This window comes from Bifidobacterium aesculapii (genome assembly GCF_001417815.1).
Lineage (GTDB): Bacteria > Actinomycetota > Actinomycetes > Actinomycetales > Bifidobacteriaceae > Bifidobacterium > Bifidobacterium aesculapii.
The window spans coordinates 1-55,768 of the sequence record NZ_BCFK01000067.1; the positions used below are offsets into that span (position 1 = coordinate 1).

The following is a 55,768-nucleotide window of genomic DNA, read 5'->3' on the forward strand; positions in this document are numbered from 1 at the left end:
AAAAAGACTTGTGTCCATGTGATTTCGCCCGTATTCGCGCGCGCGATGTCATAGTTGAGAACGAAAGTCAATACCTGTGATAAACATCACATTCCTCATATTCCCCACAGGCACGTAGGGTGGAGGGCATGACTGACACGATTGTGGTATCGACCGACGGCTCCGCCCTCGGCAACCCGAACGGACCGATGGGCTGGGCCTGGGCCGATCACGCGAAGGACGCCGGCGCCCCCGGGCACGAGCACGACTCCCGCGGCTACGATGCGGGCGGCGCCACGAACGGCACCAACCAGATCGGCGAACTGTGCGCCGTATTGGAGGTGCTGCGCGCGCATCCCGGCCCGCAGAAGCTCATCATCGAATCGGACTCGCAATACGCGATCAACTGTTCGACGAAATGGGTGAACGGCTGGAAGCGCAACGGCTGGAAGAACTCGCAGAAGAAGCCGGTGAAGAACCGCGAGATCATCCAGGCCATCGACGAGGCGATCTCCACGCGCCCCGGTTCAGTCGAATTCAAGTGGGTGAAGGGGCACGCGGGCAACGCGGGCAACGAGCTCGTCGACGAACTCGCGCGCACGTACGCGGGCGACTGCCGGTCGGGCGCGCGCGACGGCTACCTGCCGATCGAAGGGTGGCGGTCGCTGCTGAACTCGGAGTATTCGCGCGGCACCGACGTGCCGCCCGACGTCCAGCTCGTGCTGGACGGCAAGGCGGACGCGGCGGCGTTGCGCACGGACCGCGGCGATGCGGGACGTGGCGCAGGCGGCGGCGTTGCGCACGACGCAGGTCGTGGCGCGGGCCACGGCACGCGGGCGGGCGGTGCACGCGCGGCGAAAGCAACGCTCACCGAGCTGCTCGCGGAAGAGGAGGGCGTGCCGGACTATCTCGGCACGGCCGGCGGCGACGCCGGACGCGCGGCATCGGGAGTCGGCGGGGCAACCGCCGGAACGATCTCCGACGCCGGAACAGACGGACAGGCCACGCGGCCTCAGACAACCGGCACAGTCAGGCAGCCCGCACCCTCTGCGCAACCTGTATCAATTGAACGGCCCGCGCCGTCCGCACAACCCGCATCGGCCGCACAGCCGGTATCGGCCGCACGACCTGCATCCGCAGCGCAAACCACGCCCGCCGCACGGCCCACATCCGCAGCGCAACCCTCATCCACAGCACAGCCGGTATCGGCCGCACGACCTGCATCGGCCGCACGACCCGCGCCGGCCGCACGACCCGCGCCGACCGGGTTGAAGGTCTCGGGCGAGGTACGCTTCTCCCCCGCGCCGAAAACCAGCCCGTACTACAACGGCGAGCCTATGCACGTGCACGGATACATCGCCGTGGACGGTCTCGTGGACGGCGACGGCAATCTGACAATCGTCAACGCCGATTTCCTGCGCGCATGACTAGTGGGGTATCTCCACGAACAACTCCGCAGACGCCCCCGCGAACGCACGATCGTCCCGCCGTCCGGCGTTCCGACCGGTTGGCCATGCCCAACCCACCATGGCCAACCCACCAGGTCCAACCGACCAAGTCCAACCCATCATGCCCAACCCGGGATGCCCAACCCACCAGGTCCAACCCACTAGGTCCGCCCCACCATGCCCGACCTACCATGCCCGACCTACCATGCCCAACCCAACATGGCGAACCCACCGTGGCCGACCCGCCGTGCCCGGCTTACCATGCCCAACCCAACATGGCGAACCCAACATGCCCGACCCAGCATGCCCGACTTACCCGTACATTTACACCGTTTTCCGTGATTTACAGCATCAAACGGACGATTGGGACCCCTTATTTCGTCCACTTGGCGCTGTAAATCGCGGATAGTGGTGGAAACGTACGGGGAATGAGCGAAACGACAGGACGGATTCGCGAGGACAGGGCGGGTGCGGCGACGCGGGGCGGACGGAAGACGCGCGAGCGAACACACGGCGAACACAAGCGCACACGAGCGCGCACAATCTTCCACTCGCGTTAGGATGGGAACGACTTTTCATATGGAAGGAAAGGATTCGCACCATGGATAAGGCACAGCAGGACGCCCTGAAGAAGGCCGCCGGCATCGAGGCCGCCAAGCTCGTCGAGAACGGCATGATCGCCGGCCTCGGCACCGGCTCCACCGTCAAGTTCCTCGTGGACGAGCTCGGCCGCCGCGTGCAGGAGGAAGGCCTCACGTTCACCGGCGTGACCACCTCCCGCCGCACGCAGGCCCAGGCCGAGAGCTACGGCATCAAGATCGTGGACATCGACGATGTGGACCACATCGACGTGACCATCGACGGCGCCGACGAGGTCGACAAGAACTTCAACGGCATCAAGGGCGGCGGCGCGGCCCTCCTGTGGGAGAAGATCGTGGCCACCAACTCGAACAAGATCGTGTGGATCGTCGACGAGTCCAAGGTCGTCGACACCATCGGCAAGTTCCCGCTGCCGGTCGAGGTCATCCCGTTCGGCGCCGGCCACGTCGTCAAGAAGTTCGAGGCCAAGGGCTACAAGCCGGTGCTGCGCCTCGACGCCGAAGGCAAGGAGGTCCGCACCGACGAGAACAACTTCGTCGTGGACCTGCACCTGGAGAAGATCGAGCACCCGTTCGAGCTGGCCGAGGACCTCATCAACACGGTGGGCGTCGTCGAGCACGGCCTGTTCCTCAACATGGTCGACAAGGTCATCGTCGGCGACCCGAACGGCCCGCGCGTCCTCACCAACTCCAACAAGTGAGCCGGCAAGCTCATTCATAGCCAACCCGAAGAGAGCCGTATCCGCACCTGTGGGGTACGGCTCTCTTTGTAGGGTCATCGCCGCCGGCGCCCCGCCCAACGGCGAAAGGCGTCCGGTCGCCTCATCCGCTGCGCGCGATTTTGGTGCGCAAATCATCCGATTTGCGCACCAAAATCGCGCAGAGAAGGGACGGACGCTACAGATAAGATAAGCGAAAACCCCGCAGCCGTATGGCGTGCGGGGTTTTCCATGCCTGAATTGCTCAGTAAGACTACCTGCGCTGGTGGCGGGTCTTACGCAGCAGTTTGCGGTGCTTCTTCTTGCTCATCCGCTTGCGGCGCTTCTTGATGACGGAACCCATCTGAAGCCTCCAATCCGATCAATCGTAAAAGTTGCAACTCGCACGAGTATACACGTTCTCGCGGACTATGCCACCTGCGCGTCAACTCGTGGTCAGACCACGGCCATATTCCGCACGTCGCGCGTCCGCACCGCACCACGTTCGTCAGAGCGGGAATTTCTGGTAGAACCGCTGGACCGCGTCCTTCGCGCCGGTGACCTGGAACACGACCGTGTCGTTGCGCCACAGCGCGGTGGCCTTCTTCGCGTCGTCGGCGTTCGTCTTCACCACGTAGTCGCCGGTGGTGTCGCCCTGCACCTTGACCGCGCCCGAAGCGACCGACTTGCCGGTCAGCCCCTTGGCGAGCGCATCATACTGTGTCTTCGCCGGGTCGGAGGTGGTCCACTGCGCCACGACGAGCGTGACGTCCGCGTCCTTCTTGCCGGTGGAATAGGTGAGCGCGTACTCCTCGAGCGGCGAGGCGGAGTTCCACGTGGTGGAGGCGTCCGCCTTGGTGCGTGCGTAGTTGAGCACGCTGTCCGGCATGGCCTTGAGCAGCTCCGTCGCGTTGTCCGGCAGGGCCGTCGCCTTGATGCTCGGCGTGGTCGGCTGCGCCGTCTGCTGGGTCTCGCTCGTCTGCGTGCCGGCCGTGTTCTTGTTGAGCGCCCAGCCGGGCCAGACGAAGGCGGAGAGCAGCGCGAGGATGATGACCAGCGCCGCCGCGATGATGACGGCGATCAGTTTGCCGTGTCCATGTTGCGAGGAGCTACGAGTATTCGACATGGTTCCGATTGTGGCACAGGCTTGTGACGCATGCGCCGGTCCGGTCGAGGTGCAGCGCGATTCGCTCACCTGCCGGCGACACACCGGGCGGAGTTGAAAAACCGGTATATCTGTACCGGTTTGCGACCGGCGTGGATATGGTCGAGGCATGGCTAAAGCGAATGTGCAGTACCTGTGTTCCGAATGTGGCTGGAGCGGGTCCAAGTGGTACGGGAAGTGCCCCGAGTGCGGGCAGTGGGGCACCGTGGACGAGTTCCACGAGTCCCGTCCGGCCGCGGCGCGGCGCAGCGGGGGTGCCGTGGCGGGCGGCGGCGCCGTTCGCGGCGCAGGTCGCGGCGTGCACACGCAGGCCGCCGCGGTCGCACAGTCCGCGGCCGTGCCGATCACCGAGGTGGGTACGGATGACGTCACGCGCATCCCGACGGGCTTCTGCGAGTTCGACCGCGTGCTGGGCGGCGGCATCGTGCCGGGTTCCGTGGTGCTCATCGCCGGTGAGCCGGGAATCGGCAAGTCGACGCTGCTGTTGGAGACGGCCGGGAACATCGCGCGTGCACATGCGGCGGCCGGCGGCAAGGTGCTGTACATGTCCGGCGAGGAATCGCAGGGCCAGGTGCGTCTGCGGGCCACACGCATCGACGCGGTGGAGCCGAATCTGCTGCTCGCCGCCACCACCGATCTGGCCACGGTATTGGGACTGATCGAGCGCGAGCGCCCCACGCTGGCGATCGTCGATTCGGCGCAGACGATCGTCTCGCAGGATGTGGACGGCATCTCCGGCGGCTCCACGCAGGTGCGCGAGGTGGCGAGCGCACTCATCGACGTGGCGAAGACGCTGGATGTGCCTGTACTGCTCGTCGGTCATGTCACGAAGGACGGTTCGATCGCCGGCCCTCGCACGTTGGAGCATCTGGTGGACGTGGTGTGCCAGTTCGAGGGCGATAGCGAGACGGCGCTGCGTATGCTGCGCGCGGTGAAGAACCGTTTCGGCCCGACGGACGAGGTCGGGTGCTTCGACATGAGCGGCGAAGGCATCGAGGAGGTGACCGATCCGGCCGGCCTGTTCCTGTCGAGCGTGGACGGCACGGGTCCGGGCGCGGGCGGCAGTGCCGATGGCATGCCGGCTCCGGTCGAGGGTACCTGCGTGACGTTCACGTTGGACGGCCACCGGTCGCTGCCCATCGAGATTCAGTCGCTGGTCACGGATTCGGTGCTGCCCACGCCGCGCAGGGCGGTGAACGGCGTGGATTCCAACCGGATTGCCATGCTGGTGGCCGTGCTGTACCGGCATGGGCACGTGAACCTGCTGGGCAACGATCTCTATATTTCGACGATTGCAGGCGGGCTTGCGAAGGAGCCGGCGTGCGATCTGGCGATTGTGGGCGCGTTGGCGAGCGCGGCGAAGCATGCGTCGATCCCACGCACGGTGTGCGCGATCGGCGAGATCTCCCTGACCGGTCAGGTGCGGCCGGTGCCGCGGTTGGAATACCGGCTGCGTGAGGCGGCGCGATTGGGGTTTACGACGGCTGTGGTGCCGCGTCTACGCAAGCGGCTGGAGATTCCCGGTCTCACCATCGTGCAGGTCTCCACGCTCAAATCCGCATTGGGGGTGATGCTCTAGTCTCCGAATACGCATCTTCAGCAACGGTGTTCGCTTCCGTACAACGTGGTCGTCTCCCAGGCACGGTGGCCGTCGTTCCGCGGAGCCAACAAATCAGACGGCACTCTGCAGCGCACACGCCCGGCGTAGCCGCGTGCTCGGGTTCCGGATCCGCAAGGTTCACAGCATGGCGGCGGAACTGGCCCGGACCGCGGCTTCGCTGATCGTGCAGGACAGACGGAAAATCGGCACATGACGCAGCATCACGTCCAGCAATCCCAGCGCGTCCACGGCGGCGAGCGCATCGTCGGGCCGGTACATCTGCCGCATGATGAGCGGCAGCGCCTCGCCGGCGCCGATGCGCCAGCAGGCGTTCTCCACGCCATGATCATCCGTGACGCGGATCGCATCATCCGGCACCACGCCGTGCGCGCCGCCTGCAGATCCCGTGCCCGCGGTGCCCGTCACGCCCGCTCCCGTGATCGCCGTGTCCAAGCCCGCGCCCGCCGCGCCATCCGCATCACCGTCCGCTCCGCCCGAAACGACGCGGACGCCCATGCCGGTCGGATACGAACCGTCGTCCACGGCGCGCGTGACCACGCAGATGCCGGCGAGCGGCGCGCTCACGTTGCGCTGCCAACGCTCCTTGCCCGCCCACGGTGTGCCGTACGCCCGGACCTCGCCCGAACGCCCGTCGACGCGCAGCAGCGGCTTGTCGCCGTTGATGATGTCGACGTCGTCGCCGAACACCGTGCGCCACATGCGGATATGCGTGCTTTTGCCGGTGCCGCTGGGAGCGGTGAAGATGTACGCGCGGCCGCCGTATTCGATCGTCGCGCCATGGAACAGGATGCGCCCCAACGCAGGGCCATGCTCCGCGATAGCGCGCAGCACCACCAGCGTCTCGAGATACGGGTCGCTCCAATCGCCGGGCGCGCCGATCTCGCGCTCATGGTCGATGTCGCGCTGCGATACCGCGATCGCGATATCCGCATGATCGCGGTCGTGCTCGAACCCCGCCGACGGCAGCCTGTAGTCGGCGCATTGCCGGACGATCTCATCGTGCATCGACCGCACGGCCACCGTCAGATCCGCCACCCGCATCACAAAATCAGTCACGCAACCATGATACGGCCCGTGCGGCGGAGTCCGAGCTCCGGGAAAACCACCGACGGTGCCATCACGCGCCGCGTTCATGGCATGGCGGCAAGGCGCGTCAGGGGCGGAGGCGATGCGCCCGAAGCGCCCCCATGCGCGGAACCGGTCAGGCGGTCAGTCGCTTCGTCTCCTCGACATTGCGGGCGAGTTCGGCCTTGAGGGCGTCCACACCGTCGAACCTGACCTGCGGGCGCAGGAAGCCCGTGAACTCGACGCGCACGCGGTGGCCGTAGAGCTCCAGCCAATCCTCGGTGATCGCGTACGCTTCGACGACCCGCTCGTTGAGGCCCGTCTTCTCGCTGAACGTGGGCTTGGTGCCGATGGAGATGGCCGCCGGCCATCGGCGGGGCGTACCGGCTACGGCATCAGCAGCAGCGTCCGTCGAAACGACATCCGCAGCAGTACCGTCCGCGTTCCCGCCCTGCTGCACGCCCTCGTCCACCAGCCATCCGGCGTACACGCCGTCGACCGGCAGATAGCCGGTCACATTCTCGCCGAGATTGGCGGTCGGGAATCCGATGGTGCGGCCGCGCTCCTCGCCGTGCACGACCTCGCCGACCACGCTGTGCGGATGCCCGAGAATCGCGTTCGCATCCTTGATGCGGCCGTGCCCGAGCAGATAGCGCACGTTCGTGGAACTCCACGCGCGCATCGCCTTCGCCTGATGCTTCTTGCTCCACGCGCGACGCTCCGCCTTGGTCGCGTTCGCGAACGGGTCGGCCGGCTCGCCCCACTCCGCGGGCATCTGAGGCTTCCAGTCACGCGGGATGCGCACCTCGCCGGGGCCGCGGTCGTCGACCACGTCAAGCTCGAATACGCCGGCGCCGGCCGCAAGATTCGCGATGGCCTTCACGTCGCCCTTACGTCCCGCGCCCATCGCCGCGTCGGAGCCGAGCACGAGCGTGCGCATGCCGAGTTTGCCGACGAGACGTCCGAGGAAGAAAATGTACGACTTCGACGCGAAAGCGAGCGTGTAGCGCACGACGAGCACATGCTCGACGCCCGCCGCCTTCATCGCGGCGAGACGATCGTCCACGCCGCTCAACGCGTTCGCGTCGATGACGTCCGCGCCCGGCTCCTCGCCGTCGTGCGCGGCCGCCCAGCCGTGCACGAACGCGGGACGTGGGTCGAAGAGAATCACGATGGAGAACGCGTCATGCTTGTGCGCGAGCTCGACCACCCGCTCGACCACCGCCTGATGCCCCCGGTGCATGCCGTCGAACGCGCCGAGCGTCACGACCGCGCGCTTGTCTTTGTCGAAGTCCGGCCACTCCACGTCGCCGTTCTCATCCGGGGTCAGATAGGTGATGTCCATTGCGCTCCTCATACTCGTCGCCGCGGTGATATCCGCAGATCAAGCCGCTTGTGGCCGCGACCACTCTAGCAAACGGCGACGAAGTGGAAGCCACCAGCCCGGCGTCGTCCGCGAGGCATGAACGCAATCCGGCAAGGCGTATCGCAGTCATCGCCACAGGCTTCGCGCGATTATGGTGCGCAACACACCCTCCCAGCGCACCATTCTCGCGCGGAAGAATGCCAAGCCCGTGACTAGTCGCGATGTGATGCTCCTCGACGAGACACCAACAAAGCCGCGCCGAGCAATCCCAATGCGGTGACGGCTATCGCCATCACCGCAGGCCATTGGACGGCATTGGAATCGTTCGTTTCCTCTGGGGAAGACGCCCCCTTGGCGGAGGACCGCCCTCCGACCAGAGCCTGTTCCCCCGCCGAGCGTGTTAACGGTTCTTCCGTGATTTGTGGTAATGGCTGACCTTGGTCAAGATAGCGTCTCGCCTGATCATTCAATGAACGAAGGCGACCATTATCAGCCAAGTAATACGCTTTCGTCTTCACGTCGAATACGAGAACACTCTCCGATTGCTTCGGCAGAAGCGTGGCCTCTTCTACATTCTGCCCATAATCCCCGATGGCGGGTTCGCCATCATGGTTGAACAGCCGAACGGTCCCCACTGGAGTGCCATTGACATACACCGCAGCGACCCATTGGAACTCCGTGACATCGGCGAAATCCTCAACTTTCATACCATTGTCGTAATAATTGATGTAATGCACCTTTGCCGGTCTGCTCAATATGATGTCGGAAGCCGCATCAGGAGCAGATGACGTATCATTGGCGAAATCCGATGCCCGGAGCATGGCGAGCGCTTGTTGACGTGCCTCATCGGTATCCACGAATTGTGACACCTCATCCGCTGTAAGAGATGAACTCGCATATGCGACAAACGGATACGAACATAACGATATAGTCATTATCGACAGAACAAGAACCACAATTCTTCTATAGACCACATTTACCATTGCCGTTCCGCCCCACACACAAAGAAACACAATGTCATACAAAAACGCAGAACTGCGGTGTTCACTACGGTGGACTCAGCCATCCACCATTTCAGCATAACGGAAAACCAGAACAACAATCAATGGAGTAGGAAGCGCGAGACGCGCAACATAGAACCCGCGCTGCTCCTACTCCAGTTCATTACCATCACACCGCCGGAAAGACGACGACGGGTTTGGCTTGGGTGCGGTTGGCGCGTTCGATGATGGCGGCCACGTCTTCCCGTGCCGCATCCGACGCCGCTCCCCCGCCCACGGCCAATCCCACGTCGACCGAATCGACAGAATCGACCGAATCACCCGCATCGCCCACATCACACGCCGGCACGATGGCGGCGTAATGAACGCCTTTCTCCAGTTCGCGGTCGATGCGGCGGCCGAATCGCAGTTCACGCGCCTCGTCGACGCTGACGGCGACGACTGGCATCGCACCGCGCGCCGCGTCGGCCATGCCGACTGCGCGCGCACGCAGCCAGTCGCCGCGCGCCTCGCCGGTCAGTCCGGCGGGCGTGTCGAGCACGCACCGGTTGCGCGTGACGGTTTCGCCGTCACGGTTCGTGAACGTCTTCGGTTCGGCGTGCGCGCCGATCGCCTGCATCGCGACGGTACCGGAAACCGTATCGTCGCCGTCGGCATCCGCCGTGACGGCCGGAAGGACGGTGACGGCGGCGAGACCGGAATGGTCGTCCGCCAGCGCGAACCGGCCGACGCGCGTGCGGCGCAGTCGAGTGAGATACCCGCCGATACCGAGCGTCTCGCCTAGGTCGCGGGCGAGCGCGCGGATATACGTGCCTGACGAGCAGCTCACGCGCACGTCCACGTCCACGACGGGAATCATGCCGCCGCGCGAGGGCACATCCGATGCAGCGCCCGTCGAGGAAACCGCCGCCTCGGCCAGCGGCGACATCGCGGACGTGACGGACGCGTATCCGAGCCGCACGTCGAGCACGTCGAACGCGGCGATATGCACGCGCCTCGCCTTGAGCGCCACGTCCTCGCCATTGCGTGCCAGATCGTAGGCGCGTTTGCCGTTGATCTTGATGGCGGAGAACGTATTGGGGGTCTGTTCGATGGCGCCGAGGAAATCTCGCGCGATGACCGTCTCGATACGTGCCCGCCAGGCCCGCGCGGAGCCATAGCCGGAGCCATCGGCGAAACCATCATCGGGGACGGCGCTCATGGAGCCGGCGACGGCATCCGCACCTGCCGACGCGGCGATCGCATCGGAACTGGGCACGTCGGCCACGCCCGGCGCATCCACGATCGTCCCTTCCGCGTCGTCGGTGGTGGTGCGGGCACCGAGGCGGATCGTCGCCTCATACGTCTTATCGTGTTCGACGATGTATTGCAGAAGGCGCGTGGCGCGGCCGAACCCGATGACCAGCATGCCGGTGGCCATCGGGTCGAGTGTGCCGGCGTGGCCGACCTTCTTCGTGTGCAGCGCGGCGCGCACGGCCGCGACCGCGTCGAAGCTGGTCACGCCCTGCGGCTTGTCGACGACGAGCAGACCGTCACTCACGCGTGTCGTCCGCACCGTCGGCATCGTCCGAATCGTCCGCATCGTCCGAAACGTTGAAATCGTCCATATCCTCGAAATCGCCGTCGTCATCGCCGAAACCGTCGTCATCGCCGAAACCGTCCGTATCGGCGTCGTCCGGCTCGTCGTCGTGCTTGTACGGGTCGGCGTCACCGGCGTACTGCGCGGTGGCGCGCGCCTTGGCGAGCTCCTCGTCGCGCTTGCGTGCGATGGCGAGGATGTCCTCGATCTCGTGCGCCTCGCCGGGCACCTCGTCGAACACGAACTGCAGCTGCGGCGTCAGACGCAGGCCCGCCTTGCGCCCGACGAGCGTGCGCAGGTGGCCCTTCGCCTGGTTGAGCGCCTGCTGGGCGCGCTTGCGTTCGCCCTGCTCCTTGCCGGCGTGGCCGTACTGCGTCCAGTAGACCTTGGCGATCTGCAGATCGTTGGTCACGCGCACGTCGGTGATGGTGATGTTCATCAGACGCTTGTCGTGCAGCTCGCGCTCGATGGAGGAGGCGATGACGCGCTGGATCAGTGCCGCGATGCGCGCGGCGCGGGGGTTGGTTCCTGCCATGGGAATTCCTTTGCTACGTGTTTCTACATGTCTATTGACGCGTGTCGCGGCCGCCGCCCGCCCGCTGAGACGGCGGCGGCGGGCCGCAACTACGAACGCTCCCGCTGACGAAGGGCTGCCGGTCGGCAGCTCCCATCAACGGGAGCGGTTGCGTTCACTGCGTCGGCGGTGCGGTGCGATTCGCGCCTCGCACCGCCGACCGTGTGGTGGGACTACTTGCGTTCGACTTCCTGCATCTCGAAGGTCTCGATGATGTCGCCGATCTCGATGTCGTTGAAGGTGCCGAGGTTGATACCGGCCTCGTAGCCTTCCTTGACGGAGGTGACGTCGTCCTTGAAGCGACGCAGCGAGGAGATCTCCAAGTCGTTGACCGTGGCGACGCCGTTGCGCAGGATACGGCACTTCGTACCACGCTTGACCTCGCCGTCCTGCACCATGACGCCGGCGATGTTGCCGAACTTGGAGGAGCGGAAGATCTCGCGGATCTCGGAGTGGGAGGTGACGACCTCCTCGTATTCCGGCTTGAGCATGCCCTTGAGCGCGGCCTCGATGTCCTCGATGGCGCGGTAGATGATCGAGTAGTACTTGATCTCCACGCCCTCGCGGTCGGCGAGCTCCTGGACCTGACGGTTCGGACGCACGTTGAAGCCGATGATGACGGCCTTGTCGACCGTGGCGAGGTTGACGTCGTTCTGGGTGATCGCGCCGACGCCGCGGTGAATGACCTGGATGCCGACCTCGTCGGACACCTCGATCTTCATCAGGGAGTCCTCGAGCGCCTCGACGGAGCCGGAGGAATCGCCCTTGATGACGATGTTGAGCATGTCCACCTCGGACTTGGCGAACTGCTCCTTGAGGGACTCGAGGGAGACGATCTTGCGGCGCTTCGCCAGCTGGGCGGCACGCTCGGTGGCCTGACGCTTCTCGGCGATCTGGCGCGCGGTGCGGTCGTCCGGGGCGACCAGGAACAGGTCGCCTGCGGTCGGCACGGAGGTCAGACCGAGCACCTGCACCGGCGTGGACGGGCCGGCCTCCTTCATGTGGTTGCCGTTCTCGTCGAGCATGGCGCGCACGCGGCCGTACGAGGTGCCGGCCACGATCGCGTCGCCGATGTGCAGGGTGCCCTGCTGGACGAGCACGGTCGCCACGGCGCCGCGGCCCTTGTCGAGTCGCGCTTCGATGGTGGCGCCGCGAGCGTCCATATCCGGGTTCGCCCTGAGGTCGAGCTCGGCGTCGGCGGTGAGCAGCACCGCTTCGAGAAGCTTGTCCACGTTGATGTTCTGCTTGGCGGAGATGTCGACGAACATGGTGTCGCCGCCGTACTCCTCCGGCACCAGACCGAACTCGGTGAGCTGGCCGCGCACCTTGTCCGGGTTGGCGCCCGGCTTGTCGATCTTGTTCACGGCCACGACGATCGGCACGTTGGCGGCCTTCGCGTGGTTGATGGCCTCGACGGTCTGCGGCATGACGCCGTCATCCGCGGCCACGACGATGATCGCCACGTCGGTGATCTCGGCGCCGCGGGCACGCATGGCGGTGAACGCCTCATGGCCCGGGGTGTCGAGGAACGTGATCTTGCGCTTCTCGCCCTCCAGCTCGACCGTCACCTGGTAGGCGCCGATGCGCTGGGTGATGCCGCCGGCCTCGCCCGCGATGACGTTGGTCTTGCGGATCGTGTCGAGCAGTCGGGTCTTACCGTGGTCGACATGGCCCATGACGGTGACGACCGGCGGACGCGGCTTGAGATCCTCGTCCTCCTGCAGCTCCTCCTCGTCAAGGTTGATGTCGAACTGCTGGAGCAGCTCCTTGTCCTCCTCCTCGGCGGAGACGATCTGGATGTTCCAGCCGATCTCCTCGCCCAGGATCTGGAAGGTGGACTCGTCGAGCGACTGCGTGGCGGTGGCCATCTCGCCGAGATGGAACATCACGGTCACGAGCGCCGCGGGATTGACGTTGATCTTCTCCGCGAGATCAGCGAGGGAAGCGCCCTGACGCAGACGGATGGTCTGGCCGTTGCCGCGCGGGATGCGCACGCCGCCGATGGTCGGCGCTTTGATCTCCTCGTACTCCCTGCGCTTCGCAAGCCTGTTCTTACGCGCCTTGGAGCTCTTGCCTCCCTGACGGCCGAACGCGCCTGCGGCACCGCCGCGACCACCACGACCGCCACGGGCGGGACCGTTGCTGGGAGCGCCGCCGTTCTGGAAGCCGCCGCCCTGACCGGGGCGGAAGCCGCCACGGGCGCCGCCGCCCTGCTGACCGCCCTGACCGGGACGGTTGTGGCCCCACTGGCCCGGACGCGGCGCGCCCTGGGCGCCGCCCTGACCGGGGCGACCGCCGCGGAAGCCGCCACGGGCGCCGCCGCGACCGCGACCGCCGCCGTTGCGGCTGTCGTTCACGGTCGGACGCGCCATCGGGTGCGGACGCGGGATGTCGCCGGGCGTAGGCGTGTGCATGCCCTGCTTGCGGCTGAACGGATTGTTGCCCGGACGCGGGCCGGGAGCAGCGGAATGCGAACGCTGGTCCTGACCGGGGCGCGGCGCACCCGGCTGGCCTCCACGACGCTCGCCGCGGGGCTCCTGACCGGGACGCGGGGCGCCGGAACGACCCTGACCGCCGCCGCGACGCTCGCCGCGCTCACCCTGACCGGGGCGCGGCGCGCCGGAACGACCCTGACCGGGGCGATGCCCCTGACCACCGCGGTGCTGACCGCCGCGCTCACCGCGCTCGAAACGATCGCCATGTTCGGAACGCTCGAAACGATCCCCGCGCTCGGAACGCTCGCCACGACCGGCACCCGCCTGGGCGCCCGGGGTCGGACGGTTGTGCTGACCGGGGCGCGGCGCGGACGGACGCGCGCCCGGAACCGGACGGGCCTCGCTCTCGGCGCCATGCGCCTGCGGAGCCTGCTGACGGTCGCCGCCCTGCGGCCCCGGCACGGGGGCGGGCGACGGACGATGCGCGCCCGGACGCGGCGCGGACGGAGCCGCCGGACGGGCGGACTTGGGCGCTCCCGCGCCACCCTGACGGCCACCCTGGCCGCCGTTGCCGCCCTGCTTCGAGAAGGCGGACTTGAGTTTGCGAGCCACCGGAGGCTCAATCGTGGAGGAGGCGGACTTGACGAACTCCCCCATATCCTTCAGCTTCTCCAGCGCGGTCTTGCTGTCGATGCCGAGTTCCTTGGCAATTTCATAAACGCGTGGTTTCGCCACTACTTGTTCTCCTATCCGTGACCACGCGCCTGCGCGGTCAAATCTTGAAGACGACGAGCCTGTTCATCGTGCGACCATGATCGTGTAATCCTCGTTCTTTGGCCGGGCATGCTTACGCCCGGCATACCGCATCAAGCATACTCACGACGCTGGATGTGGGCACGCCGGGCGCAATCGCCGGTTACTTCGCCTCTTCGGCCGTCTCGGCGGCGCCAGCCGCAGCATCGGCCGCCGCCGCGGCATCGGCGTCGGCGACCTGCGCGACGGCCTCCGCCGCGGCCTGTTCGGCGGCCTTCTCGGCCTGAAGCTCGGCGAGCTTCCTCTCGTGGGCCTCGGACGATTCGATGCCGATCTTCCAGCCGGTGAGCTTGGCGGCCAGACGCGCGTTCTGGCCCTCCTTGCCGATGGCCAGCGACAGCTGGTCGTCGTGGATGAACGCGATCGCGGTCTTGTTCTTCTCGCTGACGACCTGCACGCCGGTCGCCACGGCCGGGCTGAGCGCGGACGCCACGAACTTCGCCGGATCGTCGGAATAGTCGACGATGTCGATCTTCTCCGGGCCGAGGTTCTCCATCACGGCGCGCACGCGGGCGCCGCCGGGGCCGATCAGCGCGCCCTTCGGGTTGACGCCGTCCGTGTTCGCCTTGACGGCGATCTTCGTGCGGGCACCGGCCTCGCGCGCGATTGCCATGATCGACACGGCGCCGGAGACGAGCTCCGGGACCTCGCGCTCGAACAGCTTGCGCACCAGCTCCGGGTGCGAACGGGACACGATGATCTCCGGCCCCTTGAGGCCACGGCCGACATTCACCACGTACACGCGCAGGCGCTGACCGTGACGGTAGCGCTCGCCCGGCACCTGCTCACGGCGCGGCAGCAGCGCTTCGACGTCACCCACCGCGATATGCACGTTGGAGGAATCCTTGACGTCCTGCTGGACGACGCCGGTGATGAGCTTGCCCTTCTGGCCGGAGAAGGCGCCGAACACGCGCTCGTCCTCCACACGGCGGAACAGCTGGGTGATGACCTGACGCGCCGTCGCGGCGGCGAGACGGCCGAAGTCGCGCGGGGTGTCGTCGTATTCCTCACCGAGCGTCGGCGTCGGGTAGGGGTCGTCCTCGGTGGGCGTGCCCGGAATCTCATCGGCAGCCCAAATGGTGAACGTGCCGGCGCGCTCGTCGAGCTCCACGCGCGCGTGCTTGGCCGGGTGCGAGGTCTTCATGTACGCGAGGCGCAACGCCTCGGCAAGAGCCGCATCAAGCGCCTCCGGGTCGATTCCCTGCTCGATCGCGAGCTTGTGCATTCCCTGCAGGTCCAGTTCCATATCGGAAGACCTCCCTTGAGTTCAATTATTACGGCTCTTGGCCCATCTGGTCATAGTCGGTGTTTACTCTACTGTTTTATGCAGACACTCCGGGATTCAGCCATCGGCGCACGCGTCGCGTCCATCGTGGCCGCATGCGCGCTGATCGCTCCGCTGGCGGGCTGCTCCGCGCCGCACCTCGAGGCGCGCAACATGGACGCCGCGCGCCTCGGCACGTGCGAAAGCGCGTATCTGGCCGCCGCGGACGGCACGCCCGGACTGTCCGGCGCGTATGCGGCGCGTCCGGCGCTGATGCGCTACCTGCTGTCGCGCGCGGCCGGTGAGGCGTGGCTCACCGTCGCCGCCTCCTGCACCGGACGTTTCGCCGAAGGCGCGTTGCGCTCGGCGCAGGTCTCGGCCGTCACGCAACGTCTCGGCGGCGCGCTCGGCATCGCCTCGACGACGCCGCCGACCGTCGATTACGGCGACGTCGTCGCGCTCGACGCCGCGCCTGCCGCGCTCGACGCGATCTCGCTCGCGGAGGACCGCGCCGGTTTCAGCATCGAGGTGCTGGCGGCGCGTGGCGCGCGCAACGCCACGCTCGCCGCCTCCGACAACCACAAGACCGCGGCGCAGCGCCTGTTCTCGCTGTCCGGTTCGACCGACGACCCGCGGCGGAAGGTGTACGCGGTCGACGAGCTGCTCGCGCATCCCGATACGATCGAGGATCCGGCGACCGGCGTGACGGCGAACACGGTGGCCGTCATCGAGATGAACTGCGCCCGCGCCTACCTTGACGCAATCGGCGGCGCCGATGACGAGGACACGGGCGATACGACCGACACGGGCGACGCTACTCGCGACACGACCGGCACTTCCGACACCGCTTCCGAGAAGACGCTGCACCTGATGGCGCGCATGGCAGCCTCCCGCGCATGGCACGCGATGGAACTCGGCTACCCCACCGGCGACGCCGCCTTGTTCCGCTGACCGTTCCCCCACGAACGCAACCGTTTCCGCAATCGACTCCGCGCGATTTTGGTGCGCTAAACGCACTTCCAGCGCACCAAAATCGCGCGGATAAGGGTCTGAACAACGAAAAAGGGCTCCGGGATTCCCGAAACGGAAATTGCCGAAACCCTTGATGCGCGGATAAGGCGAGATTCGAACTCGCGGAGGGGTTCGCCCTCACACGCTTTCGAGGCGTGCTCCTTAGACCGCTCGGACACTTATCCAATCGTCACGCAAAAACGCAACTTGTTCATTATATCCTCGTTGCGCCATCGCGCAAGTCATCGAGTATCGGGCGCGTCGCAACGGTGACGCTGTAGCGCCACGACAGCGCTACAGCTCCTGCTCGTGCACGGAGGCGTTCACCCACTGGCTCTGCTTGACGTCGTACCCGGAGAAGATGCCGATGTCGAGCATACAGTCACGGTAGTCACGACCATGCGCGATGGTGATGTAATTGTCGTCCACCATACGGTTGTGCGTCGGGTCCAATCCGATCCAGCGCCCGTCATGGTAGATCTCCACCCAGGCGTGCGTGGCGCCCTCGCCGCCCAACAAGCCGGCGATATAGCGCGCGATCAGGCCACAATGGCGCGCCACGGACAGCATCACGTGCGCGTAGTCCTGACATACGCCCTTGCGCTGCGTCAACGCCTGCTCGGCGGTGGTGCGGATCGTCGTGGAACCGGGCGTGTACACGAACGCCTTGAACACCTCGTCCATGATCTCGCGCGCCTTGTCGATCGGCGAGGCGCTGTCCGGCAGGGCGGCGAGCCTGTCGCGGCATATGCGGGTCAACGCCTCGACGGCCGGCCCGGGAATCGTCAATGCGGAGTCGAACCGGTAGAGCGGCTTGTAGATCTCCGGTTTGATATGCGCGTTGTCGACGAACGCGATGCCGGTGACCTTGTAGTTGAACACGTCGTGAGGTTCGGGAATATACCCCGTCTTCACCACCGAATCGAACGAGTCGATGGTGGTCTCCAACTCCACGTCCGGTTCGATGTCGATCTGCACGTCGACGACCTGCTGCCGCGGGCCGGTGGCGGGGATGCAGCGCAACTGGAACCGGTGATCCGTGACCGGAGAGCTGAAGCTGAGCTTCATCTCATAATCGAACATCAGTTTTTTCATGCATCAAGCTCCGGAAGAATGGACAGGCGTTGTACCGTCCACTGTACCAGCGCGCGCATCGGCGTGACCGTTCACGGCCGGCGCGCGTCCATATTCATCGAGCTCAACGCGCCCGGATCCTTGATGTCGTTACGGATCGACCGCTGCCCGAAATCGTCGAGGAACTCCTGCAGCCGCCCGTTGAGCTCCGGATACCCGCGCTGCGGCAACTGCCCGAGCAGCCAGCTGACGCCGTCCGCGAAGCACTGCGGCAGAGGCATGCCATCGAGCGCATGGGCGTACGTCTCCAGTTTGCGCAACGGCGCCTCCATCTCCTCCATCGGCATGCCGAAACGCGTGTACAGGTCGATGCGCTCGATGTACTTGCCGATGAAGATGAACGCCTTCAACGTCATATCCGCCGCGGAATTCTCGATGCCGCCCCAGAAGGCGAGCATGTCGTCGGCCACGTCACGCTGCGCGTAGATGTCCTCCGCGCTGGCGGAACGTTCGGCCGCGTCGGTGATGTTCTTCAACGCAAGCTCCACGTACTGCAGCAGACGCGAGCTCAGTTCGGGGCGCAGGATGACCGCGTTGTTGAACGCGGAGACGATCGCGGAACGCACCGAATCGGGGTTCGTGCCGTCGTAGAGGAACGAGTGGATGAACGAATCGAAGTCCTCGAAATCCTCCGGCAGGTCGAGCGCGCGGGCGAACGGGCGGAACGCGTCCGTGTCCTCGTCCATCACACGGTCGTAGAACGGGTAGAACTGCACGAGCGTCGTGAACGCACGCTCCGTGTACCGCCCTAGCCAGTAGAGGTTGTCCGCCTTGGAGGCGGTGACCAGCTGCAGCGAATGCTTGCGCGCGTGCGGCATGAGGCTCACCGATTCGATCTCCTCGCCGCGCGTCATGCCCTTGCGCCCGTCCTTCGGGGCGAGCACCCACGTGTCCTTGAAGCCGCCGCCCTGCGAGGAGTTGACGATCATCTGGCCGGGCACCGAGGAGTAGCGGGTCAGACCGGAATACCACACGTGCGTGTTCTGACCGGTCACGACGAACGCACGCAGGTCGGCCTTGCGCGGGCCCGTCTCGCCGGTGTCCGGATCGACCACGTCGATGTCGCGGAACTGGATGACCTCCTGCGCGATGAAGCGGCGCGGGTCGGTCTTGATCTTCTCGGCGAGCTCCTCGCGCTTCGCCTTGTCGAGGTCACGACCGAAGACCACGCCGTAGCCGCCCGCCTCGGCGACGTCCTTGATGACGAGTTCGCCCATGCGGTCGAGGACCTCCTTGCGGTCCTGCTCGAACATCGGCATGTAGGTGGGCGCGTTGTGCAGGATCGGCTCCTCGCCCAGGTAGTACTTGATCATGCGCGGCACGAAATAGTAGATGGCCTTGTCGTCCGCGGCGCCGTTGCCGGGCGCGTTGACGATCGCCACGTTGCCGGCGCGGTATGCGCTCAGCAGGCCGGGCACGCCGATCACCGAATCCGGGTTGAACGCGAACGGGTCGAGGAAGTCGTCCGCCAGACGACGGTACACGACGCCCACACGATGCCGGTTGCCGGCGTAGTCGAGGAAGAACAGCTTGTTCTCCACCACCTCGAGATCCTCGGGGAAGGCGAGCGTCGCTCCGGTCTTCTCCGCGAGATACGCGTGCTCGAAGAACGCGGAATTGTAGCGTCCCGGCGTGAGCACGACGGCGATGCCCTCCGTGGAGACGAAGTCCATCGACTTGCGCAGCAGACGCGGGTAGTCACGGTTGTCACGCACATGCACCTCGCGGAACAGGCGCGGATTGGTGCGGCGTTCGATGTCGCGCGCGAACAGCGGGTAGCTCGCACCGGACGGGATGCGCAGATTGTCCTCGAGCACCCACCAACGGCCGTCCTCGCCCTGCACGAGATCCTCGCCGGCGATGTGCGCGAACACGCCGCCGGGAGGCGTCACACCGTTGACCTGCGGGTAGTAGCCCGCCGACGTGTACACGAACTCCTCGGGCACCACGCCGTCATGGATGATCCGCTTCTCCGAGTAGATGTCGCGCAGATAGGCGTTGAGCGCGTTGACGCGCTGCTTGAGCCCCGCCTCCAACTCGTCGAATTCGTCCGATTCGAGGACGCGCGGAATCGGATCGTACGGGAACAGACGATCCTTGTAGACGCCGTTCTTGTACACGCCGAAGCGCACGCCGTTACGGCTCAGTTCGCGGTTGATCTCCTCACGCCGCGCCACCAGTTCCGCTGCAAGCCTGCTCGCCGCCGATTCAATCATCGTGCCACTTCCTCATCGTGGGTTCGTAGGGGTGCTTCCCCGTACCGTTGCATACCCGACCACGGTAGGAAAATCCGGTTTCGGCAAACGCGCGACAATGTTACGAGCACGTCACCGTATACTCATGTCCCATGACACGACTGCGCATCGATCTGGCATATGACGGCGGCGGATTCTACGGTTGGGCCACGCAGCCCGACATCCGCACGGTCCAAGGCACCATCGAGGCGGCCCTGCACAAGGTGCTGCGCGTGCCGGCAGACGACCCCGACGAGCCGCTGCGTCTGGTCGTCGCCGGACGCACCGACACCGGCGTCCACGCGAGCCATCAGGTCTGCCACCTCGATATCGCGGAATCGACGCTCGCACGCGCCGTCGGGCATATGAAGGTGCCGGCCGTCACCGCGCTCGAACACCGGCTGCAGCGTCTGCTTCCCACGGACATCACGGTTCATCACGTATCCGTCGCGCCGGACGGTTTCGACGCGCGGTTCTCCGCGCTGGAACGCACGTACGTGTACCGTATCGCGGACCGGTCGAGCGAGGTCGATCCGCGGTTGCGCGGATGCGTGCTGCACATCGACGACACGCTCGATCTGGAAATGATGAACCGCGCTGCGGCGATGACGATTGGACTGCATGATTTCGGATCGTTCGCGACGCCGAATCCGGGAGGAACGACGATTCGCGAGGTGAAGCGCGCGTATTGGACGCGCGTGCCGGCGCGTCCGCTCGTGCCGGAGGCGGTCGAGCGGACGATCGCCGCGGCGGCGCGCGCGGGCGCGGATGGCCCGGAATATGCCGGCACGGGAGTGGCGGACACGGGTGCCGGCGAAGGCGGATACGTCACGCCGACGCTGGAGTCGGGACTCATCTGCTTCACGATCGTGGCGGATGCGTTCGCGCGCAACATGGTGCGTTCGCTTGTCAACGCATGCGTGGCGGTGGGCATCGGTAAACGCGATCTCGACTGGTTCGCCGGCAAAATGGCCGTGCCGAAGCGCGAAGGCTCGACAGGACCGATCGCCCCGCAGGGACTCACGCTGGAACACGTCGCCTACCCCGCGGACGATGAACTCGCCTCCCGCGCCGAGGCGATCCGCGCCGTCCGCACCCTCCCGTAGCTTCCTCCGCAGCCATCCATTGGCACCTGCAGCCATCCATAACCGTCAGCCATAACCCAACGGATCCGGTAATCAGCTCATTGCTCCGTAATATCCGCCGTTTGCTCCTTCCCAGCGGCGGATATTACGGAAATGAAGCGCTTTCTCCGTAATTCCCGCCGCTGAGTCACGCTCAGTGACCGAAAATACGGAGCAATGGACTTATCTCCGTAATATCCGCCTCTGAGAGAGGGGGAAAGAAAGGGACTACCTCGGTAAATGGGGGTGCCTCGGTAGCTCAGTAAATGGAGGTGCCACGGTAAATGGAGGTGCCACGGTAGACGGGACAGCCTCAGTAAATGGGCATAGGGCCAACTCCCCCATGCCAAGGGGCCATCTACCCCTTCCCCATGGTGCGGTAACACACTTTCTCCATAACCCCGGAATCATGCGGTTTTGAGCCACCGCACCATGAGTGATTTACCGCACCATGGGAGATGATGCGCGGGACGAGGAGGGCACTCGGCCCCGCCCAGTGCGGAACTGTCCAGATCGCCAAGGGCGATTACTAAGGGGATCGCCAAGGGCGATTACTAAGGGGATCGCTAAGGGCGGAACCTTCTGAATTGAGTAGATCATCGAATGGATGCATCCAGTGCGAGATGCTTGGTCGGAGCGGATTGCTGAGGAGCGGAACCACCGGGGCCGAACAAACCCGTATAGGCTAGACGAAACCGCCTAGCATCTCGTGCCGTATATTCGTTGATGAATTGGCTACCCCGAATCACTTCGCGGGCCAACTCCCCTGACAAGGGGAGCCGGGAATGGGATAAGCGAATTAACGATGCGGAGCACCAGTCCGCACGGGACAGCCTAGCGTCTCTCGTTGGAAATCCGTTGTCTGGTTGCAACTATACGTATGCGGGTCCAATTGGCTGGGCTAGGATTGGCCGTGATGGTGATGGCGCAGTAAGTGGTGAAGTGGGGGCAGCAGTTGGGCAACAGCGATTGGGCGAACACAGCCGCTTTCGGCGCATAATCGAACGCGACACAGACGCGACTGGGCATCCCCCAGCTGAGCCTTGGAACGGGGCGACACAACACATACCCTCTCGTCGTCTCGACTCGTCACCTCGGTTCACAGCCTCGGCTCACCACGACCGTTCGCCAACACCACGTTCCCACGATCGACCTCGACAACATGCAATGGACCATCATCAAGGAGCACACCATGACTTCTGTCTATGACTTCACCGTCACCACCATCAACGGCGGCACACAATCGCTCGGCGATTACCGGGGCGAGGTGCTGCTGGTGGTGAACACCGCCACACGGTGCAGTTTCACGCCTCAGCTTGAAGGACTGGAGTCCCTGCAACGCGCCTATCACGATCAGGGCTTCGAAGTGTTGGGCTTCCCCTGCAACCAGTTCGCCAACCAGGCTCCCGAGTCCGACGAGGAAATCGGCAACTTCTGTCGGCTGTCGTACGGCGTGGACTTCCCCACGTTCGCCAAAATCGATGTGAACGGCAAGGACGCCGACCCTCTGTTCGTCTGGCTCAGGCAGCAGAAGGGAGGCGCATTGGGAAACGCCATCAAGTGGAATTTCACCAAGTTCCTCATTGACCGTAACGGTCAGGTCGTGGCCCGCTATGCGCCGACCACCAAACCGGAAAACCTCGAAAACGACATCAAGGCGTTGCTGTAGGAGGGACACTAAGCCTGCGGAGGATACGTGTAGATGATACGACCGCAGTGGAAACAACCACAACACCAAAAACACAAAAAAGGGGTCGGGAATCACTAGGATTCCCGACCCCTGTACTCGGCGCTATCGCCGATCAGTCGCTAGCGACTCACTCAGCCTTCTCGGCCTCAGCGGTCTCCTCGGCAGCCGGAGCCTCAGCCGGAGCTTCGGCGGCGGCGGTCTCCTCGACCGGAGCCTCGGCGACCGGAGCCTCGTCCTCGGCGGACTTGGCGGCGGCTTCGGCTTCCTTGACGACGGCCTGCTTCTTGCTCACCGGCTCGGTGACGAGCTCGATGATGGCGGCCGGCGTGTTATCGCCCTTGCGCGGCATGATCTTCACGATACGGGTGTAGCCACCCTCACGCTGCTCCATCTGCTCGGCGATCTGGGTGAACAGCACGTGCACGACGGACTTGTTGCGGATGACGCGCATCACACGACGGCGGGAGTGCAGATCACCGCGCTTGGCGAAGGTGATCAGGCGCTCGGCCAGCGGACGAAGGCGCTTGGCCTTCGGCAGCGTGGTGACGATGCGGCCGTTCTGGAACAGGCTGGTGGCCATGTTCGCGAGCATCAGGCGCTCGTGCGCCGGGCTGGAGGCCAGACGCGGGCCCTTCTTAGGTGTGGGCATAGTAACTCCTTATGTCAGGTCGGCTCAGGTGGGCAGAGGCCCGAACATCCGGGCCGACCGGACGGTTGGTCGAATACGGCTATCGGGTTCTCACTCGTCTTCCGGAGAGAAGAAGGTGCCGCCTTCGAGATTGTTGGCATCGAAGCCACCCAGCGGGGAGGCCTTGAGAGACATGCCCAGAGACTGGAGCTTCTCCTTGACCTCGTCGATGGACTTCATGCCGAAATTGCGGATATCGAGCAGATCCTGCTCAGTGTGGGAGACCAGCTCGCCGATGGTGTGGATGCCCTCGCGCTTCAGGCAGTTGTAGCTGCGCTGGGTGAGGTTGAGATCCTCGATCGGCACGGCGAGTTCGGGGTTGGACTCCTCCGCCACCGGGGCGGGGCCGACCTCGACGCCTTCGGCCTGGGTGTTGAGCTCACGGCACAGGCCGAACAGCTCCACCAAGGTGGAACCGGCGGAAGCCACCGCGTCGCGCGGGGAGATGGACGGCTTGGTCTCCACGTCCAGGATGAGCTTGTCGAAGTCCGTGCGCTGTTCGACACGGGTGGCCTCGACCTTGTAGCTCACCTTAAGCACCGGGGAGTAGATGGAATCAACCGGGATACGGCCGATTTCGTCATTGTCCTGCTTGTTCATCGCAGCCGGCACGTAGCCACGACCACGCTCGACGGTGAACTCGATCTCGAGCTCCCCGTCCTCGGCGAGGGTGGCGATGTGCATCTCCGGGTTGGCGATGGTCACGCCGGCGGGCGGCGTGATGTCACCGGCGGTGACTTCACCCTTGCCGCTCTTGCGCAGGTACATCACGACGGGCTCGTCGTACTCGCTGGTGAGCACGATGCCCTTGATGTTGAGCAGGATCTCGGTCACGTCCTCCTGGACGCCCGGCAGCGTGGTGAACTCGTGCAGGGCACCGGAGATACGCACCGAAGTCACAGCGGCTCCCGGAATCGAGCTCAGCAGGGTGCGGCGCAGCGAGTTGCCAAGCGTGTAGCCGAAGCCCGGTTCGAGCGGCTCGATGGTGAAGCGGGAGCGCTGGCTGGTCAGCGATTCCTCGGTAAGAGTCGGACGCTGTGCAATAAGCACTGTGGTATCCTTTCAGCTTTTGGCCGGTGGTGCACTCACCGGGCCAACAGCGGGTTGGATGAATATTGTCTAGTAGTGCTCAGACGCGACGACGCTTCGGGGGACGAACGCCGTTGTGCGCTTGCGGGGTGACGTCGGTGATGGAACCGACTTCCAGTCCGGCGGACTGCAGAGAACGGATGGCGGTCTCACGACCGGAACCCGGGCCCTTGACGAACACATCGACCTTCTTGACACCGTGCTCCATCGCCTTGCGGGCGGCGGACTCGGCGGCCATGCCAGCAGCGTACGGCGTGGACTTGCGGGAGCCCTTGAAGCCGACGTCGCCACCGGACGCCCAAGACACCACGGCGCCGGACGGATCGGTGATCGAGATGATCGTGTTGTTGAAAGTGGACTTGATGTGAGCCTGACCCACCGGAATCGACTTGCGATCGCGGCGACGAGCGGGCTTACGAGCGGCTTGCTTAGGCGCTGCCATTGACCCTCGTTTCCTAGTAACGAATTGTTTTGTTTGGGGATGCGGTCCGGGCGATGGGTATTACCCCGTGGTCCGAACCAGGGACGCCACCTATTACTTGGTGGCCTTCTTCTTTCCGGCGACCGTGCGCTTCGGGCCCTTGCGGGTGCGGGCGTTGGTCTTGGTGCGCTGGCCGCGCACAGGAAGTCCCTTGCGGTGACGCTGGCCTTGGTAGCAGTTGATCTGAATCTTACGACGGATGTCCGCGTCGATTTCACGGCGCAGATCGCCCTCGATCTTGTAGTTGGCCTCGAGGTAGTCACGCAGCGTGATCAGCTGCTCGTCGGTCAGATCCTTGACGCGGATGTCCGGGTTGATACCGGTCGCGGCAAGCGTTTCCTTGGCACGAGTGCGGCCCACACCGAAGATGTAGGTGAGGGCGATCTCGATGCGCTTCTCATTGGGGATGTCGACTCCGGCAAGACGTGCCATTGCGATTCCTTCTTGTTGACGTAGGTCTTACACCCACTCGCCCGGTACTCCGGCACGGGCCTACGTACCCGTGGTTCAGTGTCGTTCCCTTGCGGGAAGCACTGTGAGAGAGTGTCTGATATTCAATTGATGCCGCTGGGGAATCTGCTCTCAGCCCTGACGCTGCTTGTGGCGGGGGTTGGTGCAGATCACCATGACGCGGCCGTGACGACGGATCACGCGGCAGTTTTCGCAGATCCTCTTCACACTAGGGCTGACCTTCATGGTTATCCTTTACTTGTACCTTACTTGTAACGGTACGTAATGCGACCGCGGTTGAGATCGTACGGGCTCATCTCGAGCACGACGCGGTCCTGCGGGAGGATACGAATGTAGTTCTTCCGCATCTTTCCGGAAATGGTGGCCAGCACGATGTGCTTGTTCTCGAGTTCAACGCGGAACATCGCGTTGGGCAGCGCTTCGACCACCCGACCTTCGACTTCAATCACACCGTCTTTTGCCATAGCTCCCGGCTTCCGTTTCGTTGGTTGCATTACATTGACGCATCCGAAGACACACCAATCTACTAGGATAGCGTAGAGCCGGACGAAATCGACACTCGGCGTGTCATTTCGTCCGGCTCTCCGGTGATGTGGTATATGCGCGCGTACGCGATTGTCCGCGGGCGGAACGGTCCGCCGCGCCGGTCAGCGGGCGTCGAGCGCGGCGACGATGTTCTTCTGGATCTCGTCGATGTCGCCGACGCCGTCGATGGCGACCAGCTGGCCACGGGACTTGTAGGTGTCGAGCAGCGGAGCGGTCTCCTTGGCGTAGGTGGCGAGTCGCTTGGCGATGGCCTCCGGGTTGTCGTCGGTGCGGCCCTGCTCCTCGGCGCGCTTGGCGATGCGCTGCATGAGCACGTCGTGGTCGGCGTCGAGGGCGACGACCGCGTCGAGCGGGGTGCCAAGCTCGGCGAGGATCGCGTCCAGTGCCTCGACCTGGGCGGCGTTGCGCGGGTAGCCGTCGAGGATCCAGCCGTTCTTGGCGTCATCCTGGGCGAGACGGTCCTTGACGATGGAGTTGGTCAGCTCGTCCGGCACGAGTTCGCCCTTGTCGGTGTACTCGATGACCTTGAGGCCCAGCTCGGTCCTGCCCTTGATGTTGGCGCGGAAGATGTCGCCAGTGGAGATGGCGGGGATGCCGTAGTGCTCGGCGAGCAGCGCGGCCTGGGTGCCCTTGCCCACGCCCTGGGGGCCCATGATGAGAAGACGCATGGTCAGCTCCTGTTCTCGTTGGTTCTGAATGGTTCTCGTTGGTCGCTGATGTGGTGACGATGACGCCTGACGCTCAGCGACCGGCGACGGTCGACGGCCCGTGACGGACCGTGATGACCGTCAGTGCTCCTTGTGGTCGATGTCCTCCAGGAGGAAGCCGGCGTACTGGAACTGTTCGGTCTGGGCCTTGGCCTGACGCAACGTGTCGAGGCCGACGCCCGCGATGATCAGGATGGTGGTGCCACCGAACGGCAGCTGGGTGTTGAGGCCCAGCGCCATGATGAGGACGGTCGGGATGAGGGCCACGAACAGCAGGTAGACGGCACCCACCGTGTTGAGGCGGTTCATCACGTAGCTCAGGTAGCGGCTGGTGGCGTTGCCGGCGCGGATGCCGGGGATGAAGCCGCCGTACTGCTTCATGTTGTCGGCGGTCTCGTCCGGGTTGAAGGTGATCTCCGTGTAGAAGAAGCAGAAGAACACGATCATCAGCGCGTACAGCGCGATGTACCACACGCTGGTGGTGTTCGCGAGGTTGGTGTTGATCCACTGCACCCACGACTGGTCGGTCTTGCCGAACTGCGCGATCAGCGTCGGGATGGCGAGGATGGAGGAGGCGAAGATCGGCGGGATGACGCCGGACATGTTGATCTTCAGCGGCAGGTAGGTGGAGGAGCCGCCGTACATCTTGCGGCCGATCATGCGGCGCGTGTACTGCACCGGGATGCGGCGCTGGCACAGTTCGACAAAGTCGACGAAGATCAGGATGACGACAAGCACGGACACGACGATTGCGAATTTGGTCCAGTCACCGTCGGTCCCGTTGGTGCCCCAGCCGATCTCCCACAGCTGCGGCAGGAAGCCGGAGCAGATGGACATGAAGATGAGGACGGACATGCCCTGGCCGATGCCCTTGTCGGTGATGAGCTCGGCCATCCACATGATGAGGCCGGTGCCGCCCGTCATGATGAGGACCATCACGACGAGGTTCCATACGGAGCCGTCGGGGATGACCTGGGAGCAGGCGTAGTTGAACAGCGCGCCGGAACGGGCGGTCACGAGGATCGTCGTGGACTGGAGGACGGCGAGGCCGATGGTGAGGTAACGCGTGTACTGCGTGAGCTTCGCCTCACCGGACTGGCCCTCCTTGTGCAGGGCCTCGAAGCGCGGGATGACGACGCGCAGCAGCTGGACGACGATGGACGCGGTGATGTACGGCATGACGCCGAGCGCGAAGATCGACAGCTGGAGCATGGCGCCGCCGGAGAAGAGGTTCACGAGCCCGATGAAGTTCTCCTGGCTGCCCTGCAGGGTGGGGACGCACTTCTGCACGACGGTGTAGTCGACGCCCGGGGTCGGGATGAACGAGCCGATGCGATAAATAATGATGATGAAGAGGACGAAGAGAATCTTCTTCCTCAGTTCCTTCGTCTTCAGGGCCTGGATTAACGTCCTCACCTGGAATCCTCCCACGCGCCCCAAGGCGCTACTGCGATGCTCATGTGTTCGTACTTGAACGCTAACGCACGAGCATATCGTATCGTGCCTACTTAGCGCCAACAGCGGTGCCGATAACGGACCGCGCAATGTGTGTGTGACCATACGAAGAACCCTCTCGCTCACGAGGGGCGAGAGGGTTCTCGTTGGTGTTGTCTCACCGAAACGGGTCGCTTAGGCGACTCACGCTTCGACGATGCTGCCGCCGGCGGCCTCGATCTTGGACTTGGCGGAAGCGGAGGCCTTCACGCCCTTGAGCGTGAACGCCACGTTGACGTCGCCGTCACCGAGGATCTTCACCGGGGCGTTGCCGCGAACGGCGCCCTTGGCGACCAGGTTCTCGACGGACACCTCGCCGCCCTCCGGGAAGAGCTCGACGAGACGCGCGATGTTGATGACCTGGAACTCGACGCGGAACGGGTTCTTGAAGCCACGGAGCTTCGGCAGGCGCATGTACAGCGGCAGCTGGCCACCTTCGAAGCCAGGACGCACGTGCGTGCGCTTGGTCTGGCCCTTGGCGCCACGGCCGGCGGTCTTGCCCTTCGAGCCCTCACCACGGCCGACGCGGATGCGGTCGCGGTTGGCGCCCGGAGCGGGCTTGAGATCATGCATCTGCAGGATTTCGTTGTCAGCCATAATCAGTCGACCTCCTCAACGGTGACCAGGTGGCGAACGACGTTCACCAGACCGCGGTTGGCCGGAGTGTCCGGGCGGACGACGGTCTTGCCGATCTTGTTCAGACCCAGGGTCTGAGCGGTGGCACGCTGCTTCGGCGTGCGGTTCACGAGACCGTGGTGGAGCGTGATCTTCAGGTTAGCCATGTATCACTCACCATCCTTCGCTTCAGCGGCCTTGGCGGCCTGGGCTTCTTCACGGGCCTTGCGGGCCTCGGCGATGCCGGCGGCGCGGGCGCGCAGCAGGGCATCGGGAGCGACCTCGTTGAGGGCGAGACCACGACGGGCGGCGATCTCCTCCGGCTCCTCAAGCTGCTTGAGGGCGGCGACGGTCGCGCGGACCATGTTGATGGCGGTCGCGGAGCCCATGGACTTGGACAGCACGTCGGTGATGCCGGCGCACTCCATGACGGCGCGGACCGGGCCGCCGGCGATAACGCCGGTGCCGGGAGCGGCCGGGCGGAGCAGCACGGTGCCGGCGGCGTCGTGGCCGATCACCGGGTGGGTGACGGTGCCACGGACGCGAGGCACGGTGAACATGTGCTTCTTGGCGTCCAGCTGGCCCTTGGCGATGGCGGCAGGAACCTCACGGGACTTGCCGTAGCCGACGCCCACGGTGCCGTTGCCGTCGCCGACCACCACGAGGGCGGCGAAGCTGAACGTACGGCCACCCTTGTGGGTCTTGGAGACGCGGTTGATGGTCACGACGCGATCGAGGAGCTCATCGCCCTTGTTCTCTTCGCGACGGTTGCGACGCTCGCCACGGCGGCCCTCGCCGCGACGGCCGCCACGACGGCCGCCACGACGCTCGTCGTTGGCGTTGTTCTCTTCAGCCGGAGCAGCCTGAGTGTTCTGAGTTTCTTCAGCCACTTGGGTTTCCTTCATTTCTTCGCTCACAGTGCCAGACCTCCCTCACGGGCGCCATCGGCGACGGCGGCGACACGGCCGGTGTACTTGTGACCACCACGGTCGAAGACGACGGCCTCGATACCGGCGGCCTTGGCCTTCTCGGCCACGAGCTCACCGACCTTCTTGGCGGCCTCGACCTTGGTGCCCTCGAAACCGGCGAAATCGGCGGTCAGGGTCGACGCGGAGACCAGGGTGATGCCCTTGGTGTCGTCGACGATCTGGGCGACCATGTGGCGGTTGGAACGGGTGACCACCAGGCGCGGACGCTCGGGGGTACCGGAGATACGCTTGCGGATGCGGGCGTGACGACGCTTGAGCGCGACCTTCTTGCCCTTGCCGAAAATAGTGACGCTCATATCACTTACCAGCCTTTCCAGCCTTGCGCAGAATATGCTCGTCGGCATACTTGACGCCCTTGCCCTTGTAGGGTTCCGGCTCGCGCAGCTTGCGGATGTTGGCGGCCACCTGACCGACCATCTGCTTGTCGATGCCCTCGACGACCACGTGGTTCGCGTCGGTCACCTTGAGCGTGATGCCTTCCGGCGGGTTGATGGTGATCGTGTGGGAGTAGCCAAGGAAGAACTCGATGCCCTTGCCCTTGGCGACGGCGCGGTAACCGGTGCCGACGATCTCCAGGGTCTTGGAGTAGCCGTCGTGCACGCCCTTGACCATGCCGGCCATGATGGAGCGGGCCAGACCGTGCTTGGCACGGGTCGGACGCAGGTCGTCGGCGGGGGTGACGATGATCTCGTTGCCCTCGACGGCCGCGGTGATGCCTTCCGGAAGCGTGTAGCTGTCGGTGCCCTTCGCGCCCTTGGCTTCGAAGTGGGCGCCGTCGATCTTGACCTCAACGCCAGCGGGGATGGCGATGGGGAGCTTACCAATATGCGATGCCATGTGTCAGCTCTCCTTTCTCACCACACGTAGGCGACGATCTCGCCGCCGATGCCCCGGTCGAGGCATTCCTTCTGGGTCATCAGTCCCGACGAGGTCGAGATGATCGCGATACCGAGGCCACCGAGCGGCATCGGCAGGGAGTCGGACTTGGCGTAGCGACGCAGGCCCGGCTTGGAGATGCGCTTGATGCCCTGGATGGAACGCTCGCCGTTCGGGCCGTACTTGAGGGTGACCTCAAGGGTCTGGCCGACCTTCGCGTCCTTGGCGGTGAAGTCCTTGATGAAGCCTTCACGCTTGAGGATCTCGGCGATGTTCTTCTTGAACTTCGAGTACGGCATATCCACGGTTTCGTGCTTCGCCGCGCTCGCGTTACGCAGACGCGTGAGCATGTCTGCGATCGGATCTGTCATTGTCATGTGGGCTATCGCCCTTTCTCGCCGTGGTTTCCGCCGCCCGCTCCCCTGTTCAGGGGAGCTGGGGCCGCGGACCTTCAGCGTCGATGTTTACCAACTGGACTTCGTAACGCCGGGCAGCTCGCCGCGGTGGGCCTTCTCACGAAGGCAGATGCGGCACAGGCCGAACTTGCGGTACACGGAATGGGGACGACCGCAGACCTGGCAACGCGTGTAGGCGCGCACCTTGAACTTCGGCTTGCCGGCCGCCTTGTTCTTAAGAGCGGTTTTTGCCATATCAGTTCTCCTTGAAGGGGAAGCCAAGGTGCTTGAGCAGCGTGTAGGCTTCCTTGTCGTCCTTGGTGCTGGTCACCACGGTGATGTCCATGCCACGCTGGTGGTCGATGGAATCCGGATCGATCTCATGGAACATGGACTGCTCGGTGAGGCCGAAGTTGTAGTTGCCCTGACCATCGAACTGGTGGCCGTTGATGCCACGGAAGTCGCGGATGCGCGGCAGGGCGGTGTTCAGCAGACGATCGAGGAACTCCCACATGCGGTCGCCACGCAGGGTGACGTACGCACCGATGGCCTGGCCTTCGCGCAGGTGGAACTGGGCGACGGACTTCTTAGCCTTGGTGATCTTCGGCTTCTGGCCGGTGATCAGGGTGAGGTCCTTGACGGCGCCTTCGATGAGCTTGGAGTCGCGAGCGGCGGCACCCACACCCATGGAGACGACGACCTTCTGGACGCGAGCGACCTGCATCGGGTTGGAGTACTTGAACTCCTTCTCGAGCTCGGGGACGATCTGCTCGTTGTACTGCACCTTCAAGCGCGGGGTGGCCGGCGCTTCGACGGTAGTGGTGTCGGTCATGCCAGCTCCTTTCCGGACTTCTTGGCGACGCGCACGCGCACGGTCTTCACCTTGCCGTCACGCGCCTCTTCCTTCACGATGACGCCCACGCGGGTCGGCTTGCCGGTCTCCGGGTCGATGACCATCACGTTGGAGCGATGGATCGGAGCCTCGACGGAGACGATGCCGGACTGCTGGCCCTGCTGGGTGGCGCGCACGTGCTTCTTGACGATCTGAACGCCTTCGACGATCAGACGGTCGTTCTTGAGGACGCGGAGGACCTTGCCTTCCTTGCCGCGATCCTTGCCGCGGATGACCTTCACCTGGTCGCCGCTCTTGATCTTGGCTACCATGTCAGATCACCTCCGGGGCGAGGGACACGATGCGCATGAAGCGCTTGTCGCGCAGCTCACGAGCGATCGGTCCGAAGATACGAGTGCCCTTGGGTTCACGGCCGGAGCCGAGAATCACCGCGGCGTTCTCGTCGAACTTGATGTAGGAGCCGTCGACACGACGGTGCTCCTTGACGGTACGGACGACGACGGCCTTGACCACATCGCCCTTCTTGACCGATCCGCCAGGGATCGCGTCCTTGACCGAGGCGACGATCACGTCGCCCAGGCCGGCATAGCGTCGCTTCGAACCGCCGAGCACGCGGATGGCAAGAATCTCCTTGGCACCCGTGTTGTCGGCGACATGAAGCCGCGTTTCCTGCTGAATCATTGATTCTCCTTAGCCGAGCTGGTTCTCCCCGCACACCGGGCGCGGTTGGAAAGACGCACAGAACATCTATCTAACCGCGCCCGGTGGACGGCGAGCCTTGCCGAACTTGTTTTTACTTGGCGCGCTCGATGATGGATTCGAGACGCCAACGCTTGGTCTTGCTCAGAGGACGAGTCTCCATGATACTCACGAGGTCGCCAATGTGGGCCTCGTTGTGTTCGTCATGGGCCTTGACCTTCTTGGTGGTGCGGACGACCTTGCCGTACAGCGGGTGGGTCGAACGCTTCTCGAGCTCGACGGTGATCGTCTTGTCCATCTTGTCGGACGTGACGTAACCACGACGAACCTTGCGGAAGTTGCGCTCCTGCTGCTCTTCAGCCATGATCACTGCTCCTTAGCGGTTTCGTCGGCCGGCTCAGAGGTGATGCCAAGCTCGCGCTCGCGCAGCACGGTGTACATGCGGGCGATGTCATGCTTGACGGCCTTGAGGCGAGCCGTGTTCTCGAGCTGACCGGTGGCGGACTGGAAGCGCAGGTTGAACAGCTCTTCCTTCGACTTCTTCAGGAAGCCTTCGATCTCCGCGTTGGTCTTCTCGTTGAGATTCTTGATCGAGTATTCTTCGGTTCCGACTGCCATATCAGATGTCACCGCCTTCACGAGCAATCACACGGCACTTCATGGGGAGCTTGTCGATGGCACGACGCAAAGCTTCCTTGGCGACGTCCTCGGAGACACCACCGATCTCGAACATCACGCGACCGGGGTGGATGTTGGCGATCCAGAACTCCGGAGTACCCTTACCGGAACCCATTCGGGCGCCGAGCGGGTGCTTGGTCAGCGGACGATCCGGGAAAATCGTGATCCACACGCGGCCACCACGCTTGATGTAGCGGGTCATGGCGATACGCGCGGCCTCGATCTGGCGGTTGGTCACGTAGGCCGGAGCCAGCGCCTGGATGCCGTAGTCACCGAAGTTGATCTCGTTGCCGCCCTTGGACATGCCAGAGCGCACGGGACGGTGCTGCTTGCGGTACTTGGTCCTCTTTGGGATAAGCATTCTTGCTCACTCCTTCGTTTCCGTGGCAGCGGGAGCCTCGGCGGCCTCGGCCTTGGGGGCCTCGGCGTTGCGGGCGGCACCGGCGTTGCGGTTGCCACGGCGCGGACGGCGATCGCCGCGACGGCCGGGACGGTTGTTCTGCTGGGCCTGCTGCTCTTCGAACTCACGTTCGGTCATGTCGCCCTTGTAGATCCAGACCTTGACGCCGATGCGGCCGTAGGTCGTCTTGGCCTCGAAGAAGCCGTAGTCGATCAGGGCGCGGAGGGTCTGCAGCGGGACGCGACCCTCGCGGTAGAACTCGGAACGGCTCATTTCCGCACCGCCGAGGCGGCCGGAGAGCTTGATGCGGATGCCCTTGGCACCGGCGCGCATGGCGTCCTGCTGGGCCTTGCGCATGGCGCGGCGGAAGGTGACGCGGTTGGTCAGCTGCTCCGCGATGCCCTGAGCGACGAGCTGGGCGTCCAGCGCGGCGTTCTTGACCTCGAAGATGTTGAGCTGGACCTGCTTGCCGGTCAGCTTCTCGAGCTTGGCGCGGACCTTCTCGGCCTCGGCGCCGCGGCGGCCGATCACGATGCCCGGACGGGCGGTGTGGATGTCGACGCGGACGCGGTCACGGGTGCGCTCGATGACGATCTTGCTCACGCCGGCGCGCTCGAGGTCCTTGTTCATCTCCTTGCGGATCTTGTCATCCTCAAGGACGAAGTCGCGGTAGCGCTCGCCGGCCTTGTTGGAATCGGAGAACCACTTGGAACGGTGGTTTTCGGTGACGCCCAAGCGGTAGCCAAAGGGATTGATCTTCTGACCCATCTTTAGCGGTTTCCTTCCTTGTTGGCGACGACGACCGTGATGTGGGAGGTGCGCTTGTTGATACGAGCGGCACGGCCCTGGGCACGAGCGCGGAAACGCTTGAGCGTCACACCCTCGTCCACGTAGGTCTCCTTGATGACCAGGTCGTTCTCACGGAACGGCTCGCCGGCCTTGTCGGCCTTGACGCGCGCGTTGGCGATGGCGCTCTCGAGGACCTTGCGAACCGGGATGGACGCGTCCTGCGGAGCGAACTTGAGGATGGTGATGGCTTCAGTCGCCTGCTTGCCTCGGATGAGGTCGACCATGCGGCGAGCCTTGCGCGGCGTCACGCGGACGTGACGGGCGATTGCTTTAGCTTCCATAAGTCATTCTCTCCTTTAGCGGCGGGCCTTCTTGTCGTCCTTCACGTGACCCTTGAAGGTCTTCGTGGGGGCGAACTCACCGAGCTTGTGACCGACCATGGCCTCGGTGACGAACACCGGGACGTGCTTGCGGCCATCGTGGACAGCGAACGTGTGTCCGATGAAGTCAGGGGTGATCATCGAACGGCGGGACCACGTCTTGATGACGTTCTTGGTGCCCTTTTCGTTCTGCTCGTCGACCTTCTTCTGCAAGTGGGCGTCGACGAAGGGGCCCTTCTTGATGCTACGAGTCATCTCTTCGAATCTTCCTTACTTGCGGTTCTTGCCATTCGGACGACGACGAACAATCATCTTGTTCGAAGCCTTCTTCGGACGACGGGTACGAACCTCGCCCTTGCCCCACGGGGAAACCGGCGGCTTGCCACCGCGGGTACGACCGCCGTGCGGGTGGTCGACCGGGTTCATGGACTCACCACGGGTGATCGGGCGCTTGCCCATCCAACGGGCGCGGCCTGCCTTGCCGAGCTGGATGTTGGCGTGGTCCTCGTTGCCGACCTCGCCGACGGTCGCGCGGCAGCGGGCGTCGACGTTGCGGATCTCGCCGGACGGCATACGCAGCTGGGCGTAGGCGCCGTCCTTGGCGACGAGCTGGACGGAGGCACCGGCGGAGCGGGCGATCTTGGCGCCGCCGAGCGGCTTCAGTTCGATCGCGTGCACGACGGTACCGGTCGGGATGTTGCGCAGCGGCAGGTTGTTGCCCGGCTTGATGTCGGCCTGGGCGCCGGTCTCGATGACGTCGCCCTGCTTGATGCCCTTCGGCGCGATGATGTAGCGCTTCTCGCCGTCTGCGTAGTGCAGGAGGGCGATGCGGGCGGTGCGGTTCGGGTCGTACTCGATGTGAGCGACCTTGGCCGGCACGCCGTCCTTGTCCCAGCGACGGAAGTCGATGAGACGGTACTGGCGCTTGTGGCCGCCACCGCGGTGACGGGAGGTGATGCGACCGTAGGAGTTGCGACCGCCGGTCTTGGGGAGCGGACGGACGAGCGACTTCTCAGGCGTGGAACGCGTGATCTCGGAGAAGTCCGAGACGGAGGCGTTGCGGCGGCCGGCGCTCGTCGGCTTGTAAACGCGGATAGCCATAATGTAGTTCTTCCTTTAACTTTTCTCGGCTAACCTTCAGTTACCGAAGATGTCGATGGTCTGGCCCTCGGCGACGGAGACGATCGCGCGCTTCTGGGAGACGCGGCGGCCGTAACCGGTGCGGGTGCGAGTGCGCTTGCCCTCACGGTTGAGGGTGTTGACCTTCGTCACCTTGACGTTGAAGATCTGCTCGATAGCCTGCTTGATCTGCACCTTGTTCGCGTTCGGGGCCACCACGAAGGTGTACTGGCCACGATCGGAGGCGGCGTAGCTCTTCTCGGACACGACAGGCTTGATGATGATGTCGTGAGCCGGCTTGTGAATAGCGACCATGAAAATCAGGCCTCCTTCTTGGTCTTCGCCGCCACGAAGGCCTCGAGGGCCTCCTTGGTGAAGACGACGTACTGCGCGGTGACCACGTCGTACGTGTTGAGCTGATCGACGAAGATCGGGTGGACATACGGAAGGTTGCGCACGGACAGCCACTCGTTCACCTGATCGCGGGTCAGCGCGATGGTGGCGAACTTCTCGCCGATGACCGGGTTGAGGGCGGCGATGGCAGCCTTGGTGGAAGGCTTCTCGGAGACGCCGAACTCGACGACGGCCACGCGACCGGCGTTGGCGCGGTCGGAGAGGATGTACTTGAGGGCGGCGGCCTTCATCTTCTTGGGGGTGCGCTGGGAGTAGTCGCGCGGCTGCGGGCCGAACACGACACCGCCGTGGTACCACTGCGGGGCGCGGATGGAGCCCTGGCGGGCACGACCGGTGCCCTTCTGCTTCCACGGCTTCTTGCCGCCGCCGGAGACGCTGGCGCGGGTCTTGGTCGCGTGGGTGCCGGCACGACGGGCGGCCAGCTGCGCGTTGACGACCTGGTGGATCAGCGGGATGCGGGACTGGACCTCTTCGGCGGAGAAGCCGAAGAGCTCGGCCGGGGCCTCAACGGTGCCGGCGGCCTGACCCTGGGGATCAGTGACGTTGAACGTGACGTTTGCCATGGTTTATCAGGCTCCCTTCACCGCAGAACGGACGAGAACGATGCCGCCCTTCGGGCCCGGAATGGCGCCCTTGATGGCGAGGATGCCGTTCTCGACATCCGCGGAAACGACGGTGAGGTTCTGCACGGTGGAGGTCACGTGGCCCATGCGGCCGGCCATGCGCTTGCCCTTGAGGATGCGACCCGGGGTGGCGCAGGCGCCGACGGAACCGGGGCGACGCTCGTTCTTGTGAGAACCGTGGGTACGGCGGTAGGACTTGAAGCCCCAGCGCTTGATGGTGCCGGCAAAGCCCTTGCCCTTGGTGGTGCCGGTCACGTCGACCTCGGTGCCCTCGGCGAACACGTCGGCGTTGAGCTCCTGGCCCACCTCGTACTCGACGGCGTTGTCCTCGCGCACCTCGACGAGGTGACGACGCGGGGTGACACCGGCCTTGGCGAAGTGGCCGGCGAGCGGCTTGGTGACCTTCGTCGGGTCGATCTGGCCGTAGCCGAGCTGGACGGCGGTGTAGCCGTCGGTCTCCGGGGTCTTGATGGCGGTGACGACGTTGGTGGAGACGTCCACCAGCGTGACGGGCACGAAGAAGCCGTTCTCGTCCCACACCTGCGACATACCGAGCTTCCTGCCCAGCAGCGCCTTGCGATCCTTATGTTGCGACATAGCGGTTCCCTCCTCCCTTACAGCTTGATTTCGATGTTGACGTCCGCAGGCAGATCGATGTGCATCAGGGAGTCCACGGCCTTCGGGGTCGGGTCCACGATGTCGATGAGGCGCTTGTGGGTGCGCATCTCGAAGTGCTCGCGAGAATCCTTGTACTTATGAGGAGAACGGATAACACAGAAAACGTTCTTCTCGGTCGGCAGCGGAACGGGGCCAACAACAGTTGCGCCCGCGTTCGTCACCGTTTCGACGATCTTCTTCGCCGATTGGTCGATGACCTCGTGGTCATAGGACTTAAGCCTGATGCGGATTTTCTGTCCCGCCATTGCCGTCCGCCCTTTCTAGCGATTCGTGTACTGGTTTCCAGCCTGCTTCTTGAGGGCACCGGCGCGCATGGCCTCCCTTGGACATACGTCCTCTGGCGGTCATCCGACATCAGTGCACGGCACCTCGAACCGCTGGGCGATTCGCCGGCCCGTGCTCGCTTTGTTATTTCCAATGTGCGAGCCCAAATCAGGCAACTTGAGTATCTAATCACCGGGCTTGGACGAGCACGCCCGCGCGACACGCCGGGCGACATGCAGTCCCTTCCGTCCACGCCGTCACCACATCACGTACGCCACGACGGCGACGAAGACCAGCAGGCTGGAGGCCATCTCCACCAGCCCCACGACCACCGGGCGCACACGGCGCCGGGCGCCGATCCACGGCAGGGCGACGGCGCGCGCCAGCAGCCAGACGGCCGCGAGCTCCATCCACATGAACTGTATCGGAATCCAACCAGACAACCCCAGCTCGCCCGTCACGCCGCCGACCCACCAGGTCACGGCCGCGAACAGCACCGCATGCCACACGATCGACGCGGCCAGATATGCGCGACTCCCCCGCTCACGAATCATCGTCTTGACGAACAGCACCGAACCGAACTGGAACAGGGCGAACGCGAACGACATCATCACCGCGGTGGCGGGCAGCATGACGTGCAGCGTATTGCGCGGGCCGTACGAGGCAACGACCGTGGCCATCAGCGTCGAGGCGACGACCGCGACCGCGTTGCCCCACAGCGAGCGCTCCCGCCGCATCCATGCGGCGAGGAACGAGAGAGCGGCAAGCACCATATATACGGGCGCCCAGCGCAGCACGTCGAGGTTCATGGCGACGAACGGCACACCGCATACCGCCAACACGACGCCGTAGCCGGCCATCGGCGGCATGTAGCGGCGAGCGAACCGCGATTTCAGCCAACGCGCGGCGGTGAACTGGAAGCAGTAGCACAGCGCCCACAAGACGAACAGCCACACCGAATCCGCGCTCAGTCCACCGACGACGAGCCCGGCCAGCGCGGGTGCGAGCGCCATCACCCATGCGCCCGGCTGGTCGGGAATCCAATCCTTCACGACGCGGCCACGCGGCCGTTTCTTCATATCCTCGGAGCCATATGCTCCACTATCCATGCCACTGCCCATACAGTCAGCCTACAGGAGTCGCACCGAATCCCGGGCCGGACGAAATCTCTATACAGGATTCCCGAATCGAATACATCCACGCACATCCACGCACATCCACGTACCCGAATCCCCCGAAATCACCGTACAATCACACCGTTTTCCCTGCCTTACAGTGTTAAGTGGACGAAAACAGGGCTCGTTTTCGTCCGCTTGATGCTGTAAAGAGCAGATAACGGTGTATATGTACGGGGATTGACCGCACCGACGGGGAATCACCGGCCCCACCGAGATCCGAACGACATCCACCGAGGTCCGAACGACATCCACCGAGGCCCGACCGAGGCCCACCGAGGCCGACCGAGGCCACAACGGCAATTCACCATATCGCACAAATCAACGACGCAGACGACGCATGGCGCGGGCGGCGGCCTCACGCGAGGAGCCGGCGCCGTTGCCGTGCACCCCGAAGAGCACAAGCAGCACCATGATGAAGCACAGTGCGGCGGAGATGCGCAGCGTCCACTGGATGCCGGCGATGTTCGCCATCACCGCGTCCATGCCGCCCGCATGGTACATGGCGGTGAACGTCTCCATGAGGATGACGAGGATCGGCGCGCCCATCGCGCCGGCCACCTGCCGCGCCGTGTTCGTCACGGCCGATCCGGCGGAGATCTCGGCGTGCTCCAAGCAGTTGAGCGACCACGTGGTGATCGGCATCAGCAGCGATCCCATGCCGATCTGGCGCACGAACTGGCAGATCGACACCCACCAGATCCACGTGTCGGTGGAGATGAGGCTCATGCCGAGCGTGCCCACGGTAAGCGTGATCGCGCCGAACAGACCGACCGGACGCGCGCCGAACCGGTCGAGCGCCTTGCCGCCGTACAGCTGCGACAGGCACATGCCGATGGCGCCGGGCAGCATGATCAGTCCGCTCATCGTGGCGCTGTAGCCGCGGTCGTTCTGGATATAGAGCGGCATGATCACGAGAATCGAACTGAACGCGAAGAACGCGAGCGACGCGATGAGCGTGCCGACGGTGAACGAACGGTTGCGCAGCACGCCGAGGTCGAGCAGCGGCGGTTCGGGGCGCGCCGCGGCCCGCGCGCCATCGCCGCGCGCCACGGCCGCCTCATACTCCTTATATATGTGCGCGCGATGCACCTGCCGCGCGACGAACCACGCGATGCCGACGACGCCGATGAGCATCGACGCCCACACCATCGGATTCACGAACGGATAGCTCTCGATGTTCGTGAATCCGAACATGAGACCGCCGAATCCGAAGATTGACAGCATCACGGAGAAGAAGTCGGTGCGGGCGGTCGCGTCGTTCTCGCCGAAGTCGTGCAGCCACAGGCAGGCGGCCGCGAGCGAGACGGCGCCGAGCACCGTCAAGGTGACGAAGATGGACCTCCATCCGTTCGCGTCGGTCTGCATGCCGCCGAGCGTGGGACCGATGGCCGGCGCGACGCTCATCGCGATGCCGACGGTGCCCATCGCGGCGCCGCGGCGCGACAGCGGATAGATGGAGAACACGGTGATCTGCAGCACCGGCCACATCACGCCGGAACCGACGGCCTGGAGCACGCGGCCGGCGAGCAGCACGAGGAACGTCGGCGCGAGCCACGAGCATACGGAACCGAGGGTGAACACGATCATCGAGGTGATGACGATCTGACGCGTCGAGAAGCGGCGCGTCAGGAACGCGGTGAGCGGCACCATCACGCCCATGACGAGCTGGAACACGGAGGTGAGCCACTGGCCGGTGGTCACGTTGATGCGGAACTCGTCGACGATCGACGGCAACGCGGCGCTCAACTGCAGCTGCGTGAAGTTGCCGACGAACGTGATGAACGTGAGGATGGCGAGCGAGACGAACGCCGTGCGCGTCAGATGCCCGTCGACGTATGTCTCTTCACTCGTGAGCGTGCGCTTGCCGCGATCCGCATCCACGCTGCTATGCCCGTCTTTACGCGTCGGTCCCTGCCCATTCGTCATATGCCGCATTCTTCTTCCCGTGCCCGATCCGTGGGGTGCACCGTTCCCTCTCCACGAAGCGGCTCCCCGAAAAGCACGCGATTACGCTATACCCGACCGTGCCCAATACGCCTTCAGACGAAACCGCGGCGCGCTCCACAGCGGGTACGGGCAACGGAAGGTGAACAACGTGAACGGCGGACGACGTGTGAGCGAGGTCACGCGGCGGGCCGGACGAATCCACGGAACCGCCCTTGCCCGGCCCGGACGGACACCTTATATTACGGAATCGTGAGCGAACTGAAGGGCAAGGCGATCGAACCGATCCACGAGCACCGCGCGAACGTGCTCTACCAGCACGGCACGCTGGCGTTGCTCGTGCCGGGCCTGTTGGAGGGCACGACCACGATGGGCGAGCTGCTCACCCACGGCGATACCGGCATCGGCACCGGCGAAGGGCTCGACGGCGAGATCATCATCCTCGACGGGCGCGCCTGGAAGGTCGGACGCACCGGCGAGGTCGAGGCCGTGCCCGACGACCTGACGCTGCCGTTCGCGAACATGCATCATGCGGCGTTCCAATACCAGTGCGAGCGCAGCGACATCGGCCTCGAGGAGCTCAACCGGCGCATCGTCGAGGCGAACGGGCGCGCGAACGCGTTCTTCGCGGTGATCGTGCGCGGCACGTTCAGCTTCATCAAGACGCGCGCGGTCATCAAGCAGCAGGCCCCCTACCCCACGTTGGAGGAGGTCGCGGACCGTCAGGCCGTCTTCCTCGGGCACGACGTGCGCGGCACGATGCTCGGCTACTTCTCCCCCATCATGTTCCATGGGGCGGCCGTCGCCGGATTCCACGAGCATTTCCTCGCCGACGACCATTCAATCGGCGGGCACGTGCTCGACGCGGTGCTCGAACGCGGCGAGATACTGAGCCAGGTGTTCGACACGATGACCACGCATCTGCCGGTCGACAACCCGGACTACCGCAACCACGACTTCACGCGCGACAACATCGCCGAGGCCATCACCAACGCGGAGGGCGACGTGCGGGGCGCGGCGGACCGCGAGGAATAACCGCGCCACGCCCCTCGTGACCGCCCTGCGCGTATACTGTCTGCGATTCGACCGCACGCGCGAGACAGAGGACGAGAACACACGATGAGCCATAGCGAATCAGGCACGCCGGAACGGACCGGCGCACCGACGGCACAGGCGACGGCACCGACGGCACAGGACGCCGACGGACATACCCGGCACGCACTGCACACGAACCTCAAACGAGGCATGGAGGCGCGCCACCTGCAGATGATCTCGCTGGGCGGCGTGATCGGCACGGGCCTGTTCCTGAGCTCCGGGTACACGATCCAGCAGGCCGGCCCGATCGGCACGATTCTCGCCTACGCGATCGGCGCGGTCATCGTGTATCTGGTGATGCTCACGCTCGGCGAACTGTCCGTGGCGATGCCGGTGACCGGCTCGTTCCACGTGTACGCGGAGAAGTTCATCGGCCCGGGCACCGGATTCGTGATCGCCATCCAATACTGGCTCACCTGGACGGTCGCCCTGGGCTCCGAGTTCACGGCGGCGGGCCTGCTCATGCAGCGGTGGTTCCCGACCACGCCCACATGGGTGTGGTCGGCCGCGTGCATCGTGCTGATCTTCACGCTCAACGCGCTGTCCGTGCGGTTCTTCGCCGAGGCGGAGTTCTGGTTCGCCTCCATCAAGGTGTTCGCGATCTGCGCGTTCATCGCCATCGGCACGCTCACGATCTTCGGCGTGATTCCGATGAAGGGGTACACGCATGCGCCGATGTTCGGCAACCTCATCAAGGACGGCGTCTTCCCGAACGGCTTCATGCCGGTGTTCGCGACGATCCTGACCGTCAACTTCGCGTTCTCCGGCACCGAGCTCATCGGCGTGACCGCCGGCGAGACGCGCGACCCGGAGACCGCCGTGCCGAAGGCGATCCACACGACGCTGTGGCGCCTCGTACTGTTCTTCATCGGCTCCATCGTGGTGATGAGCGCGCTGATCCCGTGGCGACAGGCGGGCGTGGGCGAAAGCCCGTTCGTGCTCGTGCTCAACTCGGTGGGCATCCCCTACGCGGCGGACATCATGAACTTCGTGGTGCTCACGGCGGTGCTGTCCGCCTCGAACTCCGGCCTGTACGCCTCGACGCGCATGGTCTGGTCGATGGGCAACGAGGGCATGATCCCGCGCTGGTTCGCGAAGACGAACCGACGCGGCGTGCCGATGCTCGCCCTGTGCGCCGCGATGGCCGGCGGCCTGCTGGCGCTGCTCAGCTCCGTCGTGGCCGCCTCGACCGTGTATCTCGTGCTCGTGGCGCTCTCCGGCCTGTCCGCGGTGGTGGTGTGGATCGCGATCGCGTACTGCCAGATCGTGTTCCGCCGCCGTTGGGTGGCCTCCGGGCATACGGTCGCCGAACTCAAGTACGCGACGCCCGGCTACCCGTTCACCTCGTGGGGCGCGTTCATCCTGTGCACCGCCTCCTTCCTGCTGGTGTTCTTCGACAAGGAGCAGCGGTTCGCGCTGGTCGCGGAGCTGCTGTTCATCGTCGTGTGCTACGGCGCGTACTTCGTACAGAAGTGGTGGCGCGGCCGTCATCCCGCGGCGGATGCGCAGCTGCCGTAGCGTCGGGTGAACAGCTCGATACGGGGCGATGAAATCCATCATCCGGCACGGAAGTGCGCCATTCGCGCTCCCTACACTGGAAAACCATGAATACCAACGCGCCCGCGCCGTCATCGGCCATCCCGTCATCCCCCGTATCCGCCGCCACGTCGCCTGACGACGGCGCCGCATTCGAGGAACGGCCGCTGCGGGTGCTCATCGTCAGCGAATCGTCATTGGAACAGACGAACGGCGTGTCGGGCAGCGTGAAGCACATCCTCGACCGGTTCGCCGAACGCGGGTTCGACGCGCGCGTCATCGCCCCCGGCCCCGCGCCGGAAGGCGGCACATACGCGGGATACCCGGTCGCGGAGGTGCCGTCGCTGCCCATCCAGAAGTTCAACGTGGCGGTCACGACGAAGACGTCGGTGATCCGCGGCATTCTCGACGGGCCGAAACCGGACGTCATCCACGTGGCCGCACCGATTTCGAAACTCGGCCACGCCGCGCTCCTCGCCGGCGAGGAGCTGCGCGTGCCGACCGTCGCGATCTACCAGACCGACGTGGCACAGTACGCGCGGCGGTTCGCGCGCGAGGCGGTGACCGGCGAGAAAGGCGTGAACGGCGCCGTATCCGAAGGCGCCGCGACCGACGACGACTGGCCGCAGCACACGAAATGGCTCCGGCGCATCGGCAAGACCGCAGGCGAACAGGCGGAACGCATCGTCGCGGAACGCATCGCACGCATGCACAATCTGTCGACGCTGACGCTCGCCCCCACGGACGACGCGCGGCGGCGTCTGGAAACGTTCGGCGTGGACCCGGACCTCATCCGGCTGTGGGGCCGCGGCGTCGACACCACGCAATTCGGCCCCTCGCGCGCCGACGACGCGCAGACGCGCGCGTGGCGCCGCGAGTGGAGCGACGACGGCCGACTGCCGGTCGTCGGGTACGTGGGTCGTCTCGCGCCGGAGAAGCAGGTGGAGCGGCTCGTCGCGCTCGACGGGCTCGGCATGCGGCTCGTCATCGTCGGTGACGGCGTGAGCGCGCCGGAACTGCGGCGCCGACTGCCGAACGCGGTGTTCACCGGCATGCTGCACGGACGCGACCTCGCCGACGCGTACGCCGCGTTGGACGCGTTCGTTCACACCGGCGCGGAGGAGACGTTCGGGCAGACCATCCAGGAGGCGATGGCGAGCGGACTGCCGGTCGTCGCGCCGGCAAGCGGCGGACCGCTCGACCTGGTGGACGAAGGCGGCACCGGACTGCTGTTCGACCCGCACGACGAGGACGACACCGACCTGCGCGAGTGCGTGGCCAAGCTGCTGGGCGACGCATCGCTGCGGCGGCGGATGGGCGCGGCCGGGCTCGACGTGGTGCGTGGGCGCACATGGCCCGCGATGGTCGACAAGCTCATCGGATACTATCGTCTCGCGATCGAACTGCGCATGGCGCAGGACGCGGGCAAACGCTGAACGCAACCTGTGGCCGATGATACGAAAAATCCCGCCGCGATGCGTGGCATCGTGACGGGATAAGCGGGTGGGCGATGTAGGAATCGAACCTACGACCCCTTCGGTGTGAACGAAGTGCGCTAGCCGCTGCGCCAATCGCCCATAGCGCGCCGACGTTGCAATCGGCGCTCCGACGAAAAAACCGGCGGACCGCCGGTCTTCTCTTCGAGTGGAGCTAAGGGGATTCGAACCCCTGACCCTCTCCATGCCATGGAGATGCGCTACCAGCTGCGCCATAGCCCCGTGTTCTGTTATTGCGCGAATCCTTCGTATCCACGCTCGTGGGCGATACAAGATTCGAACTTGTGACCCCTTCCGTGTCAGGGAAGTGCGCTACCACTGCGCCAACCGCCCGGGCCTGTTCTTCAAGCCGAATCACTCCGGCTTTCCGAGAGCGGACAACGGGACTCGAACCCGCGGTCTCAACCTTGGCAAGGTTGCGCTTTACCAACTAAGCTATGTCCGCAATGTTTGCTGCCTTCCGTGAGGCAACGAGTGATTAAGATACGCGACTTTCCCCCATCACGCAAATCGTCGCCGCGCTTCGGCGTGTCGCGTTGATACGAGCCGCCTGCGGCAGGCTGGAGACGCACCATGCCGAACGTTGCCCGAACCGCCCGCATATCGCACAATATCGCCGCGATTGCCGCAAAACCGCACGCACCGGCGCGATTAGACTTGGGGGATGACGACAGTGGAGCGCCGGGGCCGCGCGCGTGCGGCGGCACCGGCCCGATGACGGCACGACAACGGCACTCCGGGGAGGTGCATATGGGCAACGTGTTCGATTACGTGTGCAGGGAGCGGCGCCCGTTGACCGATCCGGACGCGCCATTCAACGAGGTGGACGCGTTGGTGTTCTCCTCGCTTTCCTATGAGGATGTCGCGGCGTGCGCCCCCACGCTGGAACTCAGGGAGAACGGCACTTCGTTGGCGGCTCGGCTGCGGACGTTCGAGCCGCGCCACCCACGGCTGTGGATCAGGGGGCTGATGCGCGAACCGTTCACGTCGGTCACGCTCGCCGAAGCCGAGGCCACGATGCATGACGGCGAAGATGCCGGCATCGCGAGCGCGACTGACGGCGCGAGCGCCGGAGGGGCGGTCTCCGCGGACGTCCGAAAGGGCGGAAGCACGGACTCTGAACGTGGGCGGCGCGGCGACACGACCGAGGAGCGCGGAGGGACTCCCTCCGTTCATGCCGACGACACCGGCCATACCAACGAAGCCGGAAACGCCGAAAATGCCGATGCCACGACCGACGGGACGACCGCCACGGGCGCGCATCACGTCGCCGAAGCAGACGGTGCCGCCGAAGCCGATTCCGACAGCCGCGCCGACGCCGCGACCGGCGGACGCGACGGCGGCGCGGATGCCGCCGAAGCCGGCCCGGATGGCGCGGACGACCACGAAGCCAAGATCGTCGGCCTGGTCGACCCGAACACGACCCATGACTTCTTCGCCGCGGTGGCGGCGTCCCCCCGATTCCGCGAGGCCCGGCTGGGCGCGGTGGTCGAACACGTCGACACGGTCGAGCAGACGCAGTTCGCCGCGATGACGTTCATACTGCCCGACGGCCGCGATTGGCGGGGCCGGCCCCGCGCGAAGGATCCGACGCGCGGCGGCACGATGGTCATCGCGTTCCGCGGCACGGACGATTCGCTCATCGGCTGGAAGGAGGACTTCAACATGGCCTTCCAGTACCCGGTGCCGGCGCAGCGGGCGGCGAGCGCGTATCTGGGCATGGCGGCGCGCCTGTGGCGTGGCGACATCGTGCTCACCGGTCATTCGAAGGGCGGCAATCTGGCCGTGTACGCGGCGATGAACGCGGATCCCGAGGTGCAGCGCCGCATCTGTCACGTGTATTCGTTGGATGGGCCGGGGTTCCCGCCGACCATCGTCACGTCGCGCGAGTATCTCGACATCCAGCCGAAGGTGACGAAGATCGTGCCGAGCTCGTCGATCGTGGGGCAGATCTTCGAGACGCCGGAGCCGTGCCGCGTGGTCACGTCGGATTCGGACGGCATCATGCAGCATTTCACGTTCTCCTGGCAGGTGGAGGGCGATCATTTCGTGACGGAGCCGGATCTTGCGTCGAGTTCGCAGCTGTTCAACGAATCGTTGAACGCGTGGATGGCGGGGTTGACGGCGGAGCAGCGCGAGCGCGCGGTGGACGCGCTGTTCGCGGTGCTGCACGCGAACGGCGCGACGACGTTCTCCGAGGTGGTGGACGGTTTCCCGGGGTCGATTCCGGCGATGATCGGCTCGATGCTGGGATTGTCGGCGCAGGACCGCCGGCATCTGCTGGAGGCGGTGGGGATGCTGATCCGCGCGTCGATGGCGCGCAATGGCGGCAGGCCGAAGGAGCGGGAGAAGCCGCGGGAATGACGGCTGCGGCGGTCCGGCGTGAGCATGCCGGCGTTGTCTCGTTATTGGCTATACTGTCTAGACAAGATGTCTAAATACATCCGGCATCCGCCTATCCGGCATCCGATCCGAATCCATCAGGAGTCGCCTATGTCACGCCCACGAAGGGATTCGGCGGTCCCGCCCGCCCGCGAACGCATGCAGGACGCGTTCTGGAAGCTGCTGGCCGACCGCGAATACCGCAGGATCACCGTCACGGACATCGTGCGCAGCGCGCAGGTGAACCGCAACTCGTTCTACTACCATTTCTCCGGACTGCCGGAACTCGCCGACGCGGCGATCCTCGCGGAGGTGCAGTCGTCGCCGCTCGTCCACGACGCCCCGAATCCGGACGTGGACCCGCAGGAGCATTGGCGCGCGCACATCACGCATTTCATGCGCACGCCGCGCGAACGCGAGCGCATCGACCGTCTCGCACTCCTCGCCGGACCGCACAGCTCCCCCGAACTCGTCGAGTCACTGCATGATTTCGCGCGTCTGTCGCTCATCGGGACGCTCGAGCTCGATTCCGACCATCTCGACCTCAAGACGGACCTGCTGCTCGACTTCACCGCAGGCGGACTGCTCTCCATCCTCAAACGGTGGCCGGAACTGCGCGAGACCATCTCGATGGACGATCTGCTCAACGACGACGTCGCCATGCTCGCCATGGGCATCTACATGTCGATGTCCAAGGAGAACATGCTCGCCTACTGGAACCGCATCTTCAACAAAGGGTAGACGGGCGCCGGCGGAACGCCGCGTGCGGACCGTTCCTGTGCGGTTTCTCACAGGGGTGAATCGGGCGGCGATGATGGCGTTTCGCGCGCGGAACCAGCATGATGGAAGCATGACGAACGAGACGACCCACGAGGTCCACGCAACGTACGATCCGACCGCGACGTCGGCTGCAACGCAGCCCGCCGCACAGCCGACGGACGGTCCGGCGCGACCGGCCGTGCGCATCGAGCACGACTGCATCGGCGAGATGGCGGTGCCCGCGAACGTGTACTGGGGCATCCACACGCAGCGCGCGATCGGCAACTTCCCCGTCTCCGGCATCTCGGACTCCGCGCACCCCGAACTCATCCGCGCCTACGCGACCGTCAAGCGGGCGTGCGCGGGCGCGAACGAGGAGTTGGGACTCCTCGACGCGGACAAGGCGAGGTTCATCCGCGAGGCGTGTCTGGAGATCGAAGGCGGCATGCTCGCCGACCAGTTCCCGGTGGACGTGATGCAGGGCGGCGCCGGCACGTCATCGAACATGAACATGAACGAGGTGATCGCCAACCGCGCGCTCGAGCTCGCCGGGCGCACGCGCGGCGACTACGGCTACATCCACCCGAACGACGACGTCAACGAATCTCAGTCCACGAACGACACGTACCCGGCGGCGTGCAAGCTCGCTATCATCGACGCGATCCACCCGCTCGCCGAATCGACCAAGCGCCTCGCGCGCGCGTTCCACGATCTGGCCGACAAGCACATCCACGACGTGACGATCGGCCGCACGCAGCTGCAGGACGCCGTGCCGATGACCTACGGTCAGGAGTTCCACGCGTTCGCCACGCTGCTCAAATCCGATTTGGCGATGTTCGAGCAGCTGGTTCCGCAGCTCGCGCAACTGAACCTCGGCGCCACGGCCATCGGCACCGGCATCTGCGCGGACCTGCGCTTCCGCCAGGCTGCGACCGAGCATCTGGCGCGCATCACCGGACTGCCGGTCACGGCAGCGCCGGACCCGGTGGCGGCGATGACCGACATGGGCGCGTACGTGGCGACCTCCGCCGCGTTGAAGAACCTCGCCGTGCACCTGAAGAAGGCGGCCGACGACCTGCGTCTGCTCAACTCCGGGCCGCGCGCCGGATTCAACGACCTCGACGTGCCGGCCCGGCAGGCGGGCTCCAGCATCATGCCGGCCAAGGTGAACCCGGTGATTCCCGAATGCGTGAACCAGTGCTGCTTCATGGTGTTCGGCATGGACGTGACCGTGAACTGGGCGGTGGCCGAAGGTCAGCTGCAGCTCAACGCGTTCGACCCGGTCATGGTGCATGAGATCCTCTCCGGCATGTCGCTGCTCACCAACGCGATGGAGACGTTCCGCGTCAACTGCGTGGAAGGCATCGTCGTGCACACCGAAGTGGGGCGGGCGCACGCCGAGTCGACGCCGTCGATCGCGGCCGCGCTCAACCACTACATCGGCTACGAGCAGGGTTCCGCAATCGCGGCCGAAGCGGTGCGTTCGGGCCGCACGGTGCGCGAGGTGGCCGGCGAGATGACCGACCTGCCGGCGGAACGGCTCGACGAGATCCTCGATCCGATCCGCCTGGCGCGCGGGCTCGGGCAGACCTGCCGCGAGCACGCGCAGGACCGTCAGGAGCGGTAGCGGCGGCATACGGCGTGTTGTGTTGTCGTGGCGCCGGGCCCGTGCTGGTCGATGCGTGCCGGCACGGGCCCGGCACCACGACACGCCGACGACACGTCTCACAGCTGTTTTCCGGCAGACATGCACCGGCTGCCCATAACGCTCGTTATGGTTGGTCGCATGAATACTCAAGATTTCACCGGACTGATACTGTCGTGGTTCCGCCTGAACGCCGGCAAGCTGGTATGGCTGCTCATCATGTTCGTGGCGGCCGTAATCGCCGATCGGGTGCTGCGGCGCGTGGTGCGCAAGATCATCGACAACTCCCAGGTGCCGATTCCGAGCGCCTCCATCTTCATCAACCTGATACGCGTGGTGATATGGTGCCTCGCCGTCGGCATGGTTCTGCAGCCGGTGTTCGGCATCAACCCGGCCACGCTGGTCACCGCGCTCGGCGTCGGCGGCGTCGCGCTCTCCTTCGGCCTGAAGGACACGATCGCGAACGTGGTCGGCGGATTCGGCCTGATGATGGGGCATGTGATCCGGCCCGGCGACCAGGTCACCATCCAGGGCGTGACCGGCGCGGTGGTGGACATCACGTGGCGGCACACGGTGGTCGAGACGCGAGGCGGCGACCGGATGGTCATCCCGAACTCGGTGCTCAACACGGCGTCGCTCACCAAGCTCACCGCCGCCAGCGAAAGCACGGTGACCATGCCGTTTACGGTGAAGGGTGGCGCCGACCCGGACGAAGTGAGCCGCGACATGCTCCGGCGCGTGCAGGAAAGCGCTTCCGGGCTGCTTCTGCCGGACAATCCGCCGCTGGTCAAGTTCACCGGATTCTCGCCATACGGCACGGAGGGCGTGGTGATGCTGTTCGTACGCGATGGCGTGTTTCTCTCCACCGCGAAGGACCGTGCGGCACGCGCCATCGCCACGGCCGACTATCTCGTGAGCGACGGCGGCGCGTCGGAAGCGGTGACCGAAGACGCGCCTCATTCGGCCGCGAACACGGCCGAATAGCGCCTAATGCCTAACAAAAGAACCGCTCGGAGGTCGGGCCGCGGCGTCGCGGCGCACCTCCGACGGCGTCTCAGAACCGAAGCAATCCCATCGTCCACAACGCGAGCACCGCGGTGAGCGCCGTGTAGACGACCATGCCGGGGTTGAGGAAGGCAAGACGGGCGCCATACCACTTCGGCAGCTGCTCGGGCGGATCATAGAACTCCAAGCGGCGCACGTTGACGAACAGGAGCACGATGCCGGCGATGACGAGACACACCATCAGCACGCCATACAATCCGAGCAGCATGACGCCCGCCATCATGCTCGGATTCGATTCGGCCGCACGCATCAGCGCCGCCTCGCTCGTGGACCCTTCGAGCAGCCCTTGGATATCGCCGCCGGAGGCGAGACGCAAGGCGCCGGGGCCGATCAGCGAGCCGAACGCGTTGATGACCATATGCATGATCACCGGATACCGCAGCCGGCTGGTGCGCATATACGCGTAGGCGAACACGAGTCCAAGGCCGAACGCGTAGAAGAACTGGTACAGGTTCATGTGGAACATGGCGAACGCGAACGCGGACAGCACGATGGCCGTACGCTCGCCGTAGCGGCGCGTACGGTCGATGAGTTGCTTGCGGAACAGCCATTCCTCGAACAGCGGCGCGAGCAGCACGACGAACAGCGCGTTCATCCACGGGTCCGACCGGGCGATGATGCCGGAGACGCGGTCCGAGGCCTGACCGCCCGAAATCACGCCGGACATCCACGAGCCGATGACATTGCCGAACACCATGATTGGGAAGCACACGATCATCATCGTCCAGAACCGTTTCGCGCCGAGCGTGAACTCGCGCGCCTGCAGCGCGGGCACACGGTCGATCACCATCATGCCCATCGGCATCGCCACCGCATACAACGGGCCGGACGAGAGCAGCAACGACACCCACATGGGCGCGCCTTGGGGGAAGAACGGCTGCAGCAGGCCGGATAGCACGGTGTTCAACCCCACCCAGAACGCGATGGTCACGCACAATCCGATGCCCACCAGCGTGAACCGCCGGTGCGCCTCCAAGAAGAACGGGCGGTTCTCGCCCTCCATCGACTCCCCCGGCTCCGTCCGCGGCGACTGCTGTTGATCACTCATACCGCCCAGCATACGGCACCCAAGCCCGCATCGAATGAGCGGGGCTTGGGTGCCGAAGCGCGTGTCATGTATCCGTATGTGTGTCGTGTATGCATGTATGCCGTTCGTTCGTCTCGACCGAAACGTCATGTCATCCGTCGAGCAGGTCTCCGGCGGCGATGGCGCGCAGGGCGGCGAGATGGGCCGCCATGGCCGCGCGGCCTTCGGGAGTGATGGATGCCCAGGTGACCATGTGCCGGTTCGATTCGCCCCGGCGTTTGGTCAACGTCACATAGCCGCAGTCGGCGAGGGTCTTGAGGTGACGCGAGCACATCGCGTCGCTCAGTCCGAGTGTTTCGCGAATCGCGGAGAACGGCACCTCCTTCATGCCGGAGAGCAGTCCGCAGATGCGCAGCCGCATCGGTTCGTGGATGATCTCGTCGAACCGGGGTTCGACGCTTCTATTCGCCTGTTCACGCGTCATAGCCGTCACGCTTCATGAGTCGGACGCAGTATCGGTCGTACGCGTATTCGCCGAGCCCGCCGACGGCACCCATCGCCAAAGCGATGATCGAAGGCGCGACCTCCGAATCATAAGGCAGCCATGGCAGGCCCAACGGTCCAAGGATGATGTAGGCGACGCCCAGGGCGGTGAGCGCATAGAACACGATCGCCATCGTCCACATCACGGCGTTGCGCGGTGCGATCAACCCGCCGAACGTGTCGAAGTCGCCGCCGATCTGCTGCTTGCGCCACGCATTTATCTGCAGCGAGACGTGCGTGGCCATGAGGATGGCGATGAATTCCGTGATTCCGGAAACGGAAAGCACCGTGTGGGCGCGCCACCAGTCCGCATTCATCTGATACCCGACCCGTGAGAAGAAATCGGCGAGCAGGAGGCACGTGACGATGCCGAGCAGGCAGCTGAACGTGTAGTACCAGTTGGGCGCCATGATGCGTTCCGCCGAGGCTTCACGGTCCTGCCGCAGTTGCGCGAGCAGGTTCGCCGCGGCATCGCCGTCGATCGACGGGGCATTGGCGGACGACGAGGCGATGGACGTGGTCGCGTCGGGCGCCGGTGTGCCGGACGCGGCTTGGACGATGGGGTTGCGGTCGCGCGTGCCGCTTTGCAGCGGGACGCGGGGCGTGCTGTCGGTGGTCATGATGGTCTCCTTGAGTGCGTGGTTACGGTGTCTCGACGGTGCGACTATCGCTTTTAACTTGCATGCAAGTAAAGTATAACTCTTTACCGCAAGTAAAGCAATCTCGGATTCCCATGACACGCCGGCAACACGGACGTCGCGCCACGGGGGTGTCATCACAACAACAGATGGCTTGGGTTCCCATAGGAATCCCAAGCCATCCTCATGCGAGCCGTCAGCGGCCCGCCACATCAGCGAATCAGCAGGCCAACGCCGCCACCGGGCGCGGCGTGACGACCACTTCGTCGCCGGCGGCAAGACCGGCGGGCAGCTCGTTGGCCGGCAGCTGCACGGTGACCTTGAGCTGTTCGCCCTTGTTCCAATGCGGGTATTCGCCGCTGGAGATCTCGCAGTCGACGCGCGCCACGGCACCAAGGAAGTGGATCACCTCGACGCGGGCGTGCTCGCCCGCCGCAGAATCGGCCTCGCCGGCACGCACGAGCGCGATGTTCTCCGGGCGCACGAGCACGGCCACCGGATCGCCCTGCTTCGAGCCGGGCAGCAGCGGCACGCGCTGGCCGAACACCACGGCCTCGGTGCCGTCGGAAGCGCCGGGCAGACGGTTCGTCAGTCCGATGAACGTGGCCACATACTCGGTGGCGGGGCGCTGGTAGAGATCCTGCGGCGCGGCGATCTGCTCGATGCGGCCGTGGTTCATCACGCCGATGCGGTCGGCCACGGCGAGCGCCTCCTCCTGATCGTGCGTGACGAACACGGTGGTGGTGCCGGTGTTGAGCTGGATGCGGCGGATCTCGTCGCGCAGCTGGACGCGCACCTTCGCATCCAACGCGGAGAGCGGCTCATCGAGAAGCAGCACGCGCGGCTTGATGGCGAGCGCGCGGGCGAGGGCGACACGCTGCTGCTGGCCGCCGGACATCTGCTGCGTGTACTTGTTCGCCTGATCGGCGAGCCCGACGAGTTCAAGCTGCTCCATGGCCACCTTGCGGCGTTCGGCACGGCCCACGCCGCGCACCTCGAGGCCGAATTCGACGTTCTCGACGGCGGTCATGTGCGGGAACAGCGAGTACGCCTGAAACACCATGGACATGCCGCGCTTGTTGACGGGTACGCCGGTGACGTCCTGCCCGCCGACGACGATGCGCCCGCCCTGGATGTCCTCGAGGCCCGCGAGGGAGCGCAGCGCGGTGGACTTGCCGCAGCCGGAGCCGCCGAGCAGCACGACCATCTCGCCGGGTTTGATGTCGAGGTTGAAGTCGTCGAGGGCGTGCACGGTGGAGCCGGGGTAGATCTTGACGACGTCCTGCATCTGGATGCCACCGCCGCGGGTGGTGGAATCCTTGAGCAGGGCCTTGGCGGCCTTGGTGACGTCCTTGCCGCGCACGCCTTCGAGCGTGGCGGTCGGATCGTTCTTGAACGCGTCCTCGGCCTGCGCGGCGCCGCCGGCGGTGACGTTCTGGTCTGTGAGAGACATGGGTTACTTGCCTTCCTTGGGTTCGCCCGTACGGGATTTGCCGATGCGCTCGGAGATGAGGTCGAGCGCGACGAGCAGCACCACGCCGAACAGCAGGGCGAGCAGCGACATGGCGGTGGAGATCTGGGAGTTGGACTGGCCGAGCTGGTAGAGCGCGACCTGCAGGTTCATGCGGCCGAGCAGCGAGGCGACGGTGTATTCGCCCAGCACCACGGCGATGGAGATGAAGCTGGCGGACAGGATCGACTGCCACAGGTTCGGGATGATCACGCGGAAGAAGACCTTCGGCCAGGAGGCGCCGAGCGAGCGGGACGCTTCGACGAGGGTCTTGACGTCGATGGAGTTGAGACCCACGGCGATGGCGCGGAACGCGAACGGCATGACGAGCACGACGTACGCGAAGCACAGCCAGATCGGGTTGGTGTCGAGCACCTGGGAGCTCAGCCAGCGGTAAATCGGTCCGAGACCGACGACGAGCACGATGGCGGGGATGGTCAGCGGCAGGGTCGCCACCCATTCGATGGCGCGTTCGAGCGCCTTGGAGCGGATGTGCACGATCACCATGGTGGGCACCATGAGCAGCAGCATGAGCACGACGGTCACGAGGCACAGTCCAAGCGAGGCGCCGAGGCCCTGCCACAGGACGGTCAGGTCGGCGCCGAGCGATTCGCCGTTGCCGGTGAAGATCGCGATCCAGGGCGCGGCGGACCAGCGCCCGGACAGCGGGTGGCGCAGCGTGAAGACGAGCATGGCGATGAGCGGCACGAACAGGAACGCCAGCGTGATGAACAGGATGACGAACTTGATGACGCTTTGCTTGCGCACGCGGGCGGCGCGCAGCTGCGGGGGCATGGCGCCCTTGACGGCGGCGGTCTGATTCTGGTTCACGTTCTTCACTGCCAACGTCCGGCCCTCTTTTCCACGGCGTGGCTCAGCAGCATGACGATGGCCACGACGAT

General features: G+C 65.0%; 61 protein-coding genes and 5 tRNA genes (1 of these 66 cut by a window edge). 13 read left to right on the forward strand and 53 right to left on the reverse strand.

Annotated features, from left to right (window positions below; translation table 11 throughout):
- Positions 1-188: 188 nt before the first annotated feature.
- Together BFAL_RS08675 and rpiA are read left to right on the forward strand one after the other, a co-directional pair.
- Entirely contained in the window at positions 189-1,406 is a 1,218-nt protein-coding gene (locus BFAL_RS08675) for a ribonuclease H family protein (RefSeq protein WP_442319913.1), read from the forward strand.
- A 622-nt stretch (positions 1,407-2,028) separates the two neighbouring features.
- Positions 2,029-2,727 carry a ribose-5-phosphate isomerase RpiA gene (gene rpiA, locus BFAL_RS08680; RefSeq protein WP_055428002.1) on the forward strand — a complete coding sequence of 233 codons (699 nt, stop codon included), beginning with the start codon at positions 2,029-2,031 and terminating at the stop codon, positions 2,725-2,727.
- A 271-nt stretch (positions 2,728-2,998) separates the two neighbouring features.
- Here rpiA and BFAL_RS10755 read toward each other — a convergent pair whose 3' ends face one another.
- Positions 2,999-3,088 carry a 30S ribosomal protein bS22 gene (locus BFAL_RS10755; protein WP_081887254.1) on the reverse strand — a complete coding sequence of 30 codons (90 nt, stop codon included), beginning with the start codon at positions 3,086-3,088 and terminating at the stop codon, positions 2,999-3,001.
- 144 nt (positions 3,089-3,232) lie between these two features.
- Positions 3,233-3,850, reverse strand: a complete 618-nt coding sequence (locus BFAL_RS08685) for a hypothetical protein (RefSeq protein WP_055428003.1) — start codon at positions 3,848-3,850, stop codon at positions 3,233-3,235.
- A 148-nt stretch (positions 3,851-3,998) separates the two neighbouring features.
- Here BFAL_RS08685 and radA point away from each other — a divergent pair, with 148 nt between their 5' ends.
- The gene (gene radA / locus BFAL_RS08690) at positions 3,999-5,468 is read left to right on the forward strand and encodes a DNA repair protein RadA (RefSeq protein WP_055428004.1); all 1,470 of its coding nucleotides are present in this window, start codon (positions 3,999-4,001) and stop codon (positions 5,466-5,468) included.
- A 159-nt stretch (positions 5,469-5,627) separates the two neighbouring features.
- Here radA and BFAL_RS08695 read toward each other — a convergent pair whose 3' ends face one another.
- The 7 genes from BFAL_RS08695 to nusA all read right to left on the reverse strand — a co-directional run bounded on the left by BFAL_RS08695 (position 5,628) and on the right by nusA (position 15,589).
- Positions 5,628-6,566, reverse strand: a complete 939-nt coding sequence (locus tag BFAL_RS08695) for a hypothetical protein (protein ID WP_152973610.1) — start codon at positions 6,564-6,566, stop codon at positions 5,628-5,630.
- A 145-nt stretch (positions 6,567-6,711) separates the two neighbouring features.
- Entirely contained in the window at positions 6,712-7,920 is a 1,209-nt protein-coding gene (ribF, locus tag BFAL_RS08700; RefSeq protein WP_055428006.1) for a bifunctional riboflavin kinase/FMN adenylyltransferase, read from the reverse strand.
- A 233-nt stretch (positions 7,921-8,153) separates the two neighbouring features.
- The gene (locus tag BFAL_RS11095; protein WP_152973611.1) at positions 8,154-8,798 is read right to left on the reverse strand and encodes a hypothetical protein; all 645 of its coding nucleotides are present in this window, start codon (positions 8,796-8,798) and stop codon (positions 8,154-8,156) included.
- Positions 8,799-9,111: 313 nt separating this feature from the next.
- Complete coding sequence (locus BFAL_RS08710; RefSeq protein WP_370696073.1) at positions 9,112-10,482, reverse strand: tRNA pseudouridine synthase B; 1,371 nt, start codon at positions 10,480-10,482, stop codon at positions 9,112-9,114.
- Entirely contained in the window at positions 10,475-11,056 is a 582-nt protein-coding gene (gene rbfA / locus BFAL_RS08715) for a 30S ribosome-binding factor RbfA (RefSeq protein WP_055428009.1), read from the reverse strand. The genes BFAL_RS08710 and rbfA overlap by 8 nt, the downstream gene beginning before the upstream one ends.
- A 212-nt stretch (positions 11,057-11,268) precedes the next feature.
- Complete coding sequence (gene infB, locus BFAL_RS08720) at positions 11,269-14,265, reverse strand: translation initiation factor IF-2 (protein ID WP_055428010.1); 2,997 nt, start codon at positions 14,263-14,265, stop codon at positions 11,269-11,271.
- 181 nt (positions 14,266-14,446) lie between these two features.
- Positions 14,447-15,589: a transcription termination factor NusA gene (nusA, locus tag BFAL_RS08725; protein WP_082440490.1), complete on the reverse strand. Its 1,143-nt coding sequence runs from the start codon at positions 15,587-15,589 to the stop codon at positions 14,447-14,449.
- A 78-nt stretch (positions 15,590-15,667) separates the two neighbouring features.
- On the opposite strand from nusA, the gene BFAL_RS08730 reads away from it, so the two are divergent.
- Positions 15,668-16,558, forward strand: a complete 891-nt coding sequence (locus tag BFAL_RS08730) for a hypothetical protein (protein WP_055428011.1) — start codon at positions 15,668-15,670, stop codon at positions 16,556-16,558.
- Between the two features lie 159 nt (positions 16,559-16,717).
- Here BFAL_RS08730 and BFAL_RS08735 read toward each other — a convergent pair.
- The 3 genes from BFAL_RS08735 to BFAL_RS08745 form a co-directional block, all read right to left on the reverse strand.
- Positions 16,718-16,803: transfer RNA gene (locus BFAL_RS08735), tRNA-Ser, on the reverse strand.
- Positions 16,804-16,912: 109 nt separating this feature from the next.
- Complete coding sequence (locus BFAL_RS08740) at positions 16,913-17,713, reverse strand: transglutaminase family protein (RefSeq protein ID WP_055428012.1); 801 nt, start codon at positions 17,711-17,713, stop codon at positions 16,913-16,915.
- 71 nt (positions 17,714-17,784) lie between these two features.
- Positions 17,785-19,968, reverse strand: coding sequence for a circularly permuted type 2 ATP-grasp protein (locus BFAL_RS08745; RefSeq protein ID WP_055428013.1), 2,184 nt, complete (start codon positions 19,966-19,968; stop codon positions 17,785-17,787).
- A gap of 131 nt (positions 19,969-20,099) precedes the next feature.
- Between BFAL_RS08745 and BFAL_RS08750 the strand changes: the two genes are divergently transcribed.
- Positions 20,100-21,092 (forward strand): tRNA pseudouridine synthase A, encoded by a 993-nt coding sequence (locus tag BFAL_RS08750; RefSeq protein ID WP_055428014.1) that lies wholly within the window; start codon positions 20,100-20,102, stop codon positions 21,090-21,092.
- A gap of 1,210 nt (positions 21,093-22,302) precedes the next feature.
- Positions 22,303-22,779 carry a glutathione peroxidase gene (locus BFAL_RS08755; protein WP_055428059.1) on the forward strand — a complete coding sequence of 159 codons (477 nt, stop codon included), beginning with the start codon at positions 22,303-22,305 and terminating at the stop codon, positions 22,777-22,779.
- A 148-nt stretch (positions 22,780-22,927) separates the two neighbouring features.
- On the opposite strand, the gene rplQ is transcribed toward BFAL_RS08755, so the two are convergent.
- From rplQ to BFAL_RS08905, 31 genes are all read right to left on the reverse strand, one after another.
- A complete protein-coding gene (gene rplQ / locus BFAL_RS08760; RefSeq protein WP_055428015.1) occupies positions 22,928-23,449 on the reverse strand; it encodes a 50S ribosomal protein L17 in 522 nt (173 codons plus the stop codon).
- A 90-nt stretch (positions 23,450-23,539) separates the two neighbouring features.
- Positions 23,540-24,538: a DNA-directed RNA polymerase subunit alpha gene (locus BFAL_RS08765; protein ID WP_055428016.1), complete on the reverse strand. Its 999-nt coding sequence runs from the start codon at positions 24,536-24,538 to the stop codon at positions 23,540-23,542.
- 79 nt (positions 24,539-24,617) lie between these two features.
- Positions 24,618-25,019, reverse strand: a complete 402-nt coding sequence (rpsK, locus tag BFAL_RS08770; RefSeq protein WP_034527262.1) for a 30S ribosomal protein S11 — start codon at positions 25,017-25,019, stop codon at positions 24,618-24,620.
- Between the two features lie 93 nt (positions 25,020-25,112).
- Positions 25,113-25,490, reverse strand: coding sequence for a 30S ribosomal protein S13 (gene rpsM / locus BFAL_RS08775; RefSeq protein WP_014484255.1), 378 nt, complete (start codon positions 25,488-25,490; stop codon positions 25,113-25,115).
- 150 nt (positions 25,491-25,640) lie between these two features.
- A complete protein-coding gene (gene rpmJ, locus BFAL_RS10760) occupies positions 25,641-25,754 on the reverse strand; it encodes a 50S ribosomal protein L36 (protein WP_003814578.1) in 114 nt (37 codons plus the stop codon).
- A 20-nt stretch (positions 25,755-25,774) separates the two neighbouring features.
- Positions 25,775-25,993: a translation initiation factor IF-1 gene (infA, locus tag BFAL_RS08780; RefSeq protein WP_004268611.1), complete on the reverse strand. Its 219-nt coding sequence runs from the start codon at positions 25,991-25,993 to the stop codon at positions 25,775-25,777.
- Between the two features lie 183 nt (positions 25,994-26,176).
- Positions 26,177-26,743: an adenylate kinase gene (locus BFAL_RS08785; protein WP_055428017.1), complete on the reverse strand. Its 567-nt coding sequence runs from the start codon at positions 26,741-26,743 to the stop codon at positions 26,177-26,179.
- A 120-nt stretch (positions 26,744-26,863) separates the two neighbouring features.
- Positions 26,864-28,198 (reverse strand): preprotein translocase subunit SecY, encoded by a 1,335-nt coding sequence (gene secY / locus BFAL_RS08790; protein ID WP_055428018.1) that lies wholly within the window; start codon positions 28,196-28,198, stop codon positions 26,864-26,866.
- Positions 28,199-28,420: 222 nt separating this feature from the next.
- Positions 28,421-28,873: a 50S ribosomal protein L15 gene (gene rplO, locus BFAL_RS08795; protein ID WP_055428019.1), complete on the reverse strand. Its 453-nt coding sequence runs from the start codon at positions 28,871-28,873 to the stop codon at positions 28,421-28,423.
- Positions 28,874-28,875: 2 nt separating this feature from the next.
- Positions 28,876-29,058, reverse strand: a complete 183-nt coding sequence (gene rpmD, locus BFAL_RS08800) for a 50S ribosomal protein L30 (protein ID WP_055428020.1) — start codon at positions 29,056-29,058, stop codon at positions 28,876-28,878.
- A gap of 3 nt (positions 29,059-29,061) precedes the next feature.
- On the reverse strand, positions 29,062-29,808 hold the full coding sequence (gene rpsE, locus BFAL_RS08805; RefSeq protein ID WP_055428021.1) for a 30S ribosomal protein S5: 747 nt from the start codon (positions 29,806-29,808) through the stop codon (positions 29,062-29,064).
- Entirely contained in the window at positions 29,805-30,176 is a 372-nt protein-coding gene (gene rplR / locus BFAL_RS08810) for a 50S ribosomal protein L18 (protein WP_055428022.1), read from the reverse strand. The genes rpsE and rplR overlap by 4 nt, the downstream gene beginning before the upstream one ends.
- A gap of 1 nt (position 30,177) precedes the next feature.
- The gene (gene rplF / locus BFAL_RS08815) at positions 30,178-30,717 is read right to left on the reverse strand and encodes a 50S ribosomal protein L6 (protein WP_055428023.1); all 540 of its coding nucleotides are present in this window, start codon (positions 30,715-30,717) and stop codon (positions 30,178-30,180) included.
- A 17-nt stretch (positions 30,718-30,734) separates the two neighbouring features.
- Positions 30,735-31,133 carry a 30S ribosomal protein S8 gene (gene rpsH, locus BFAL_RS08820; protein ID WP_055428024.1) on the reverse strand — a complete coding sequence of 133 codons (399 nt, stop codon included), beginning with the start codon at positions 31,131-31,133 and terminating at the stop codon, positions 30,735-30,737.
- An 87-nt stretch (positions 31,134-31,220) separates the two neighbouring features.
- Positions 31,221-31,406 carry a type Z 30S ribosomal protein S14 gene (locus tag BFAL_RS08825; protein WP_003814530.1) on the reverse strand — a complete coding sequence of 62 codons (186 nt, stop codon included), beginning with the start codon at positions 31,404-31,406 and terminating at the stop codon, positions 31,221-31,223.
- A gap of 1 nt (position 31,407) precedes the next feature.
- Complete coding sequence (gene rplE / locus BFAL_RS08830) at positions 31,408-31,983, reverse strand: 50S ribosomal protein L5 (protein ID WP_055428025.1); 576 nt, start codon at positions 31,981-31,983, stop codon at positions 31,408-31,410.
- Positions 31,980-32,315, reverse strand: a complete 336-nt coding sequence (rplX, locus tag BFAL_RS08835) for a 50S ribosomal protein L24 (protein WP_055428026.1) — start codon at positions 32,313-32,315, stop codon at positions 31,980-31,982. Before rplX ends, rplE begins: the two co-directional genes overlap by 4 nt.
- A gap of 1 nt (position 32,316) precedes the next feature.
- Entirely contained in the window at positions 32,317-32,685 is a 369-nt protein-coding gene (gene rplN / locus BFAL_RS08840; RefSeq protein ID WP_055428027.1) for a 50S ribosomal protein L14, read from the reverse strand.
- Between the two features lie 112 nt (positions 32,686-32,797).
- Complete coding sequence (gene rpsQ, locus BFAL_RS08845; RefSeq protein ID WP_055428028.1) at positions 32,798-33,067, reverse strand: 30S ribosomal protein S17; 270 nt, start codon at positions 33,065-33,067, stop codon at positions 32,798-32,800.
- A 2-nt stretch (positions 33,068-33,069) separates the two neighbouring features.
- Positions 33,070-33,321 carry a 50S ribosomal protein L29 gene (gene rpmC / locus BFAL_RS08850; protein WP_055428029.1) on the reverse strand — a complete coding sequence of 84 codons (252 nt, stop codon included), beginning with the start codon at positions 33,319-33,321 and terminating at the stop codon, positions 33,070-33,072.
- A gap of 1 nt (position 33,322) precedes the next feature.
- Positions 33,323-33,742 carry a 50S ribosomal protein L16 gene (rplP, locus tag BFAL_RS08855; protein WP_055428030.1) on the reverse strand — a complete coding sequence of 140 codons (420 nt, stop codon included), beginning with the start codon at positions 33,740-33,742 and terminating at the stop codon, positions 33,323-33,325.
- A gap of 6 nt (positions 33,743-33,748) precedes the next feature.
- Positions 33,749-34,549, reverse strand: coding sequence for a 30S ribosomal protein S3 (gene rpsC / locus BFAL_RS08860; protein WP_055428031.1), 801 nt, complete (start codon positions 34,547-34,549; stop codon positions 33,749-33,751).
- Positions 34,550-34,551: 2 nt separating this feature from the next.
- The gene (gene rplV, locus BFAL_RS08865) at positions 34,552-34,911 is read right to left on the reverse strand and encodes a 50S ribosomal protein L22 (protein WP_055428032.1); all 360 of its coding nucleotides are present in this window, start codon (positions 34,909-34,911) and stop codon (positions 34,552-34,554) included.
- A gap of 15 nt (positions 34,912-34,926) precedes the next feature.
- Positions 34,927-35,205 carry a 30S ribosomal protein S19 gene (gene rpsS / locus BFAL_RS08870; RefSeq protein WP_003814508.1) on the reverse strand — a complete coding sequence of 93 codons (279 nt, stop codon included), beginning with the start codon at positions 35,203-35,205 and terminating at the stop codon, positions 34,927-34,929.
- A gap of 15 nt (positions 35,206-35,220) precedes the next feature.
- Complete coding sequence (gene rplB / locus BFAL_RS08875; protein ID WP_055428033.1) at positions 35,221-36,051, reverse strand: 50S ribosomal protein L2; 831 nt, start codon at positions 36,049-36,051, stop codon at positions 35,221-35,223.
- A gap of 36 nt (positions 36,052-36,087) precedes the next feature.
- Complete coding sequence (rplW, locus tag BFAL_RS08880) at positions 36,088-36,384, reverse strand: 50S ribosomal protein L23 (RefSeq protein ID WP_055428034.1); 297 nt, start codon at positions 36,382-36,384, stop codon at positions 36,088-36,090.
- A gap of 5 nt (positions 36,385-36,389) precedes the next feature.
- Positions 36,390-37,046: a 50S ribosomal protein L4 gene (rplD, locus tag BFAL_RS08885; protein ID WP_055428035.1), complete on the reverse strand. Its 657-nt coding sequence runs from the start codon at positions 37,044-37,046 to the stop codon at positions 36,390-36,392.
- 6 nt (positions 37,047-37,052) lie between these two features.
- Positions 37,053-37,703, reverse strand: coding sequence for a 50S ribosomal protein L3 (gene rplC / locus BFAL_RS08890; RefSeq protein WP_055428036.1), 651 nt, complete (start codon positions 37,701-37,703; stop codon positions 37,053-37,055).
- Between the two features lie 17 nt (positions 37,704-37,720).
- On the reverse strand, positions 37,721-38,029 hold the full coding sequence (gene rpsJ, locus BFAL_RS08895; protein WP_003827292.1) for a 30S ribosomal protein S10: 309 nt from the start codon (positions 38,027-38,029) through the stop codon (positions 37,721-37,723).
- A 276-nt stretch (positions 38,030-38,305) separates the two neighbouring features.
- Positions 38,306-39,127 carry a YwiC-like family protein gene (locus BFAL_RS08900; protein ID WP_055428037.1) on the reverse strand — a complete coding sequence of 274 codons (822 nt, stop codon included), beginning with the start codon at positions 39,125-39,127 and terminating at the stop codon, positions 38,306-38,308.
- Positions 39,128-39,544: 417 nt separating this feature from the next.
- The gene (locus tag BFAL_RS08905) at positions 39,545-41,152 is read right to left on the reverse strand and encodes an MDR family MFS transporter (protein WP_082440491.1); all 1,608 of its coding nucleotides are present in this window, start codon (positions 41,150-41,152) and stop codon (positions 39,545-39,547) included.
- 270 nt (positions 41,153-41,422) lie between these two features.
- On the opposite strand from BFAL_RS08905, the gene budA reads away from it, so the two are divergent.
- The 3 genes from budA to BFAL_RS08920 all read left to right on the forward strand — a co-directional run bounded on the left by budA (position 41,423) and on the right by BFAL_RS08920 (position 45,237).
- The gene (gene budA / locus BFAL_RS08910) at positions 41,423-42,205 is read left to right on the forward strand and encodes an acetolactate decarboxylase (RefSeq protein ID WP_055428039.1); all 783 of its coding nucleotides are present in this window, start codon (positions 41,423-41,425) and stop codon (positions 42,203-42,205) included.
- An 84-nt stretch (positions 42,206-42,289) separates the two neighbouring features.
- The gene (locus BFAL_RS08915; protein ID WP_082440492.1) at positions 42,290-43,783 is read left to right on the forward strand and encodes an amino acid permease; all 1,494 of its coding nucleotides are present in this window, start codon (positions 42,290-42,292) and stop codon (positions 43,781-43,783) included.
- 86 nt (positions 43,784-43,869) lie between these two features.
- Complete coding sequence (locus tag BFAL_RS08920; protein ID WP_055428040.1) at positions 43,870-45,237, forward strand: glycosyltransferase; 1,368 nt, start codon at positions 43,870-43,872, stop codon at positions 45,235-45,237.
- Between the two features lie 68 nt (positions 45,238-45,305).
- On the opposite strand, the gene BFAL_RS08925 is transcribed toward BFAL_RS08920, so the two are convergent.
- The 4 genes from BFAL_RS08925 to BFAL_RS08940 all read right to left on the reverse strand — a co-directional run bounded on the left by BFAL_RS08925 (position 45,306) and on the right by BFAL_RS08940 (position 45,742).
- Positions 45,306-45,378 (reverse strand) — tRNA-Val (locus tag BFAL_RS08925).
- 68 nt (positions 45,379-45,446) lie between these two features.
- A tRNA-Ala gene (locus tag BFAL_RS08930) sits at positions 45,447-45,519 on the reverse strand.
- A gap of 39 nt (positions 45,520-45,558) precedes the next feature.
- Positions 45,559-45,630: transfer RNA gene (locus BFAL_RS08935), tRNA-Val, on the reverse strand.
- A 39-nt stretch (positions 45,631-45,669) separates the two neighbouring features.
- A tRNA-Gly gene (locus tag BFAL_RS08940) sits at positions 45,670-45,742 on the reverse strand.
- Positions 45,743-46,047: 305 nt separating this feature from the next.
- On the opposite strand from BFAL_RS08940, the gene BFAL_RS08945 reads away from it, so the two are divergent.
- The 4 genes from BFAL_RS08945 (at position 46,048) to BFAL_RS08960 (ending at position 51,067) form a co-directional block, all read left to right on the forward strand.
- Positions 46,048-47,661: a DUF2974 domain-containing protein gene (locus tag BFAL_RS08945; RefSeq protein ID WP_236691725.1), complete on the forward strand. Its 1,614-nt coding sequence runs from the start codon at positions 46,048-46,050 to the stop codon at positions 47,659-47,661.
- Between the two features lie 129 nt (positions 47,662-47,790).
- Positions 47,791-48,420, forward strand: coding sequence for a TetR/AcrR family transcriptional regulator (locus BFAL_RS08950; RefSeq protein WP_055428041.1), 630 nt, complete (start codon positions 47,791-47,793; stop codon positions 48,418-48,420).
- Between the two features lie 109 nt (positions 48,421-48,529).
- A complete protein-coding gene (locus tag BFAL_RS08955; RefSeq protein ID WP_082440493.1) occupies positions 48,530-50,065 on the forward strand; it encodes an aspartate ammonia-lyase in 1,536 nt (511 codons plus the stop codon).
- Between the two features lie 159 nt (positions 50,066-50,224).
- The gene (locus BFAL_RS08960; RefSeq protein ID WP_152973612.1) at positions 50,225-51,067 is read left to right on the forward strand and encodes a mechanosensitive ion channel family protein; all 843 of its coding nucleotides are present in this window, start codon (positions 50,225-50,227) and stop codon (positions 51,065-51,067) included.
- A gap of 70 nt (positions 51,068-51,137) precedes the next feature.
- Here BFAL_RS08960 and BFAL_RS08965 read toward each other — a convergent pair whose 3' ends face one another.
- The 6 genes from BFAL_RS08965 to BFAL_RS08990 all read right to left on the reverse strand — a co-directional run.
- Positions 51,138-52,196 (reverse strand): CPBP family intramembrane glutamic endopeptidase, encoded by a 1,059-nt coding sequence (locus tag BFAL_RS08965; RefSeq protein ID WP_160319051.1) that lies wholly within the window; start codon positions 52,194-52,196, stop codon positions 51,138-51,140.
- Positions 52,197-52,326: 130 nt separating this feature from the next.
- Positions 52,327-52,659 (reverse strand): transcriptional regulator, encoded by a 333-nt coding sequence (locus tag BFAL_RS08970; protein ID WP_055428044.1) that lies wholly within the window; start codon positions 52,657-52,659, stop codon positions 52,327-52,329.
- Positions 52,649-53,338 (reverse strand): nucleotide exchange factor GrpE, encoded by a 690-nt coding sequence (locus tag BFAL_RS08975; RefSeq protein ID WP_055428045.1) that lies wholly within the window; start codon positions 53,336-53,338, stop codon positions 52,649-52,651. The genes BFAL_RS08970 and BFAL_RS08975 overlap by 11 nt, the downstream gene beginning before the upstream one ends.
- Before the next feature lie 238 nt (positions 53,339-53,576).
- Positions 53,577-54,809 carry an ABC transporter ATP-binding protein gene (locus BFAL_RS08980; protein ID WP_055428046.1) on the reverse strand — a complete coding sequence of 411 codons (1,233 nt, stop codon included), beginning with the start codon at positions 54,807-54,809 and terminating at the stop codon, positions 53,577-53,579.
- A gap of 3 nt (positions 54,810-54,812) precedes the next feature.
- Positions 54,813-55,661 carry an ABC transporter permease subunit gene (locus tag BFAL_RS08985; protein ID WP_055428061.1) on the reverse strand — a complete coding sequence of 283 codons (849 nt, stop codon included), beginning with the start codon at positions 55,659-55,661 and terminating at the stop codon, positions 54,813-54,815.
- Positions 55,662-55,702: 41 nt separating this feature from the next.
- On the reverse strand, positions 55,703-55,768 hold the final stretch of the coding sequence (locus BFAL_RS08990) for an ABC transporter permease (RefSeq protein ID WP_055428047.1). 867 nt of this gene lie beyond the right edge of the window; the window shows 66 of its 933 coding nt (coding positions 868-933); its start codon lies beyond the right edge, outside the window — the gene reads right to left on this strand; it ends in the stop codon at positions 55,703-55,705.

Coding starts and splice junctions, on each gene's coding strand:
- rplX (WP_055428026.1), bottom strand. CDS start 32,315: ATGGTAGCCAAGATCAAGAGCGGCGACCAGGTGAAGGTCATCCGCGGC.
- rpmJ (WP_003814578.1), bottom strand. CDS start 25,754: ATGAAGGTCAGCCCTAGTGTGAAGAGGATCTGCGAAAACTGCCGCGTG.
- radA (WP_055428004.1), top strand. CDS start 3,999: ATGGCTAAAGCGAATGTGCAGTACCTGTGTTCCGAATGTGGCTGGAGC.
- rpsQ (WP_055428028.1), bottom strand. CDS start 33,067: ATGGCTGAAGAGCAGCAGGAGCGCAACTTCCGCAAGGTTCGTCGTGGT.
- rplP (WP_055428030.1), bottom strand. CDS start 33,742: ATGCTTATCCCAAAGAGGACCAAGTACCGCAAGCAGCACCGTCCCGTG.
- BFAL_RS08745 (WP_055428013.1), bottom strand. CDS start 19,968: ATGATTGAATCGGCGGCGAGCAGGCTTGCAGCGGAACTGGTGGCGCGG.
- rpsK (WP_034527262.1), bottom strand. CDS start 25,019: ATGGCAGCGCCTAAGCAAGCCGCTCGTAAGCCCGCTCGTCGCCGCGAT.
- rplR (WP_055428022.1), bottom strand. CDS start 30,176: ATGAGCGTCACTATTTTCGGCAAGGGCAAGAAGGTCGCGCTCAAGCGT.
- BFAL_RS08740 (WP_055428012.1), bottom strand. CDS start 17,713: ATGAAAAAACTGATGTTCGATTATGAGATGAAGCTCAGCTTCAGCTCT.
- BFAL_RS08750 (WP_055428014.1), top strand. CDS start 20,100: ATGACACGACTGCGCATCGATCTGGCATATGACGGCGGCGGATTCTAC.
- rpiA (WP_055428002.1), top strand. CDS start 2,029: ATGGATAAGGCACAGCAGGACGCCCTGAAGAAGGCCGCCGGCATCGAG.
- BFAL_RS08950 (WP_055428041.1), top strand. CDS start 47,791: ATGTCACGCCCACGAAGGGATTCGGCGGTCCCGCCCGCCCGCGAACGC.
- rpsC (WP_055428031.1), bottom strand. CDS start 34,549: ATGGGTCAGAAGATCAATCCCTTTGGCTACCGCTTGGGCGTCACCGAA.
- BFAL_RS08685 (WP_055428003.1), bottom strand. CDS start 3,850: ATGTCGAATACTCGTAGCTCCTCGCAACATGGACACGGCAAACTGATC.
- rplW (WP_055428034.1), bottom strand. CDS start 36,384: ATGGTCGCTATTCACAAGCCGGCTCACGACATCATCATCAAGCCTGTC.
- rbfA (WP_055428009.1), bottom strand. CDS start 11,056: ATGGCAGGAACCAACCCCCGCGCCGCGCGCATCGCGGCACTGATCCAG.
- BFAL_RS08785 (WP_055428017.1), bottom strand. CDS start 26,743: ATGCGTCTTCTCATCATGGGCCCCCAGGGCGTGGGCAAGGGCACCCAG.
- BFAL_RS08905 (WP_082440491.1), bottom strand. CDS start 41,152: ATGACGAATGGGCAGGGACCGACGCGTAAAGACGGGCATAGCAGCGTG.
- BFAL_RS08900 (WP_055428037.1), bottom strand. CDS start 39,127: ATGAAGAAACGGCCGCGTGGCCGCGTCGTGAAGGATTGGATTCCCGAC.
- BFAL_RS08965 (WP_160319051.1), bottom strand. CDS start 52,196: ATGAGTGATCAACAGCAGTCGCCGCGGACGGAGCCGGGGGAGTCGATG.
- rpsS (WP_003814508.1), bottom strand. CDS start 35,205: ATGACTCGTAGCATCAAGAAGGGCCCCTTCGTCGACGCCCACTTGCAG.
- BFAL_RS10755 (WP_081887254.1), bottom strand. CDS start 3,088: ATGGGTTCCGTCATCAAGAAGCGCCGCAAGCGGATGAGCAAGAAGAAG.
- rplV (WP_055428032.1), bottom strand. CDS start 34,911: ATGGAAGCTAAAGCAATCGCCCGTCACGTCCGCGTGACGCCGCGCAAG.
- rplC (WP_055428036.1), bottom strand. CDS start 37,703: ATGTCGCAACATAAGGATCGCAAGGCGCTGCTGGGCAGGAAGCTCGGT.
- BFAL_RS08960 (WP_152973612.1), top strand. CDS start 50,225: ATGAATACTCAAGATTTCACCGGACTGATACTGTCGTGGTTCCGCCTG.
- BFAL_RS08945 (WP_236691725.1), top strand. CDS start 46,048: ATGGGCAACGTGTTCGATTACGTGTGCAGGGAGCGGCGCCCGTTGACC.
- BFAL_RS08955 (WP_082440493.1), top strand. CDS start 48,530: ATGACGAACGAGACGACCCACGAGGTCCACGCAACGTACGATCCGACC.
- rpsM (WP_014484255.1), bottom strand. CDS start 25,490: ATGGCACGTCTTGCCGGAGTCGACATCCCCAATGAGAAGCGCATCGAG.
- BFAL_RS08920 (WP_055428040.1), top strand. CDS start 43,870: ATGAATACCAACGCGCCCGCGCCGTCATCGGCCATCCCGTCATCCCCC.
- BFAL_RS08825 (WP_003814530.1), bottom strand. CDS start 31,406: ATGGCAAAAACCGCTCTTAAGAACAAGGCGGCCGGCAAGCCGAAGTTC.
- BFAL_RS08755 (WP_055428059.1), top strand. CDS start 22,303: ATGACTTCTGTCTATGACTTCACCGTCACCACCATCAACGGCGGCACA.
- BFAL_RS08970 (WP_055428044.1), bottom strand. CDS start 52,659: ATGACGCGTGAACAGGCGAATAGAAGCGTCGAACCCCGGTTCGACGAG.
- BFAL_RS08980 (WP_055428046.1), bottom strand. CDS start 54,809: ATGTCTCTCACAGACCAGAACGTCACCGCCGGCGGCGCCGCGCAGGCC.
- rpsH (WP_055428024.1), bottom strand. CDS start 31,133: ATGACAATGACAGATCCGATCGCAGACATGCTCACGCGTCTGCGTAAC.
- rpsJ (WP_003827292.1), bottom strand. CDS start 38,029: ATGGCGGGACAGAAAATCCGCATCAGGCTTAAGTCCTATGACCACGAG.
- BFAL_RS08730 (WP_055428011.1), top strand. CDS start 15,668: ATGCAGACACTCCGGGATTCAGCCATCGGCGCACGCGTCGCGTCCATC.
- BFAL_RS08985 (WP_055428061.1), bottom strand. CDS start 55,661: ATGCCCCCGCAGCTGCGCGCCGCCCGCGTGCGCAAGCAAAGCGTCATC.
- BFAL_RS08975 (WP_055428045.1), bottom strand. CDS start 53,338: ATGACCACCGACAGCACGCCCCGCGTCCCGCTGCAAAGCGGCACGCGC.
- BFAL_RS08915 (WP_082440492.1), top strand. CDS start 42,290: ATGAGCCATAGCGAATCAGGCACGCCGGAACGGACCGGCGCACCGACG.
- rplB (WP_055428033.1), bottom strand. CDS start 36,051: ATGGCTATCCGCGTTTACAAGCCGACGAGCGCCGGCCGCCGCAACGCC.
- rplD (WP_055428035.1), bottom strand. CDS start 37,046: ATGGCAAACGTCACGTTCAACGTCACTGATCCCCAGGGTCAGGCCGCC.
- rplF (WP_055428023.1), bottom strand. CDS start 30,717: ATGGCATCGCATATTGGTAAGCTCCCCATCGCCATCCCCGCTGGCGTT.
- rplO (WP_055428019.1), bottom strand. CDS start 28,873: ATGGCTGACAACGAAATCCTGCAGATGCATGATCTCAAGCCCGCTCCG.
- infA (WP_004268611.1), bottom strand. CDS start 25,993: ATGGCAAAAGACGGTGTGATTGAAGTCGAAGGTCGGGTGGTCGAAGCG.
- nusA (WP_082440490.1), bottom strand. CDS start 15,589: ATGGAACTGGACCTGCAGGGAATGCACAAGCTCGCGATCGAGCAGGGA.
- rpmC (WP_055428029.1), bottom strand. CDS start 33,321: ATGGCAGTCGGAACCGAAGAATACTCGATCAAGAATCTCAACGAGAAG.
- rplE (WP_055428025.1), bottom strand. CDS start 31,983: ATGACCGACACCACTACCGTCGAAGCGCCGGCCACCCCGCGCTTGAAG.
- BFAL_RS08675 (WP_442319913.1), top strand. CDS start 189: ATGGGCTGGGCCTGGGCCGATCACGCGAAGGACGCCGGCGCCCCCGGG.
- rpmD (WP_055428020.1), bottom strand. CDS start 29,058: ATGGCTAACCTGAAGATCACGCTCCACCACGGTCTCGTGAACCGCACG.
- ribF (WP_055428006.1), bottom strand. CDS start 7,920: ATGGACATCACCTATCTGACCCCGGATGAGAACGGCGACGTGGAGTGG.
- rplQ (WP_055428015.1), bottom strand. CDS start 23,449: ATGCCCACACCTAAGAAGGGCCCGCGTCTGGCCTCCAGCCCGGCGCAC.
- rplN (WP_055428027.1), bottom strand. CDS start 32,685: ATGATTCAGCAGGAAACGCGGCTTCATGTCGCCGACAACACGGGTGCC.